Source organism: Peribacillus acanthi (assembly GCF_003073175.1).
In the GTDB taxonomy this organism is placed as follows: Bacteria; Bacillota; Bacilli; order Bacillales; family DSM-1321; genus Bacillus_BN; species Bacillus_BN acanthi.
Map to the genome: position 1 here is coordinate 1 of NZ_QBBX01000021.1, position 42,172 is coordinate 42,172.

Sequence of the window (42,172 nt, forward strand, 5' to 3'; positions counted from 1 at the left end):
GTTGATTTTTTACATTTTGCACTCCAAAAGAGAACCCGTTAAACAAAAATGGTGGAGGTCTCTATTTGAATAGATCATTCTCTTTTATAAAATTTCCTTAAACATCTTAGCTTGTTGATCCAATTGGATTGCAGCACTGCCAATCTCTTTAAATGCCACAACAGCCTGTTCATTAAGAACTTGATTACTGGAAATACCGGTTTGAGAACGCATAGTTACTTCGTTTATTTTATTGATTTCTCCTGTAATCCCCTCAATATGTGAATTGACCTCTTGGATGGAATCTTGAACACGTGTTGCCAGTTTTCTAACTTCTCCAGCTACAACATTAAAGCCTCGGCCATGTTCTCCAGCACGCGCTGCCTCAATCGCAGCATTCAAAGCCAATAAATTCGTTTGAGCCGCAATTTCTCGAATGGTCTTCACAATATTTCCGATTGATTGTGCTTGGGATTTAAGAGAATCAAGAATTTCCAAATTTTCTTTGTATTGAGAAACCAACTCTCCAGTTGCTTGAGCTACTTCTTCACTCCTCTTAATTCCCATATTCGCTCTTGCACTCAAATCCTCTGACATTTGTTGCAAACGAGATGCGACTTGTACTGTATTATTTTCCCTCTCTGTAATATCAGTTGCTATTTTGACAACCCCCACTATATTCTCATTTTTATCATAAATAGGAGTATATGTGGCTTCTAACCAGAGTAGCTTGCCTTGCTTAGTCACACGCTGGATTTTTTCTTGAAAACTCTTGCCAGTACGTAAATTTCTCCACAATTCCTGATACTCGTAACTGTCTGCAAAATCATCCGTACAAAATTGTTTATGTAACATACCAGGCATTTCTTGCACTCTATATCCCATAGTCTTTGCAAAGTTTTCATTCACCCAAAGCACTTTTCCTTGTGGATCAAATTCAATCATCGCAAGTGACCTTTCAATTGCCGCTAGCACAGAACCATCTTCAAACACTTGCGAACTTTTCATTACCCCAGTTTCAATCATGATTTTCATGTTCTTCCCCTTTAATTTCATCATTATTAGATAACTTGGCTAGCGTCAGGCTAAAAAAGGGTCTCTATGTCGACTTATTTCTTCGCTACCAAGTAATACGTAAAGTATAAAAATACACAAATATATTTTTAATATTTGTAAAAATATTGTATAACTATTGTACTAGTGATAAAACTATTTTACAAATATTAAGTCTTTTCATTAGGGGAAGAATATTGTTTCCCTTCTTTAAAGAAAGGAATTTTTCTGAAAATGAAAGTGTTTTATTTCGACTTTAAGTTCTTGCGAGTCACACCTACCACTCCAGACAGTTTTCTTTAGCCAAACTCTTGCTAACAAAAAAACCGTTACTAAAGAAAATAGAACGCTTTATGATAATCATCCCTATATTTATAAGTCTAAAGTCATGAACACACTGTTTAGATCCTCTTTGTAGTCTGAAAATGGTGGACAATAGTGAAATCCAAAGCTTTCATATAATTTTCTAGCCGGCTCAAATGCTTCCATAGATCCTGTTTCAAGACTGAGGCTGGTATACCCCCTTCTTTTAGATTCTTTGATAATATGCTGGAGCATTTTTCTAGCCACACCTTTTCTTTGGTGTGAGGATGAAGTGCGCATGGATTTTACTTCTCCATGTTGTTCATTCAGTTCCTTTAATGCTCCACATCCAAGTAACTCCTCATTCTCCCACGCACTCCAAAAAGTGATATCAGGTTTCTTTAAACCCTCTAGATTGAGTGCGTGAATACTTTCTGGTGGAGAATTTTGTGCCATTCCCTGAAGATGTTCCCCAATCAATTGAAGCACTTTTTCTCCTGTTAAATTGTCTATTTTTATCTCCAACATGCTCTCCCCCAACTATCGCTTTCATGAAAACTTCACTAACGTAAAATAGCAGAAATTCCTTTTAATCCTTTGTCTATATCTTCCTTTGTTACATCGTAATGTGTTACAAACCGGACTAATCCATTGCCAAACCCATTTGCTAATATCCCTTGGTCCTTCAATCGCACGCTAAATTCATCGGCAGATAATCCCGTTTTGCTGACATCCACCACGACTATGTTGGTGTCAATTTGATTGGCTACTGAGAGCTTGGAAATAGACCCTATCCCTTCAGCCAACTGACGGGCATGTTCATGGTCAAGATAAAGCCTTTCGGGCATTTGGGTTAGAGCAATTATGCCGGGTGCTGCGATAATTCCTGCCTGACGTAGGCCACCCCCAACTCGCTTCCTCCATTTGCGCGCTTTCTTAATAAATTCACTACTTCCTGCCAATAAGGAGCCCACTGGTGCGCCAAGGCCCTTAGATAAACAAATTTGAACCGTATCACATTGGCGAGTTAATTCACTAACTGGAAGACCAAGTGCAGTGGCTGCATTAAAAAGACGTGCTCCATCAATATGTACAGGTACACCATACTTTTTTCCAATAGAATAAATTTCACTCATGGTTGATACAGGAATAACTGCACCTCCTGCCCTGTTATGTGTATTTTCCATAAGGATCAAACCCGTTTCTGGATAGTGTTGATCTTCAGGTCTAATAGCGGCTTCCACTGCATGTGCAGACATTGCTCCCCTTACACCACGAATGGTTCTAGTTTGAACTCCAGCAAGTGCTGATGCGGCTCCGGACTCGTAATAAAAAATATGAGACTCCTCTTCTAGTAGTACTTCATTACCAGGTCTACAATGAACCAAAATAGCGATTTGATTTCCTTGTGTCCCGCTTGTCACAAATAAAGCATCTTCCTTGCCTAAAATTTCGGCAGCTGCTTCTTCCAGCCTTTTGACAGATGGATCTTCTCCATACACATCATCCCCAACCTCAGCTGAATATGCAGCTTTTCTCATTTCTTCGGTTGGTTTTGTGACCGTATCACTTCTAAAATCTATCATGGTAGTTTATCTTCCTTTCTTGAGTTAAAATCTTATTTTTTATTTTACCTCACTGCCATTTCTAATTATAGAAAAATGAGGAAGCTATTAAAATAAATGGTTTCTCCTTTTGATCTTCCATACCATCCTCGTGAGAACTTCAGCCCATAAAAAAATACCCATCGATTTCACAATGAGTATCAAACAATCAATCCATATTCTTTTTATTTTTCCCCTTAATGAAAACATACGTTACATACGCGATGTAAAGTGGTGTCGCAATATAAATCAGGTATGGAAATTGTCCATATGTCCCTCGGTAAATCAAATATAATAGACTGCCTAAAAACAGCGTCACAATTGTTCCATATTTTGGAAGTGGAATTTCCTTTAAGCTTGGTATTCTGATTCGGCTTACCATTAAAAAGGATAATCCCGTAAACACAACGGTTGTTACAATATTAGGAATCCGATCGCCAAATAAAGTAAGGAGTGCTAATATCCCTCCGGCTGCCGTAATGGGAACTCCAATAAAATAGTTCATGTTCGATTTATTCGTACTGATATTAAACCTTGCTAATCGATAAGCTCCAAACAGTGGGAACAAACCAGCTACGATTAATCCCAATAATCCAAATTGGAAGAAATATGTATAGTACACTAAAAACGAAGGCGCGACACCAAATGTAACGATATCAGCTAGTGAATCTAATTCTTTTCCCAATTCACTGTCTGCTTTTAACATTCGGGCTAATCGACCGTCCATGCTATCCAGCATCATTCCAATTAATATCAAAATGGCAGCATTTTTATACTGCCCACTAGCCGCAAAGCCAATTGACAAGAAACCACAGAATAGATTTCCTAAAGTAAACATATTGGGAATGCTTTTCGTAAAACGCACTTGCTGTCACCACTCTCTATCCTTATATCATTGACAAAATCCTATCTTGGACTTATTTACTTTTATTATAACATTTAAACCATTTATTTGTAGTCCATACTAAATAATACAAATCTTAACCTTCTACTGGAGTGAAAAAATTGAAAACAAATAGAGTATGGATTCATCTACTACTGTTTATTGTAGTATTAATAGTCTTAATATGGTCACTCATTCAACCAAACGGATATTTAATTTGGTCTGCTGAAGCCATCCCTGCACTCGTAATGCTAGCCATTGCCATCTTTTCATATAAAAGCTTCCGACTAACCACCCTGTCTTACCTTATTATTGCAATCCTTTCAATAACTATGTTCATCGGGGCCCATTATACATATTCAAAAGTCCCTCTTTTCAATTGGATCAAAGATTATTTTGAACTAGAAAGGAACCATTATGATCGGTTTGGGCATTTTATTAAAGGATTATCTGCCATCATCATTCGGGAAATTGTCATCAGAGCAACCCCCATTTTAAGAGGAAAATGGTTAATCACATTCATTTTAAGTATATCTCTATCCATTAGTGCCATATACGAAATCATTGAATGGCTGGCTGCAGTAATTTCAAAAGGTAGCAAGGTTTCCCACCAATTCTTAGGTTCTCAAGGAGACAAATGGGATGCACAGTGGGATATGACTTTAACCTTCGTTGGATCAATTATAGCACTCATAGTTTTAACTAAAATTCACGATAAGCTGTTAAAAAAAGAGAATTTCTAAAACAAAATCCTCGGAAGTTATTCGAGGATTTTCTTTTTCAACCCTTCCTATCCTATCTACGCATGAAAATGGAAAGAGTTTCAATTATTTACTTTATAACAATCGATATATTCACTTGCTTTTATTAAAAATAATTCCTTATACTCCTGAATTGAATTTCGTTTCACATAATCTCTTACTAAATTATATGCAAAAGCATAGCCCGCAAGATATGGAATGCCATTCGCTGGATCGCCAAAACGTAAGGCGAATCCATTTTCATCGGCAAAATGAAGTTGATTTTTTGCTCTGTTCCAATAGTTGGACTCTATTTCTTTTGTGAATTCATCCTTCCACCATCGTTTATCTTCGTATAGAGAAAGACTAAAGTATTCTGCAGTCCCCTCCATCTTATACCAATCTTGTAATGTAAAAGTATCAAGTGTGAGTTGGTAAATAGGATTCTGCGGACTGGCATGATGCGCTTCGTGGGCAATCATATATTGTAAAAAGACAGCATCTGGTTTAGGTGGGACAGCTAGAATAATCGTATTAGGGCCATTGGTAAATCCGTTCGTCCAGATGGCGCGGTCTAGGTTTCTAAACCATGGAAAGGCAATCGCCGGTACGACCATAATATTTAGAGGTCCAAGCTCCAAGTGTTCTTTTACCTTCAAAATCGCTTCTTCAATCAAGTCATGTACCCATTTTTCATCCCATTCATAGGATTGAAGTTCTTCTTCTTTCATTTCTTGGAATTTTAACAATCCAAACCTTTGAGCAATATGCCTCCAGTCTTGCATCCATGAATCTTTCCCCACTAACGGGCTTAATTGTTTTTTCAAATATGTATCGTAATCACTTTTATTGTCTAGAATTGCTTGAGGGGTAATTTGGTTGATTATCATGTATGTATCTCCCTTACATTTTTATAGAATTATATCATGCATATTGGGGAATTTTAGTAATAATCGTGAAAGAAGGAGTCGTTAATTTTGAACCTAGCAAGCAATATGGAATTTGAAATGAAAAGTAGTTTCTTGCCAAACCTAAGTAATTCGAACACCCTAAAGATACTTGACGTATCTCAAGGTAGTGTCATCATCAAAATGAACAATTCTAACTATAGAGGCGTATTTCCAATCGACAACTTTCAATATTGGATTAAAAAAGGACAATTGATTAATATTCCACATTAAACTTTACCGATGAACTAGCTAATAAATTGGCGCTATACCACTAAGGGATAGCGCCTTTTAAACTATTATGAAAAACCTAAGTTAAGATTCTAATCAAACAGAATTAAACAAAAATCAAAATAAAATACCGATCTTATAGCAATTTTGTAGTCTCTATAGGTAAAGTAATAGAAATGGTAGTCCCTTCATTCATCGTACTTGAAATATCCATCTTCCCACCGTGTGAATCAATAATCTTTAAGGTTGTCATCATTCCAAGACCAGTCCCCTTTTCTTTCGTTGTATAAAAAGGCGATCCTATTTTCTCTAAAAGTTCCTGCGGAATTCCACAACCTTGATCAATTACTTGGATAAAGATGTCATTAGCACCTTTTTGCAAACAAGAGACTGAAATCACACCACCATCTGGCATAGCTTCAATGGAATTTTTGAGAAGATTGATGAAAACCTGTTTCAACTGACTGGCATTGCATAAAATATCTGGAAGTTCAGCTAGGTTCAACTTAAATTCGACGTTATTGATTAATGCTTGAGAACTCAGTAATATAGCTACGTCTGTAATAATTCTATTAATACTTTGGTATTTGTATTGTTCAGCTTGTGGTTTGGCTAAGATTAATAGCTCACTTGTAATAGACTCAATTCTCGTAATTTCATCCGCCATAATACTTAAATATTGACTGTTTATTTCTTCAGTCGATCGTATCAGCTGTAAGAACCCTTTAATAGAAGTCAATGGATTTCTGATTTCATGGGCTATCGATGCAGCCAATTGGCCAACAACAGTTAGCTTTTCGGACTCCAATAGCAAACTATTGGTATAGTTTTCTTTCGTAATATCTTTCACAATAGCAAATACACCAACGATTCGATTATTTACGATAATTGGCATATTCGTTGCCTTTAAATCAATGACTCGACCATTTTTATGAATCGCTTTCGTTTCATAGTTTTGAGTTTCTCCATTTGCAGCCTTCGAAAAGAAATTCATTGTGTTTTCAATTTCATTTTTAGGTATTAAAGGTACGTATGACATCGATAAAAACTCATCTTCACTGTATCCTAAAAGTTCTTCCATTGAAGGATTAACACTCATGTAATTACCTTCTAAATCTAATGAACATACACCATATGGATTGTTCTCGAATAGGGATTCATAGTGTTGTTCACGCTGATTGGCTATTTCCCTCTTTTCTGTTATGTCCTGAAAATAGACTGAAAGTCCATTGGGAGATGGATAGGCCCTAACATCAAACCATGTTTTTAATGGTGGATAATAGGCATCGAAGTTAACGGGAATCTGCTCATTGACTGCTTTTTGATAAAATGAATAAAAAGGCAAGTTTACAGCTTCAGGAAACTCCTCCCAAATATTTTTCCCAATTAATTGGGCACTATTACGACACAATAACTTAATGGCTTGTTGATTCACATAGGTAAAATTCCATTCATGATCCAGCGCAAAAACCGCATCTGTAATCCTATCCAAAATTTCAAAACCATTTATTTTTGGTATATTCATGTTTACCTCTTAACTGGTATTCATCTCCACCATTTTTTTGTATCCTATTATTTCTTCATCAAAGGTGTGAATTCCTACCTTCTATTGTAAAAATCATGTAAATTCAGATAACATTATTGTTTTGACCAAATTGATTTTCCACTATTTGATTTATTTGAAAGTCAGGGTAGACTTCTTTAATTCGATTGATATATGTCTGCATATAAAAATGACTCCTTATGATTTCGTAATTCAATCAATTGCGAAGGAATTATTTGGAAAATGGTAGTCGTTAATCCACATAAATCATTTTTGTCTGGAGAAACTATATTTGGAGGTGAATGTAGTGAGTAAAAATGCTGGAAGAGGTCAAAAAGCTCCAAGTGTAAATCCACAAGGAGTGGGCAAAGACGTGGAATTTGCAGTGGAACCGAAGAGCAAGCTTGAGAACATCGCGAAAAAAAAGAATACAAAATAGAAAAGAATAGAAGCTGGAATCGAATAAATTCCAGCTTCTTTATTTAAGTCAAGGTTTCACAGACTTTTTACCGAATTAAGCAGATTTATTACCAAATCAAGTTATTTTATTACCAAAACAAGCGCATTTTTTACCGAAACTGCCCAGGATTTTACCAAATGCTTAATACTATCAACACATAACGCGGCACAAAATGAGCGTGCCGCGTTATGTGTTATATTACTTCAAATTGTTAAGCTTCAATCGAAAGATACAAAATTGCAATTAAGTCATAATAATTCAGTCTATTACCCATTACCATCCACCAAACCGGCCATTAATCTACCCTTCTACTTCCTTCCCTTCTTCGCGCCAATATTGCCGTAATCCTTAATGGTGAGATTCACATGATAATCAACTGGAATCGTACTGAACTTCTGATCCCAATCTTTTTTCACTTTTTCCCAAAGCTTCGGATGTTCAATTCTTAACTGATTTCCAAACCCAGCAACCTCGACTTTGTATTCATCCTGCATTTTCTTGGTCACATTTTCCACTAACCGCTTTACTTCTTGTTCCGCAACCTTTTCCATTTTCTTTACGTTTTTATTTTTAAATGCAGGCTTTAAATAAGGATTCCAATATTCTGCTATTCTCCCTTCAGCCTCAATCGTGACATCAAACGAAATCTTTTCATCTTCCACTTTTGGCTTGATTTTACTTTTCATATTTTCAATCTGTACATAGGTAGGTTTGTCAGTTTCTTTTTCATAAGCCTTTACTGCTCCACCTTTTCCCTCACCTGTAATCCAAGTGATTCCTTCTAAATCTTCTTTATTGAAAGAACCAATCATTAAATTGTCCTTTCCATTGATTATGGCAGCTCCTGAAAATTCCACTTCCCCTTTTGTGGACTGAATTTCTTGGAGCAAAAAGCTCGATCCTGAGTTCATCTTTCCCCATACACTTGTCAAGGTGGTCTGACTTAACATTCTTGTCGTCAACTGTTGCGTGGCAATCTCAACAATTTTCAAGGCTGGAATTATATTGTTTTCATTCGATTCTAACGTTTGATCTGCGCGTCCTTTTGCTACAAGGATCATCGTACTTCCCCTGATATCTATGTCACGATAATATAAATCGGTCAATTGCCTTAAATTTACTTCTCGTGCTAAGGCCTCGCCAATGACCACTGTTTTTTGATGAGAACCAAATATTTTCCCTTCTTTTTTCAAGGTTGTTTCCCAACCAATCGGCTCAAGCGCATCTCCGATTTCTGACACATTAACATATGGTTTTTGAGGAGTGATTCCTTCATTTCCTTTTCCAATTGCTTGTGGAACTACATATTGCAGCGTTGACTTGAGTCTTCCATCCTTGGCTTTATCCAATGACGAACCAGCAATGAAATTCAAGTCCTCAATCGGGGTACTGCTCCAACACCCTGCCAACACCAGTAAAAGCATGAATAACAATAAACTTAAAAAAACAGGCTTAGATGCTTTATCCATTTTTCTTCCTCCTTAACATGGAGACGAACAACAGAAGTAATGGGGTCAAACTAAAAAATAAGAATGAAAATTTACCTACCCAATCCCCCATCGTAAACAGCTGATTAATATTAGTGGGAATCATCGCAAAGAAAAAAATAAGAGGTAGCACAATAAAACTAATGGTTTGAAAATTTTTTCCAAATAACTGAGAAACCCCTAATACTGCGACAAAGTAGGAAACTGTGAATGTAGAAAATAGCTGCATAACCCAAATCACTAATAATAGGGAATCAAACCTTTCAAAAAAGAAACCTGTAATCTCAAAGCTCCTAATGAAAGTTAGTACTGGCCATGTTTGAGTCAAAACACCCCCGACTGATAGAGCCCCAACCACCATTATTAAAGTGACTGCATAAAAAATGATTGGAATCCCAATTGCAATGAGCGTAGCTTTTGTCGCCTGTTTTTGTTTTTGCATAAAAAAGTAAATAATCAAAATGACTTCAAATCCTGCAAATGAAAGAGAGGTACTCGATAGACCTTTAATTACTGGCTTTACCCCTAGTCCCATGACTGGACGAATATTATCCACTTCAAAAATACTGATTCCCAAAAACATTACCAACATAAAAAACAGTACAGTGACAGGAAAAATGATTTCAAACATACGTGCAATCGAATTGACTCCCCCTACTATAAGATAAAGACCGATCCATAAAAATGGCATAATAATCGCCCAGGTCGGGGTTCCCTGTAACAAAAACAAACGGGTTGTCTCTGCCATCGCACGAACTTCAAAGGCGGATAACGTAATATAGTAAAGAATAACAATGAAACCGAGAATGAACCCTAACCACTTGCCAAGAATTACTTGACTGTATTGGTACAAAGATTGTTTAGGAAACCTCTTACAGAGTTTGACCATGATTAAGCCAATCATCATGGTAATGAATCCGCTAATCATAACGGAAATCCACCCATCAGGAGTCTGGGTTTTTTCAGTAACAGTTCGAGGTAACGTTAAGATGCCCGCACCAAGGATAAAATTACTGATAATCATGACTGTCTGAACAGTTGAAATTCGATCTTTCGGTTTGGCTTGCATCTTATGTCACTTCCTTTCAAAGCCATTACTTTTCTCTTATAGAGTCTTTCGGATGCAAAAATCCGGGTCGTTTCTTCAACATGGAAATCGGTAACCTAATTATTAAATCCTTCCAATCTTTTGGACTATATGGAACTGCTGGACTGACATATGGAACTCCAAAACTTTTCAACTTCACTAAATGACTGCATAGCAAAAGGACAAACAACACTACACCGTACAATCCAAAAACACTAGCAAACAACATTCCTATGAAACGTAGCATTCTAAGGGCAATTCCGACATTATACTGAGGTAAAGTGAAAGAAGAGATTGCCGTAACCGCCACAACAATGACCATGATGGGGCTTACGATGCCCGCTTGAACGGCAGCCTCCCCAATAACCAATCCACCAACAATTCCTAAGGACTGACCGATGGGTTTGGGCAATCGAAGTCCAGCTTCCCGCAACACTTCGATCGCGATTTCCATAAAGAGTGCCTCAATGAGTGGCGGAAATGGAACCCCTTCCCTTGTGGCAGCAATAGAAAACGTGAGCTTTGTTGGAATCAGCCCTTGGTGGAATGATATAAATGCAATATACAGCGATGGAGCAAACAACGACACAAAGGAAGAAAAATAACGCAAAACCCTAATGAGTGACCCAGCTATCCACCGTTCATAATAGTCTTCGGGAGATTGTAAAAGCATATGAAATGTGACTGGAACAATCAAGGCAAAAGGCGATCCATCAATGAGGATTGCCACTCTTCCCTCCATCAATGCGCTCATCACCCTGTCAGGTCTTTCCGTATTTTGCACTTGTGGAAAGGGACTCAAAAAATTATCTTCAATTAGTTGTTCGATGTATCCGGATCCTGGGATATCATCAATCTTGATTTTTTCAATTCTAGTCTTAACCTCCTGTAACAGTTCCTCATTCACAATTTCCGTCATGTAAGCAAGTACAACTTCCTTTTTGGAACGTTCACCTATTTCATAACTGATGAGGGATAAGTTTTGATCTTTTCCATGTCTTCTTAGAAGAGCAGTATTATCACTTAAATTTTCAATAAAGCCTACCCTCGGCCCACGTACCAATGCTTCAGATGCTGGCTCATCAATACTTCTTGTCTTAGTGATGGCTTCACCTAAGAGGAAGGCTCCGTTTACCCCTTCCACCAATAATCCTACTGAACCAAAAAGGATTCCAGACGTTAACTTCTTTAATTCAACAATTTCTTTTATCTCACAAATAGAGATTCCTTTAGTCAGGATATAATTCCTTAAATCTTCATGTGGAGTAGCTCTAATTATGTCACTGATGATATGACTGTTGACTACTTCAGTATCAGATAGTCCATCTATGAAAATGATCGCCACCCTTACATTTTCATCCCCCAGACAGATTTCACGAAAATTAACATCAGAATTATGGCCAATTTCTTCTTTTATTAAAGTCAAATCCTTGATGAAATCCCCAGTCAATGTAATAGGTGGCATTGTTGGAGATTCATTTGTTGTTGCTTCTTGTGTAGGTCTACTTCTTAATCTCCACCACTTCACTTTCATCACTCTCTCTCAATTGAATGAACCCAATTAAATAGCTTGCTTAACCCAAATGGAACCAAAAAAACCACTGCTGTCTGTATGAAAACAATATAATCTGGTATCATAGAAATTATTTTTTTGAACATATCCAACCTCATTCAATTCTTGGAATTCTCGTCTAGGATAAATCTTATTATTTGTTTAAAGTGGCAAAAATAACCGTAAAAAAAACGACAGTGAGTGTACTGTCGCTTTCGTTCAACTACTATTTTTGAAGATTTTTTCGATCTGCCGATTCTGGTGGCTTCTCCATCCATCCTCTCTTCACCATAAGCTCTAATCCCTGTGCTCCATACTTCATAATCTCAGCAATGAATCGTGAATAATGGACAGATAAATCCTTTCTCAATGACACGGACATAGCATAACTAATCGAAGTTAATCCTAATTGATTAGACGAGTTAATGAAGAACATGATTAACCTTTCAGAAAATGGGGATATCGTTGAATCGGTAACTTCTAATGGAACAGGACAGGTAGCAAACTCACCGCTATCCTTTAACACTTCATTATATGTATCAATTTGCTTTTCACTTAGTTTCTTTCCTTTTTTCAAGAATTCCTTGATTTCAGGATCTTTGGTGACCTGTAATAACCCATTCAACAGAACTAAACCTATACTATTTCTCTCTATAGAAAAAAATAATTCACTTAACTCTAAACAGTTTAAAGGACGATCTTGCCCGAACCAATGATCCAATAAAGAAGAATTATACTGGATGTATTCAACACTTTTCGGATAGTCCATGCTTGCAGGACGATCATAAATCCCTTTCTCAAGCATGAGCTTCAACGATTTCCTATACAGCTCAGTTGAGTGAGACAAACATTTGTTATAAAACATAACTACATCCTCTCGAGCTACTTTTCCTAACATCATAGAAAAATAATTCATAATCACCTGACCGGCCCGGTATACAAAGCTTAAAGCGAATAATTCTGTATACAGTGGAGGAGCTGTCAAATTTACATCTTCATCTGAAAATCCATGTGGTATTGGGAATTTTTCCTCATTAAACATATTCTCTATAGCTTTAATGGCATCATTGTTCATGGATAAGGCTTCTTCTATTAATGACTTAATATGATCATCTGTCAGATAATGAAGAAAATGTTTATAAAAACAGTTTGTCGCGGAAGTTTGAATATATGTCGTCCAAAGGGCCGCAATTTCAGCAGAAGTATATCGAATTTCGTGATTTGCCATTGATCCTTCTCCTTATATTTTTTATTATGGTTATGCTAATTGGACAGGTTTATTCAAATGGACTATTAGAATTCTCATCTGAAAAATTAGACAAGTACAAGAAAAAACAGTTCTGAATCATTCTCAGAACTGTCCCTTACTACGTCGTAATAATTTTACTTAAGTCTCTGCCAATTAAATTGGCTGTTACAGGAATCTTCCCAATCTCCCTTGCCCACACTGAAATTTGCCCAATATGATGGATTTCATGTGCGATTACATGTCGCATCACTTCTCCCCAGGAGAACGTTTCAATACTTCCGTTAGGGTGTAATTCCTGAACGATACGATTTTCCATATCGTTGTTCCAGGAAAAAACAAAAGCCTCTACCTCCTGCTTGAAAATTTCATCAAGCTTCCGTACCTTTTCTAAACTTTTATATTTTTGAAAGTCTTCTTGAAAGTCAGGTTTCCCTTCCAACAATCGAATCCAGCTCCATTCGACATCAATAATATGGAACATAGTTTGTAGAATTCCTCCTACACCACCTGTACGATTTTGAAGCAGCTCCTCCAACGGCACATCCTCGCACCATTTATACCAGTCTTCTCTAACTTTCCAGTTGTAACGAAACATCGTTTGCATTTCTATCACCTCTTATTTAGGAAAATTTTCGTCACTTATATACCGATCATTTAATATTTGTAGATGATGTAACTCATGGCCGACAATAATGGCGGCTAGCGCACGTACTGTTACCTCGTAATTATTGGCTACTCCACGTCGAATCCATGATTTTTCATCCAAGCCCTTTAATAGATGAAGTGTAGACTTTCTAACAATGGTATAACTTTCAAGGAGATTGCCTATTGTCTGTTGGTCAAAATTCGCATTTTTTACATATTCATTCTCATCATATCCTGGTAGAGCCACTGTCTCACCACGAGCGATGGATAATAGCCTAAAACTCATAATTCTTTCGGTATCAATGATATGCCCAAGCACTTCTTTTATACTCCATTTCGATGAACCATAGCGAAATAGTGCTTGCTCGGTTGATAAATCCTTTAATAAATGGATGGTCTTATTATGTAATTCAAATAATATGGATAGTAAAGTCCCATCAGGAACCAATTTCACATAGTCGGTATAATATTCTGCATATTCATTTGCACCTGGTCTTTGATCGAACATTTCGGGTACCTCTTTTCTAAATAATAAAATCTCCAACAATACTTCTATAGAAATATGACATTATCCTTCTATAAATTAGGTTTTGAGTGTGCATCCTGATGGAAGTCTCACATTATTACCGAATGAGCGCTGGATATTTCCTAATGGTCGGAGGATATTACCGAACTCGGCAACTATTTTATCGAACCAACTACACATTTTACCGATACAAAAGAATACGGGATTGTCTGTTGAGTAAATTTATGGAGTAGTGAAAATATGTATGGATTTATCACGATACTGTGCTATACTGATAAAGCCTTTAAACTACTTTACTATACTGTTTCATACGTCCCTGCTCTTTCGCCTGAGCAGGGATTTTTATATTACGGGTATACTTCAATAAAAATGAAGTCCAAAACCCTGTAAATAAATTTTGGACTTTTGTATTCAAATAGCATTCCTTTTAACCCTCCTATCTGTAAAAGGCATCAATAGTTTCGACAATCTTGAATACTAATTGCTTATCAAGGCCTCTATTAGAACACCCTTAAAATAGATAAAATTCAAAAGCCTGTTACTAGTAAAATACCTAGTAACAGGCTTCCATAGACGATTGTATAAGCTTACTAAGAAGTATTAGGAAATACGTTTATACAATTTGATACAGTAATTTGCTGAATCTCCAGCATCTAACTGAATATTGAACTGAGTTGGATTGTTTACAGATATTGAAACTTGTTGATCCGGTTGAAGAGCAAATGGAACAGCTCCATTAGAACCGTATTCAATTTGACCTGCTCCTGTATTAGAAACTGTTAAAGTAGCTTGAATATAATCACTAGTTGGAGTCGGGGCTTGCCACACTACGTTCCCTGGCAAAACTCCACTTACACTACCACAAAGCTCCTCTACAAAATATTTTGGTTCAGGGCAGCAAAACTTATTTGGAGGCAAATAGGTTGCATCTGATGAATAACCACACATACTAAATCTCCTTCTTTCCTATTAAGATTTGACTTACCATATATAAAATGCAGCTTGTCCGAAATTTGACACGTTACAAATGTTGAATTTTGATAGATTTTAAAAAATAGACTTACTTAATAGTACTCAAAAAGGGAGAATTAGATTGGTATGAAAGTTAGGATAATTTATTTACATTCAAAAGTTTAATATAAATCGATACAACAAGTATGTTGTCTAGTTTTCAATAGTATAATATTTTATGAAAACAAAAAAACAGACCCCATTACAGGATCTGTTTATCTATGTGTTGGTTAGATTAAGCTTTACGAACGTTAGTAGCTTGAGGTCCACGTTGACCTTGCTCAACTTCGAAAGTCACGTCTTGACCTTCTTCTAAAGTTCTGAAACCTTCAGATTGGATAGCTGAGAAATGTACGAATACGTCGTCTCCAGCTTCGCGCTCGATGAATCCAAAACCTTTTTCTGCATTAAACCATTTTACTTTACCTTGTTCCATGTTTGTTGCCTCCTAGTGCTTTTAACACATGTATTACTATCCTTGCCCAAAATGATCATTAAGTTGTTTCACTTATATAACATCGAACAAAAATAATTCTTCTTTAGCTTAACAGGTATTGAGCAATAAAGCAAAGTTTATTTCAACATTTACAAAAATAAATTAGCAATTACTATCAAAAAAAGAAAGAGAATTCGTTCTACAATAGGGTTTATCAAGCATTTTAAAGAAGAAAAATTTTAATGAAATAAATTATCCCATACGGTTTTTAAAGGTCTATAACTTCAATCCCATTAGTAAAGTATTGTAATAAATCCCACCAATAAACGTATCATCGATTGATAAACCTTCTTCTACAAAACCTAATTGCTTATATAACTTAATGGCACTTAAATTATCCTCACGTGTCACTAAGCTGATTTTTTTGGTCACTCCATTTTGTCGTGCCCAATCAATCAAATCCTTCATCAAAATTTTGCCTAAACCATATCCGCATAAGTGTTCTGCCACCACGATTCCTAATGTTCCCACATGCTTTGTTCTAGGCTTCTGACTGGAATTAATCGAAGCGATACTTACGATTTCACCATCCATTTTAGCGACTAAGATTAGTGAATTCTCCTCTTTACATGTGGTATCCAAGTATTCTTCATATTCGTTTAGATCTCTGACAAACTCATTCTCTCCAAAAGAAAGGAAATCTGTTTCCCCACCAACTCTGTTATAAAACTCTATCATCTCTTGTGCATCAATTTTTGTAGCCTCTTGAATACTGGCCTCTTTCCCATTTTTCAATTCTACCTTTTTCATAGCTGTCTTTCTCCTTGTTTTTTCATTAAAGTTCTCTTCATCAACACCGTAATGAATAAGATAAAACCTACCACTAAAGAGCCACCCATCATCATCTGTGTACCTGTTAATGATAACACGTTTGCCAATGGGATTGAGTATGCTACTATCGTTGACGTGAAGAGTTTAGATAGCGATGCAATCCAAATGAATTTTCTGAACGAAACCCCACTAATTCCCGCTCCAACCGTAATGATTTCATCCGGTAATATAGGAATGATGAACATCAAGACTAGAATGATTGTTTCATTTTTCCTCACATACTCCTTATATCTTTGCATATGCGTTTCTTTTACAAACCTGGAAACGAGCTTCACTCCGCCGAATCTAGCGATAGCATACATCGTCAATATACCCGAGAGACTTCCTAAAAAGCCTAGATATAAAGCTGTAAAAGGTCCTAAAACCGCACTTCCAGCCGCTACTGTCACCGCTTCAGGAATGGGCAGTATAATAGGTTGTGCAAAGCAAATCATAAAATATATCCATTTTGCCATCGAGATATGATCTCTTAATATACTTTCAAATCCACTCTCATCGGTTAACACCAAAATCTTAGTAGAGTAGAAAATCAGAAGTAAAATTACAATAAAAAGGAAATAAAAATTGGAGGTCAATTTAATAACGCTGAATAATTCCCTTTGCTTTTTGAAGTAAAAAAATGCAGCTAAGCAAAGAATACCAACTGAAATCACCACTCCAAACGCTCTATAAAAGGGCAATAAAGTCGGTAAAAGTGCCAGTAATACAAAGCATGTAACGACGGTAATCATTATTTGCCATATCAAATCCCATGTTCTGTTATCATCATTATTCAACCGTTTTTCCACCTTTATATAAGAATGATCTTAGTTCTCATTGTAAGATGCACAATCAATTATTCCTATAATCCTAAGGTGTAATTGAAGATAAGACTTTAGGCGTAAAAACAAATAGAGGCTACTCATGGTAGCCCCTATCGTTACACACTATCATAAAATTAGTAAAGAGAATTTACGACCTCTAACAACTCCTCTTTTGTAAGAGTCTCAGTTGTTAAATTGTTACTAGTAATTTTATCTTCTACTTTTTCAGTCCATACACGATTCATTCTCTTGATACAAGTTGAGGTGTACTCTTTAAAATTGCTTGCTCAACTTGTTTCAAAACAAATAGTTTTACTCATTTCTATTCGTCTTTTCGTCAATCTCCCTTAATACTGCCCTCACTGGACTTCCATCCGCTTCCACAAGTGCTAGAGGCAAGGCAATCAGCTCATAATCTCCCTCTTCCACCTCTTCTAGAACGCATCCTTCTAATATATGTACACCATGTTTTGATAATGCATGATGTGCAGGCAGCTCCTTGCTATCGAGTGGATCAACTGAAGGTAAATCTAAACCTAAAAGTTTCACACCATGTTTAGCAAGGTATTCCGCCAGTTCAGATTCAACATGAGGAATGAATTGCGGAAACTCTGCTCTGTTCTCCCAAGCACCTGTTTTGATTAACAGCCTTTCCACACCTTGCAAATCTATATTACTTAAATCCTTAATTCCGATACTTTGGCAATTCAATAAATGCACGACCTTTGCTTTACCAATATACAGGCTTACGTTCAAATCGACGACTCTTTTCCCATCATTATCAAAATGGAAGGGAGCATCGATATGAGTTCCAGTATGAATACTCATCGTTATTTTTCCTACATTAACCGAGCCACTTTGCTCCTTGCTCCAACTTACGCTGTAATTAAACGGAGTATCACCTGGCCAAGTGGCAACATTACTATCCAAAGGTTGGGATATATCAATCCAAGGTTTCATTGCTAATCCTCCTTCTAATTAAAGCTTTGTACGTACAGTCCATAATTCAGGGAAAAATTGATGATCGAGCACTCTCTTCAAATAGGCGACACCAGAAGATCCCCCAGTCCCCATTTTGTTCCCTATAATTCTTTCAACCGTACTCATGTGGTTATATCTCCAAAATTGCTGCTGGCTACCGATATCCACCAGCTTCTCAGCCAGTTCATATAAATCCCAATATTGATCGACATTTCGATAGACAGTCAGCCAAGCATCTTCCACACTTTGATTGGGTTGATACGTCTGAGACCAATCTCGGTTTAATGCTTCTTCATCAATAGGCAACCCTCTGACAGCTAAGGCTTTGATTGCCACATCGTAAATACTTCTTTCATTTAGCGCTCTATTCAATTGCTCATAAAGGTCCGGGTCATGACGATACACTGACAATACATGCTGACTTTTTTGACCGAAAGCAAATTCAATCATTCGGTTCTGGTAGGATTGGAATCCAGATGAATGCCCTAACTTATGTCTGAACTGCATATAATCTGCTGGTGTTAGTGTCGATAACACATTCCAAGATTGGATCAACTGTTGTTGGATTTTAGAAACTCGAGATAACATTTTAAAAGAAGGCTCTAAATCATTACGCTCGATACATTCAATGGCTGCATTCACTTCATGTAAGACTAGCTTCATCCACAGCTCGCTTGTCTGATGGATAATGATAAACAGCATTTCATCATGGTTGTCTGAAAGCAACTTTTGACTGGATAAAATCTGATCGAGCTGAAGGTATCCCCCGTAGGACATCTCTTTTTGAAAATCAGTATGAATGTTCGTTTCCATCGGATTACTATTATTTTTCGTTTCCATAGATACAGCCTCCCTTTATGCTACAACTTCTCTTTCATTGCTGAATTTTTCGTATTGTTTCTCAACCATAATTTTCTTTAGGATTTGAACAGAGTTCCATACATCCTTAAAAGATGTATACAATGCTACTGGAGCTAATCGGATAATATTCGGAGCACGGAAATCAGGAACGATATCATTTTCCTTCAACGCTTTACAAATCCGTGCTGCTTCTTCATGCTCTAGGCTCACATGGCCCCCACGCCTTTTGTCATCACGAGGATTACCAATTGTAAAGCCCAATCCTCCGAGCTCTTGTTCAATGGAATCCATTAAAAAACCAGTAAGTTGGAGCGATTTTTCACGAATATTCTCAATTCCAGCTTCGGCGAACATCTCAAATGAACCAATTAACGGTGCCAAACTTAATACATGTGGCGTTCCGATTTGGTAAGCACCTGCTGTGTCAGCTACTGTCATCGTATGTATCATATCGAATTGCTTATCTTTTCTGGAGCCAAACCATCCTGCAAGTCCTGGGGTTGTGCCAAAGTGTTTACGGTTCACATATAACCCACCAACTGAACCTGGACCTCCGTTCAAATGCTTATAATTGCACCAGAAAGCAAAGTCCACATCCCATTGTGAGAAATGATGAGGAATAGCTCCAACGGAATGGCAAGCATCAAATCCAATTAGAATGCCTCTGTTATGAGCTTCCTTCGTCAGCCTTTCCATATCTAAAATTTGCCCACTTCTATATAACACTGAAGGCAAGACAATCAGTGCAATTTCATCAGTCATTGCCGCCACAATATCTTCCTCTTCTAACAGGCGTCCATCTCTACTTTTCACTTGAATCAGATGAGTATCAGGATTGTAGCCACGTAACCTTAACTGGCTTTGCAAAGCATAAATGTCTGAAGGAAACGTCAATTCATCAGCTAGAATCTTTGTACGCTTACCTTCCGGCTGATAAAATGTCGCAACAAGTTGATGTAAATTCACTGTTGTGGAACCGCTTACAATCACTTCTTCTGGTGATGACCCTACCAATGGAGCACACATCTGACCCAATTTTTCAGATAAATCAAACCAGGGATGTGCTCCACCCATCCATCCATCGATGCCGAGTGTTTTCCAATCCTCTAAAGATTGTAATAAGGATTTTTCAGACCTTTTTGAAAGTAGACCTAAAGAATTTCCATCTAAATAAATAGAATCCTGTTTCAAATAAAATTCATTTCTATATTTTGCAAGCTTATCAGTTTCATCTAATTTTTGTGCAAACTCAAGTGATGGTTCAAAATACATTTTCGAAATCCCTCCAAAAATCATTTACAAGTATGCTAGACAAATCGTATCAAAATTATCGAAATATTAAAACACTAAATATCATACTATGAATTATTAGGTACATAGGGAGGTTCACTCGATGAAAAAATGGAAAGAAACTAGATTGAAGGGAAAGTGGCGTTTTGCAATCTGGTATGGCTTGGTCATTTCACTTTTATTGGCATTTGATTACTGTTTAATAAAGCTAATACTAAATTTCAAAACTAGTTTGAACGACTTTCTGAAGGCTTGGTCTCTATTAATGCCCTTTTCTTTCTTAATTGGAATATTTGGATGGAAAGTGATGGAGATTGAGTGGCAAAAAAATGCAAGATAAATTGTTATTACCGAACATTGCGGATTTATTACCGAACTTGCCTACTATTTTACCGAATAATCTATGGATATTACCGAACACAACTCCTTTTTTACCAAACCAACAGAATTTGTCATTAAAAAATCCCCTTAATATAGAAGCGCCTCACTTGGAACTTCTACAAAGGGGATTTATATCATTGAAGTTGAACTACGTTTTTCTTACAACTAATAAACTCATTCGGTCAGCCACTTGATCTCGAAAGAATTATTTATACATTTAATCCCACTTGTTCAATTTGCGTCTTGAATATCGGATTTCCCTATTAGACCTAAAAACTATGAAACTAATACCATCCATAAAATCATTGTAAATACTATAGTAACTAGACCTTGTAATAAAGTCGCCATTGTTTGTGCTTTGTAGGCATCGGTTACTTTCATTCCGCTGAACTGAGTAACAACCCAGAAGAAACTGTCATTCACATGGCTAACTGTCATTGCTCCTGCTCCAATTGCCATGACAACTAATGCTAACGGAACAGCCCCATCAATTCCCATAGGAGCAAGCATTGGAGCAATCAGCGAAGAAGTAATAACTAGCGCAGCTGTCGATGAACCTTGTGCGGTTTTCAAGGCTGCTGCAATCAAGAAAGGAATTAATAGGAATAAAGCGCCACTGAACATATCACCAAGTGACCAGCTTTGAATCGCTTCTGCTATACCTGTATTCTTAATAACTCCACCAAATGCCCCACCAGCACCTGTGATTAATAGAATAGGGGCAGATTCCAACAATCCCTTCGAAATCCATTCTGTTAATGTTTCTTCATTATACTTAGGCAATAATGCCATGGCTGCAATCACTCCAGCCAATAATGCCACAAGTGGAGAACCTAAGAACACAAGGAATTCTGCAAGTCCACCTTCCATCTTCTGAAACGTCACAATTGATCCAATTCCTATTAAAACAATTGGGAGAATGATTGGTAAAAAAGATTTGAACGTAGAAGGCATTTTTCCAAATGATTTAACAATCTCATCATAGTTTAATTCTTCCCCATCTTCTTCCACTTCAATTTTGCTAGCTACTCTAGTTGCCCAGAAGTAACCTACTACAGTTGCAGGAACCGCAACAATTAAACCAAGAAGGATGATAGTACCTAAGAAATCACTTGCACCGATATTCCCAGCTGCTGCAATCGGACCTGGTGTGGGAGGCACAAGAGTATGCGTAGCATATAACCCCGTCGCTAATGCAACTGACATTGAAGCAATGGCCACTTTTGCACGCTTAGCCAACGCTTTTCTCAAGCTAGATAAAATAACAAAGCCAGAATCACAAAATACCGGTATAGAAACAATGTAACCAATTAAACTCATTGCCAGCTGTGGACGTTTTGGTCCTACTACTCGGAGGACTACTTCAGCCATGCGAAGAGCAGCCCCTGACTTTTCGAGGATGGTCCCAATAATGGTCCCAAAGACAATGACTAATCCGATCCCACCCATCAGCCCTCCAAATCCAGTGTTAACGCTTTCAATAATTTTCGCTAAAGGCATTCCCGAAGTAAATCCTACAAAGAATGTCCCAAGCATCAATGATAAGAATGGATGCAACTTGAGTTTTGTCGTTGCAACTACTACTAACAATACCCCAATGATTAATGACACAAATAACATCGATATCCCCCCTGATTACTGATTATGAATAGACGATAAATAAGTTCGTAACACCTGCTCTGCAGTACTTTCTAGCAACTCTTCCCCTCGTTCCATGGCTTCTTCTAAAGTCATAGGAGTGTTTATTATACTGTGCACACTATGAATACCATGGTCGTACAGAACTTCAATCCCTTTTCCAATTGAACCTGCAAGCGCAAATACTGGAATACCTATTTTCTTAGCTGCCTCTGCAACACCCATAGGAGTTTTCCCTGAGGCTGTTTGAGAGTCAATTTGTCCTTCTCCTGTAAATACGCAGCTTGAATCTCTTAATTTTTCTTTTAGTTGGGAGTACGAAATAACAATATCGATGCCCCGTTTTGTTTCTGAAGGAAAAAATGCTTGGAAAGCTCCACCGATTCCTCCTGCTGCTCCAGCTCCTGGCTTGTCATGTAAACAAATCCCCGTATGAATTTCCACCAAGTCTGACCAATGGTGTAGATTACGATCAAGCTGCTCGACCATTTTTTTACTAGCACCTTTTTGCGGTCCGAAAACATATGAAGCACCGAATTCTCCCACTAGGGGATTTTGCACATCTGAAGCAATCAAAAATTTAGACTCCTTAATCCGTTTGTCAAATCCGATGTCATCAATGGTTGAAATGTTTGAAAGCTCACCACCTCCAAAACCAATCGATTCTCCTTCCGCATTACATAATCTCATGCCTAACGCTTGAAGCATTCCTGCTCCGCCATCATTGGTAGCGCTTCCACCAATTGCTAAAATAAATGAGCGAAACCCATCGTCCAGCGCTTTTTTAATTAATTCACCTGTTCCATATGTGGTAGCAAGCATTGGGTTTAACTGTTCCTTCTCCACGAGACATAAACCAGATGCGCTTGCCATCTCGATGACACATGTTTCCCCATCGCCAAGTACACCGTACTGAGCAGTCACCTTGTTCAATAAAGGACCGATTACGTCTACTTCCACTTTTCGCCCATTCGTAGCAGACACTAAAATCTCTAACGTTCCTTCCCCACCATCAGCCACAGGAACCAAAATGGTCTCACAGCTTGGCATCGCCTTCTTGACCCCTCGTTCGATCGATTTTGCTGCTTCTAATGCCGTCATACTTCCTTTAAATGAGTCAGGCGCAATAACGATTTTCATGCTGCGTCCCACCTTACCTTGTACTTGTTACACTATAATTATAATATTCAGACAAAACACCATCATCGGCTATTCCAAACAAAAAAAATAAAAAAAGTTATCAAAATTTTGTGTATAATAAATAAAAACCTAAGGGGTTCTAAAATGCTAACTACTGAAATCGCAAAAGAAATTGTAGAGCAAACGATGATTCGGCTGAATCGGAATATAAATATCATGGACAATAAAGGCATCATTATAGCATCAGGAGACACCAAAAGAATCCATCAAATTCATGCTGGAGCCATTGAGGTTCTTCGTTCTGGAAAACCTTTAATCATCCAAAATAGAGACTTAAAGCACTGGAAAGGGTCACTACCTGGAATCAATCTCCCCATATCATTTCAAGGTTGTATTATTGGAGTAATTGGGATTACGGGTAATCCCAAGGAAATCATGGAATTTGGTGAATTGGTCAAAATGATTACAGAAATGATGATACATCAATCATTCCTATCTACTCAATTGGAGTGGAAACAACGATTAAGAGAAGTTATTTTCGAAGAATTTCTGAAGGAATTTCCTGACCAAGAGTCCATCAAGCAAAGACTCCAACTTATCGGATTAGACCTTCAACCTCCGTATCAAGTAGCACTTATTGATATCGGATTAAATAAATTGAAAAAAACGGAGATAATACAACTATTTGAAAATGTCTTTGCAGAAAAACCAGTGCTAATAGGCTTTATTAAAGCAAATCAATTGTTTATCTTAACCTCAATGTTGCCAGAAGCTACTTTAAAACAAAGGCTGCAGCCAGTGGTAAATCTTCGTAATATTGTCTCTCGAATTGGGATAGGATCATCAGTACAAGAGCAATCACAAATTCGACATTCTTATCTTGAGTCATTAAGTGCTCTGACACTAGGAAAAATAGATCAAATACTAACCACCTACACTGAAGTAGAAACAAAAGCTTTATTAAATCAATTGGACCCACGTGCAAAAACTCAATTCCAGAATAGAATTTTAGGGAATTTATCAGACAAGCTGATTGACACATTAGAGCATTTTTTCAAAAGCAACCTCCATATCGGCGAATGTGCCAAAAACACGTTTATCCACCGAAACTCACTGATCTATCGTATCAAAAAAATTAAGGAATTAACGGGGTATGACCCTCAAATTCTACAGGATGCAATAACATTACAATTTGCGATTTGGATTTTTGATTTAAATAAAAAAGAATCACATAAATAGGTAAGGCTTAATTTAAATATATCACCCAACTGTAATCCAACTGCTCAAACTAATAAGAACCACCAGCCCAAATCTTCCCAGTACGTTGTAGCAATGACTGTAACTACAAAATAAAATATTAATTTGACCAACCAATAAAAAAATTTCATATTTCATCTATTCATTTTTTATAACATCACCTTTATTGAATAAATCCTAACAATTTACAAAAAGTAAACCAATAGGAGGTGTTGACATGAGTAATAACAAAATCAAAAAGAACCCTTCTACGATTGGATTACAGTCCGCTCAAGTAGAAGGTCAAGGGACAACTACACAAGAAACGGGAAGTTATGAATCGGATTCTTCTAGAAAGAAACAAAAAAAATCCTAGAAAAATGAACAAGCAGGGACTCTAATAGTCTCTGCTTGTTAATTAGCTTCATCTTCATATTGCATGATTTCTTCGATCGTCTTGCCTTCTTCAAAATACGAGTACCCGTGTGTCATAAAGAATTCACCGCAGCCCTTATTGGTTACTGCGAAAGTTGAAAAATGTACCTCTTTCACTCCATCTGATGTTGACCCGGATGGTCCCAAAGAAATACAGCGATCAGAAATTATTTCCCTCTTGCCATTTGTGTCCACATAAACATATTGATCATTAATTAGACCTTCTCCAGGAGGAATTGAAGTTAGAGCCATTCCATTTTCCTCTACCTCGATGACATGAAAACCATCTATCTCCCTTGGTTCCGGTGCATTTTCTACATTATAAGAAACATGAATATTCCCCACATAACCCTGGGGAATTTCATAATATTGATTAGTATTTTGCTGAAATGGACGTACCTCCAGGAGGATGCCATCAACTAAAGTAAAGATTGCGATCAATACAATCAATAATGCACCATTGGAGTAGGCCGATTTTTTCTTAGGTAACCTGCGACCATTTTTCAAACCTTCATCTAGTAAAAAGAAGATTAACGAACATATAGCAGAAAATATACCCAATTCTTCAACAAAGACGATGGTAATTGAACCAAAGAACAAATGAATAAAGGCAGCCGCGATAAAACGACTTTTCCTTAGTTTCCTCGTCAAGAAATCCGATACTAACGAAACCGGAATCCCATATAAGAAATTCCCAATCCCGGCATAAAACAGAGCAATTATAAATATGCCAAAAAATTCATCACCACGATTGATTAAATCGAGAAGAAAGAAAAAGAAGCCTAACAGAAACGTGCAAATTAAGGCAGCCATCACTTTATTTCCGAATCGAAAGTCTCCCATCTCCCTAATCTCTCCTCTTTTCTTAAGTATCTTAATAAATATACCCTATCCTGTACCAAGAATCCTTTAATCAAATGTAAGTTTTGATATCCTTCATCCATGTTCTAATACTCTTCACTTTAATCGGTTATCCTTCACTTTAGATTAAATGTCCTGCGCTCCCTATTCCAGCTTCGAGCACCAACGATTTATGTGAACCCGATTTCCCACTTCAATTCCCTTTTATCGTTCACTTTCCCCCAGATACTCTTCATTTTCGAGCTTTTTACCTTTCACTTTTGAAAATTTACTATTCACTTTTTAAGGAATCATACAATTTTCCCTTCACTTCAATTCGTTTACTCACGTTCATGACCCGTTATCATTCACTTAAACTCATTTACTATTCACTTTTCACCGTTACCCTTCACGCTAACATTTGATGTCCTGCACTTCCCATTCCAGCTTCGAACACCAACGTTTTATGTGACCCCGTTTTCCCACTTTAAATCCCTTTTACCGTTCATTTCCCCCCGGATACTCTTCACTTTCGAGCTTTTTTCCTTTCACTTTTGAAAATTTACTCTTCACTTTTTAAGAATCCATACAATTATTACTTCACTTCAATTAGTTTACTCACGTTTCTGACCCGTTTTCCTTCACTTCAACTCATTTACAATTTACTTTTCACCGTTACCCTTCAATCTAACATTTGATGTCCTACACTCCACATTCCATCTTCGAGCACCAACGTTTTATGTGAACTCGTTTCCCCACTTCAAATCCCTTTTATCGGTCATTTCCCCCGGATATCCTCACAACTATCAGTATCAAACCCAATAAAAAAAGCGTAAATTCAAATTTGAATTCACGCTTACTTAATTACTGTATTCGATTCAAAAACTGTTTCGTACGTTCCTCTTTCGGATTGTTGAACAGATCATGAGGCTTTCCTCGTTCGACAATGACTCCTCCATCCATGAAAATCACTTCATCTGCTGCTTCCTGAGCAAAGCGCATTTCATGAGTAACCACAATCATCGTCATTCCTTCATTAGCTAGGTCCTTCATTACCTTCAGAACTTCACCTACCAATTCAGGATCAAGAGCCGAGGTCGGTTCATCAAATAACATGACATTCGGTTCCATCGCAAGTGCTCTGGCAATACCTACGCGTTGTTGTTGACCTCCAGATAACTGGAACGGATAAAAATCAAACTTATCGCCAAGTCCCACTTTTCGAAGAAGATTCTCTGCTTTAGAACGAGCTTGCTCTTTGCTCTCTCTTTTAACCGTAATAGGTCCTTCCATTACATTTTCCAATGCCGTCATATGTGGAAACAAATTATAACTTTGGAATACCATTCCCGTTAAACGTCGAAAAGGTGGTATTAGCTTCTTCGGAACGGCTCCGTTAAAATCTAAAGTGTTACCTTCAATTGTAAGCCTACCCTTAGTTGGCGTTTCTAATATATTCAAGCATCGTAGGAAAGTCGTTTTTCCAGACCCTGATGGACCAATTAAAACCACCACTTTCCCTTTTTCTACTTCAAGGTCAATTCCTTTTAAAACTTCAAGTTCACCGAATTGCTTATATAGTCCTTTTACAGAAATCATCTTATTTCCTCCTTTCTTTACCTAGACACGTATCGATCTAATCTTGTTTCGAGTCTTCCTTGGAATATGGAAAGGATAAAACAAATGATCCAGTAAATAATCGCTGCTTCTGAATAGAGAAGTAAAAATTCATAGTTCGTCGCTGCAATCTCCTGTGCTTTACGAAACATTTCTGTCACCAAGATTAAGGATGCTAACGAAGTGTCCTTAATTAAGCTAATGAAAGTATTCGACAATGGCGGAATGGATACTCTTGAAGCCTGAGGCAGAATGACTCGTTTTAAAGTCTGTGGGTACGACATTCCGATAGAATAGGCCGCTTCCCATTGCCCTTTGGGGACAGATAAAATAGCTGCACGGATGATTTCAGACGAATAGGCCCCAACATTTAAGGAAAATCCGATAACCGCTGCAGGAAATGGGTCAATCACAATCCCAATCGTAGGTAAGCCATAAAAGATGATAAATAATTGCACAAGTAAAGGAGTACCTCGAATAGCAGAAACATAAAAACGAGCAATCCACTGAAACGGTTTAACGGTCGATATACGCGCAAGTGCGGTTAAGATGGCAATAAGTAAACCACAAATAAAGGTCACTAACGTTAAAGGTATCGTATACAAAAGAGCCCCCTTCAGCAAAGGCTGAAGGGAACTTTGTGCGATTTCCGTTAGTCTGGCTAATCGGTCCGGATCAGAGAAAATACTATTCAAGTACATTTTCACCAAACCATTTTACGGAAATTTTTTCATATGTGCCATCTTGGATCATTTCATCTAAAGCTTTATTTACTTCTTCAACAAGTGTTTCACTGCCCTTACGGAACATTAAACCACTTTGTGAAGCATCATCAGCTTCGTCTACTACTTTAACTGGTGCATCTGGTTTTTGTTTTTTGAAATCTAAGAATGATAATTTATCGTTGATTGTGACTTCAACACGCTTGGAGTTAATCAATTCAATAGCTTGATTAAAGCCCTCTACTCCAACAATCTCAGCACCTAATTTTCTAGCCTGATCCGCATAGTTACTAGTCATGGATTGAGCCGATTTAAGTCCTTTAATATCTTCAAATGCTTTAACTTCTGTATTGCTTTCATGTGCGATAAGTACTGATGCAGAAGTAATATACGGTTTTGAGAAATCATACTTCTCTTGGCGATCTGGGCGAATACCTACTTGGTTAGCAATCATATCAAATCGTTTTGCATCTAACCCAGCGAACATTCCATCCCACTGAGTTTCTAAGAACTTAGCTTCAACACCTAATCGTTTAGCTACTTCGCGAGCAACTTCCACGTCAAATCCAGTTAATTCACCTTTTTCATCATGGAAAGTGAACGGAGGATATGTACCCTCTGTACCAATTAATAGTGTGCCTTCTTCTTTTACTTTAGATAGAAGATCTCCATCTGCAGTAGTTTTCTCATCATTCTTGTTCTCTGCTTTATCTTCAGTTTTTCCACAACCTGCTACGACCAGCATTAAGCTAAGTAATAGCGCAAAAAAGATTGTAAACTTTTTCATATTTATACCCCCTAAAATCCTATGAGTTTTGTCGGCTTTAGTCATCATATTATAGAGTTGTTGTGTTGTCAAAACAAAAGTTTGCAAAATCTAATATTTCTACTATTTGCTTTTTTCCACCAACTAATGCAAGGATAAACCTAGGAATACAAAAGAAAAATCCCCACTAATTTGAAGATTATTTTTTTCTTATCTAGTTGGAGAATTTGATTATGGATTTAATCAGCCTGTATATTACCTTTACAATGTACAACCACAAAAAAAGTAGTGCTTTCCATTAGGATTGCACTACTCTCAACGTTATTAGTTAACTTCTTTATCTAGATTAGGCTTTAACATACCGATGCTTTCGAATGCAGCACCAATTTTATCTACACCAGCTTGGAATGTTGCGTTAGCAGCATCAAGAACAGGAGCATCTTTTTTCAACTCTTCAGCTTTAGCTGTATAAGAGTCAGCGATTTCTTTAATACCTGCTTCTAAATCAGCTTTTTGTGCTTCTAATTCAGCTGGAACCGTGATTCCTTGAAGCTCTGCCGCTACTGCCGCTGCAGCTTCACTAGCTTTTGTTTTCATTTCAGGAGTTGGAGCTTCTTCAGCTAAGTAAGCATTTAAATCCGCATCTTTAGCATTGATTTTTGCTGGGATATCAGCATAGAACTTGTATAATACACTTTTAAGGTTTACTTCTTCTTTTGGTGCTTCTTCTTTAGTTGTTTCTTCTGTTGTAGTCTCTTCTTTCTTTTCTGCACAAGCAGCTAAAGCTAGAGATAAAGTTAATGCTGATAATAATAACCAGAACTTCTTCATTGTAAATCCCCCATTTATTCATTTTATATATGTATTAGATCATTACCGTGATATAAAATGGTTTCCCCTAAAATATACCCCTCAATACGGTAACCATCTGAAACACCATTAAGAAGTTGTTTCACACTTTACTAAGCTATGACATAATCATGACAAAAATTACAATTGGTAACAATTACATATTTTACTTATAATTTACAATCTCGTCAATAGTAATGTTTGAAAATTACAACTAAAATAAAACAAGACTGAACAGTCTGCAAAGTATATTGTAGTAACTTTCTTGTTAAAAAACAAGTATTAATATAAGAAATCTTTCCTAAAATCATAAAATTCGCGCGGTAGTTTGGTTGAATTTTGCAAATAGTTAGATTAAATATTTTATTCAGAAAAATGTGAAATATAGGAAATTTTAGTTATCCCTTTCATTTATCCCTCACAATATTGGATGGAAATGTGAAATTTTAAAGAGTGATTTTTTAAGAATCAACAAATAATGAAAAGGATGTTTATTTATAAAAGGAGACGATACATATGAAAAAACAAGGTATTAAACTAATCATTTTTCTAATGACGATTGTTTTAATCTTTTCACCGGTGTCTGCTTCTGCAAGTAATCAAAAGAATTGTCTGTCCAAAGCTGCTGTTCAATTAAAAGGTGATATGAGAAAACTATGGATTGATCATGGGATATGGACAAAAAGCTATATGAAAAGCGCACTGTCAGGATTGGAAGATCAAGAATTTGTTCTTAAGAGACTTTTGAAAAACCAAGAGGATATTGGGAATGCAATCAAACCAATCTACGGTGAGGAAGCTGGAAAAAAACTCACTGATTTGTTGACGGAGCATATTGTAATTGCGGGTAAAATCGTGGATGCTGCCAAAAAAGGCGATCAAGCCACTTTACAGCAACAAAATAAAGAATGGTATCGTAACGCGGATGACATTGCTAAGTTCCTAAGTAGTGCTAATCCAAACTGGAAGCAAAATGAATTAAAAGATTTACTCTATGTTCATTTGCAAATGGTCACTGACGAACTTGTAGCTCGTTTGAAAAAGGATTGGCAAGCAAATATTGACGCCTTTGATCACGGTGAAGAACATCTCATCAAATTGGCGGATACTCTTTCTGATGGGATTATTAAGCAGTTTCCTGAGAAGTTTTAATTAAAAAAATAAGAGGCTTGTCTATAATAAATGGGCAAGCCTCCCTTAATTCAATCTATACTAGCAGACTACACGCTTGTACAATAAAATGCAGAATTTTCCTTGTGAGTTTGCACTGGTTGTAAAAATATTGAATCTTATTGGATTATTTACAGAGATTTTTCTAGTATTTCCAGGTGTGACAGTGATGTCAGGTGTAAAAGATCCATCTGCACTTGTTACGGCAAATGTAATATTATCATTCCCACAATTAAAAACTTCAAATGTTCCTTGAAAGTAATCACTATCTAAAGGCTGTTGTACTTGCCAATAGCTTGTTCCAGGTGGTTGTAGCCCTTTAATATTTCCGCAGTTTTCCTCTTGGAAAATTTGTGGATTTGGGCAGCAGAATCCACCATTGTTATGGTTTATATGATTTCCACACATTTTATTTCCCTCCTTAAACAGAGTATATTTACCTACCCTATATTAGATGCAATTTGTCCAATGACTGACACATACAACTGCGGATATTTTAATATAAGGAATATAACAACCCTCAAACTATTGTTTGAGGGTTGTTAAGGAAACAATATTATATGAGAGGCTTGTCTGAATCCTTCTCAAGCCTCAAAAAATCGATCTACTCTAAACTGGTGTAGATTGATTGAATTAATTATTTTAGCAGAATACACGCTTATACAAAGTAATACAGTATTTTCCTCTTGATCTATTTACAGGTACTGTATCAGTAGCCACAAGAGGAGTAACTCTTATAATGAAATTCTGTGGATTATTTACAGAAACCTTTCTAGTATTTCCAGGTGTAACAGTTATAGCTCCCGTAGTTCCCCCACCCGCAGATGTTACTTCAAAAACAATGTTCTGATTTCCACAGTTAAAGACTTCAAATGTTCCTTGAAAGTAATCATTTTCATTTGTTGGTCCTCTCCAAAAAGTATCATCTACTGGACCTTGAATACTTCCACAAATTTCCTCTTGGAAAATCTTAGGATCTGGACAACAGAATCCATTAACACTATTTCCGTGATTTCCACACATATTTATTCTCTCCCATTTTTTTATTTTATTATTTTTTCTTATTTAAACTAACAAAGTACACGCTTGTACAATGTAATACAGAATTTCCCACTTGTTCCAGCTGAAAGTATACGCACTCTAAAATTAGCAGGATCATTAACTGATACGGTAATTGAATTCCCTGGAGTTACAGTGATTGTCACAGGCGCGCCCGTTGCATCCACTAGGCCACCCACTCGAAATTCAATATTTCCCTCGGGACCACAGTTAAATACTTCGAAAGTCCCCTGGAAATAATCGCCGTCGGCAGGTCCATTCCACACAGTTGAGAACCCATCTCGTGTAACTTCTCCTGCTACAGGACGTGGACCTTTTAAGTTCCCACAGTTCTTTTCTACAAAAATCTGCGGATCTGGACAGCAGAATCCACCATTGTTATGGTTTTTACTTCCACACATATTTAATCTCTCCTTGTAATGTTTTGTTTTTGTCTTACCGTACATTAGATGCAACTTGTCCTCATGCTGACACCCTTACAATTGCGGAATTTTCCAATCATATTAAGTTCCTAAAAAAATCACCCCATACTATTGATTGGAGTGATTAGAGCAAATCTATTTAATTAATGCCATTCCCAATAATCGTCATAGGCAGTTCGGTTCTTCTCAGGTCTTCTGCATTTGTCGATTTTACAGTGATTTTTTTTCTCACACTTCTTTTTCTTGCACCACATTACAATTAAGACCAGGATTACAATAATCAATAGGATTAATAACAGCTTCTCGCAATCATCATCTTTATGCTTGTCTTTTTTCTTTAGACACACATCCAAACAATATTTACCGTCTACTCTTCCATTGCAAAAGCTCACGACTTTCACTGATTTTACATTATCTACAGTAGCTGAAACTGTATTACCAGGAGGAACATTTAACTCTACTGGCATTCCTTCATTTCGAATCACGATTACTCTTAATGTTTCAGAACTATGAGTACAGTTGAATACCGTAATGGAAATGAACGCTTCTTTATCTGTTTTTTCTTTCCATATCTCTAATTCGGACACTTGGTCACTTAACAATATATTCCCGCATATGTTATTGCAAATCTTATCTTTATCATCGTGTTTATCTTTATCGTGGTCTTTAAAACCAAATAAAAGGTTTTGCATAATGATTCCTCATTTCTGTTTATTGGACAACTTACTCTATAGAATATTGTATTTTTTACAAAAGTTTCCAAAATTCCACGTTTGTCATTAGCAAAACCTATGTCAATTAAAGGTTAGTCTTCCATAACCATTCTCTTGTCGTATCCATTAGCTCCCGGTATCCCATTATTGAAGAAAAAGTATGATTAGCTCCCATTATTACTTGTTTGTCACAATTACCAGTCGGTCTTGACCGAAAGGCATAATAATAGTGAAAGCAATATTGAACTGATATTTCCTCATCAGCTGTTCCATGCACAACTAATACGTCTCCGGTAAAGTCCCTTGCAACCTTTAAAGGATGATAGTTAGCTAATGATAGTAAAAATTCTTTCTTTAACGAAAAACCAAAGTAATCTAGCGCCAACAACTCTTGAATTTTTATATTATCCTTTCCCCCCACAATCGAAAGGATATCTTTATATGGATTTGCAACGGGTGACCATAAAATCAATTTTTTCACTCTATTGTCTTTAACAGCTGTGATCATAGCTACAGCTCCTCCTAAACTATGACCGATAAGTACAAGATGATTAGGATCTCCTCCATTTATCTTTAAGGCATAATCTATTACACGAATCGTTTGACTTATAAAATCCTGAAAACAACTATCTCCATAATCTCCTTCACTCTCTCCACAACCAGAATAATCAAACCTGATGACAATTGCTGCATCTGATGATAATTCTTCAGATGCTTTTACAAATAACCGATTAACCCCAACCTTACTTCCAATGAATCCATGGCAAATAATGATTAACGGGTAAAGCTTATTGTCTGTTTGATAATATTTAGGAAAATGAATGGTTGCCGATAGATTAATCTCTTTCCATTTAATTAGAATGTGTTTGTTCAAAAAAACACTCCTCACATAAAATCTATTGGGATAGTCGGTTTTATATATAAAAAAATCCTCTTCCAGATAAGGAAGAGGATTTGTATGTCCAATCAGCTTATCTTTCAGACTACGTCTGCTGGATTTAGCACCTTTCTATTTAAAAATAGAGGTTGCTGAAGCTTCAACGGGCCAGTCCCTAAGCTTCTCTAGATAAGAATATTTAATTTACAAAGATATTTATTTACTATAAAGCCTACTTCAAAAATATGTCAAGACTATTAGAATAAATCTAAATCATTCAAAGCTTGCTTTAAGTTACCTTTAATCAATATATTTTTAAATTCTACTCCGATGTTAACCACAGTTTGCGCGATTTCCGGACGAAGACCTGTTAAGGTAGTTTCTACACCAAGTAATCTTAACGAAGCAATGACTTTGAACAGTTGGTCAGCTACCATAGTATCGACGATCGCCACTCCAGAGAGATCCATTAGTAGATGGGATAATTGTAAACGCTCTGCTTCCTTCAATGTTTGCTCCATGAGTAATTGCGCGCGTTCTGTATCTATGTTCCCTATCAATGGTAGTATTGCGACCCCTTTTGTTAACTGGACAACAGGAACCGATAATTCAACGAATGCAGACTTTGCCGCTTCCAATGTTTTTTGATAGGAATGTATATACGTTAAGCTGAAGGAATAAGCAGCCTGATCTAAAAGAGGATCCAAGATTTCTCCTAAATCAAAAACATCCTTTGCCGTCATGTTAATGTCAATCATTTCATTCTTTAGTGTTCTCCAAAGATGAATACGATAATACTGGGTATCCTTCAGAGCTGCATCTAATGGGGCACCCATTTTAAAAATTATTTCTCCAGTATTTTTTCCCCATTTATCAATGTTCGCAAAAGCAGTTTCCCTGTCCAGACCATGGAAAAGGGTTTCACCAAATAAACTTATGAACCCTGCCCGAATATTGATGATATTTTCTTCTACAGCTCGTGGAATCAACGCTCTCTGCTCAGCAGGTAATTCTGACAAGCGATCTTCATGCACATTTTTTGCAATATCAAATTTCTTTGCAAGTAATTTTTCACCCAAAACTCGAAACTGATTACCCATTTTCTTCCTCCGGTTACATTATTAAATTCAATATACCATACTTTTATTTAGGAAGAAGATATTTAGCTCTTATTTAAGATAATGCTGGAAGTAGCTTTTTCTTATATAACAATGCAACTAGATTCAAAATAGTTGCAGGAATCTTTTTAGGGAAATATTTTTGCTTATAGAATTTATGAAAAGCTGCTTTAAGGTCTTTCCATTGTGTACAGTTTTTCGTTTGTCTAAATCTTGCTACATCAATTAATTTAATCTCTCCACTTGATGTAATGATGATGTTTCGTAAATGTACATCAGAAGGATTTAGTCCTTTTTCTCTTGCTAAACCTAAGGCACAATCTACTTCTCTGAGGCTATCAGTTGAAATAGGAATTCCTTTTTCCAAACAACTAAAGAATGTATACCCTTCAATGAAATCTATAACTAAATAATTTTTCCCTGCTCCATACAATGGAGAATAGTAAGGAATCCCGCTTAATATTCGGTAGACTTCAGCTTCTTCTCTAGCAACCTTTTCAAACTCTGGGAAAAACACTTTTAAAACTTTATCAGTTGTTCCAATTCTAAACACAAAGGCACTTCTACCCTCACCAATCAAAGTCAAATTAGGATCCTTATCATTCAGTATAAAACTTGACCCCTTCTTTGTTATTACTACACTTTTAGCCAATTCACTGAATGATTTCATAATAAGTCTCCTTTCTACTTTGAATTTACATATTTAGCATCTATACGTTTTTCAATGACTTCCAGTTTCTCTTTATCTTTTAAAAGTTCAGCTTTATTTTTATTAATTAATTCATTAATGGTCAATTTTGCTTTTCTCATGGATGAATTCTCCTTACTAAAAATATTCTAGTAAAACAAAAAACCTTCACCAGTTTTGGTAAAGGTTAATAAAACACAAGCCCGTACCAAACGGTAAAGGTCTTGCTAACAACAGTCCGTTGCCATTAAAGCCGGGAGAAACAATCTCCGAAATGACGACTTTAATGTAAAAGCTACTCCCCTTTAGGAGAACTATTTTACTATGACACCATCATATTATAATTATATGAATATGTCAAAAATTACGGGAATCTTCGTAGACAGTTGTTCTGTTTTTTCCATTTAATTTCGATTTGTAGAGCGCAGAATCGGCCTTATCAATGATACTTGTGATGGTATCTGATTCTTTATAGGTGCTGATTCCAAGAGAAATCTTAATAGAGATGCTTTTTGGACCAACGCTTTGTTCCATTGTCTTCCTCAGTTCTTCGGCTATATTCACAGCTACATCAATATTTTTATCCTTCACGACAATACCAAATTCTTCACCACCATACCTAAACGGTAAATCATGATCTCCTACAATCTCATTCATTTTAGATGCTAAAAAAATCAAAATTTCATCTCCAACCAAATGGCCGAATGAATCATTTACATTCTTGAAATTATCCACATCAAGTAAGATTAGAGAGAAAGGTTGTCTCTCTAGCATCATTTCCTCAACTACTCTTTCAAAAGTCCTCCGATTCGACAACCCGGTTAATCCATCGACACGACTTTCATTATGCAGGACATTTAGATGGTTCGTAATATGCAGGTAAAGTTGTCTCACCTCATAAATACTAGAATTCATAGTAGAACTGTTTGGACACTGATTTCTTCTTTTTACAATGGCTTCTTCTGAGTATTTTGCTAGTCTATTAAGGGGCCTTGCAATCTGTAAAGTAATCCACCAAGACAATACAATAATCATGATAAATAAAGGCAAAGCTTTTAGTATGATTTGGTCAACTAATTCATTTAAAGGTTTGTTTAGGACATTAACCGGTGTTTGCGAAACGATTCCCCACCCAGTGGTTGGCTCGACTGTATACCCTACGAAGAAATCGATTCCTCTTGAGTTCCTAACCTGTTGAAATCCACTTTCACCTAACGTTACTTTTTTCACAACTGGATTGAATAATACTTCTTCATTAATCCTTTTTTTATCCGGGTGAAAAATGATTTTCCCCGCTTTGTCTACCACATACACGTAAGAACCATCTCCAAAGAAATGTTCATTTAGCATTTTGCTCAAAACATTCTCTTCTTCGAGGTAAATGGTCCCACCAACATATCCTTTGTAAGTCCCTTGTGCATCAAATATCGGGTAAGACACCAGGACAATCAATCTACCCGTTGTTGCTATATAGGGTTCCGAAATGAATGGCTTTTTTAATTTAATAGCCCTTTTTGCTACATCTGAATTGATTTTTAATCCAGGTTCAAAACCAAGGTTTTTAGGGCTAAAACTTTGAAGAATTCTATCTTCATTTACTATTAGAATTGAATTAAAATAGTGACTATTTGCTTTTAACATAAGATCTATATCATATTGACTCACCTTATGATTTTTGGCATAGTCAGATATCGATGCTAATTCCGTTTCCATAGATTTTAATAAAGCGTTTGTTTCAGAAGAAAGCTTCTTTGCATACTGTAAATTATTTTTTTCATAGTTAATTGTTAGTGTCTGTTTTATAGAGTTGTATGCAGAATAACCTGTAACTAATGCAGTCAATAGAACTGATACAACTACAAGCACACTGATAATAAAACGAAGTGTGAAGCCTTTTTTATAATTCATCTTTGACAACCCTAACTATATATAATAAGAAACATTTTCCAAAATTAGATTATACATGGTTTGTTAATAGGATAAAATACCTATTTTATTCATTTCATTCTAGTAACCCTAATAGTACGCGGTATCTCGTCAAAAATAAATTTGTAAAATTTTCTTGAAGCCTTTTATTTTGAGAGTCGAAATAATCTTGTTACAATCATAGTTGTTTCATTATTTATATAGAAAGTAGATGAATTTATGTCTGAATATATAGAAGGAAATACTCAATTTTCTGTTCTCGACCTTGCTCCTATTGTTGTCGGTGGAACTCCTGCGGAATCATTCCGGAACACACTAAATCTTGCCCAGCACGTTGAAAATTGGGGCTATAACCGATATTGGCTTGCTGAACATCACAATATGCCGTTCATTGCCAGTTCCGCTACCTCAGTTGTAATTGGACATGTAGCTGCAGGAACTTCGACCATCCGAGTCGGTTCTGGAGGAATCATGTTACCTAATCACTCTCCACTTGTGATTGCAGAACAATTCGGGACATTAGAATCCCTCTTCCCTGGTCGAATCGACTTGGGACTTGGACGTGCACCTGGTACCGATCAACGGACTGCTTTCGCCTTAAGAAGAGGTAGTCGCAGTGATGGGCATGATTTCCCAGAGCAACTAGAAGAACTGCGCGGATATTTCGATCCATCACTTGGAACGAATAAAACCGGAGTTCGAGCATTCCCTGGTGAAGGACTAGACATTCCCATCTGGCTTCTCGGTTCCAGTGGCTTTAGTGCGCAGCTTGCTGGCCAACTAGGCTTACCATTCTCTTTTGCTAGTCATTTTTCTCCTAACAGTACGATGCAAGCTATAGATTTATACCGAAGAACCTTCAAGCCGTCCAAGGTATTGGAAAAACCATATGTAATGCTTGGTGTAAACGTCATAGCTGCAGAAACTGATGAAGAAGCAAACCTGCTAGCCACATCTTTACAGCAGCAATTCCTAAACCTAATTCGAAATCACGAAGCTCCGTTACAACCACCAGTGGAAAACATGGAAGAACTGTGGAGCGATTTTGAAAAAGAAGCTTTAAAAAATCAACTAGGAGCTTCGATTATCGGAAGTCCAGAAACTGTAAAACAAAAGCTTCTGTCCTTTATCGCAGAAACCGAAGCAGATGAAATCATGATTATCTCCCAAATATTCGATCACCAGAAACGCCTTCGTTCTTATGAAATAGTATCTGAAATGATGATGATGAAAAAATAAATTAGAGTCTCCTATTTTGGGAGGCTTTTACTTTTGAAAATAGGATATTCGAGTACAAGTTAAGGATAAATAGATTTTGGAGTTGCTGAAAATGCCCTCTTATTAAACGTAGAGAATAACTAAAGTAACGAAATGAAAGTAACCTAACAGGTAAGTAATAGTTTTATGGTTTAAAGGTTGGAAGAGACTTATCTGCTATAACCATTAGAGGAAAGTGAAGGTTCTCCTTCCAAATTTTTGTCCATAGTCAATCTCTTGAAATGAGATTAATATATTTTTGTAATATAATTTCATACATTAAAGGAGCAACGAAAGTGACAAGACTTTTATTTAGAATTTTCTCCATGCTAGTTTTAATTGCTGCTTTTGCAATCCCCTCGCTTTCTTTTGCCCAAGCGGATGTTGTTTCTTTTAATCTTTCATCTAATACGGTTGCATACCAAGGTAATAGTGTACCTGGATTTGTAACGATAGATTTGAAAACAAGCGTCCCTACTCGAGGCCATTTAATGGCAATCGCTAGTAATGGACGTCAAGGAAAAATCATCCTTTCAAGTACGGATTTCAAAACCAATCACAAGGTGAATTGGGTTCCATGGGATGAAGTAAAGAAAGAACCACTGCCTCCTGGTGAATACCAAATAAAAGCGTATTTACAAGACCAGAGCTTAGATCAAATGGTGGGGTATCCTTTAGGTAAATTGACGGTAGTATCTGAATCAAATCCAAAAGCTGTCATAGACGAAGTGACTGTTACTCCAGATGTTTTTTCACCAAAGTACGGTGCTGAGAATAATGCACAAATTAAGTTCAATTTGAACCGTCCTGCCGAAGTACAGTTAATCATCCAAAAGAACGGCGATGAGATTTATGCTGGACCAAAAGTTAAGCTTGCTGCTGGAAGCCAAACGGTGAACTGGAACGGTACAAACAAAACTGGTGGAATTGTAGCGGATGGAACGTATGATATTGTTTTTAAGTATATTGAAACAGCCTTCAGTTATCCTGCTACAACTCAATCATGGATTAAGCCAGCATCCATCACTGTAAAAGATGGCGACTATTACATCCCTGTATCTCGTCTTAAAGAGATTGTGACAAGCGCATCCTTTAAGTCAGCCACAATCACACCATCCCAAAGTGTAACTGGTGATTTCACTCTTGCTGAAGCAGCCAAAGTGACAGTATACATTGCAAACGCTGCAGGTGCTCACGTAAAAATTGTCATGTCGGATCAAACACTTCCAGCTGGCGTTCATACCTTCCTGTGGGATGGAACAGACATGATGGGTGGCAAAGTCCCTAACGGCATCTATACGATTAAAATGGGCATATCTGAAGGTGCTAACTTCGGTTACATTACTTTTCCAAATGCAAATGTTCGTGTTGAGGGTAGTACTACCCTCGAGCCAATGCAGCCTGTGAAAAATGTTCGAGTAATTAGCGAAAAAGCGACGATGTCCATCGATCCTATGGGTCAAGGATACACCGCCGTTAAAGGTGATCTTTTCCCTCTAATGTCCGAAACGATTGAAAATGGGAAGTACACAGTCCTAGTAAAAGAAGGCATTACTGGAACAATTAACGTAACTGATGTTGAACTTGTTACCGAAACTCCTACTGTACCTAATACGACTGAATATACAGTTGTTCCTGGAGATACATTATGGAAAATTGCTTCTAAATTCAATACAACAGTCTCAGAGATTGCTACGCTAAATCAATTGGATCCAAGTAGGCCTCTGTTAATTGGGCAAAAATTAAAGGTACGAGCAGTTGAGCCTACAAAACCAACTCAAACGATTCATATCGTTCAATCTGGGGACGTTCTTTGGAAAATAGCACAGAAATACAATGTGACGACTCAAGCCATCATGGATGCTAATAAAATTGACCCAAGTAATCTACAAGTTGGCCAACAATTAGTCATTCCAACGGCTGCACCAACTCCTCCGCCAACACAACCAACAACTTATACAGTTGTATCTGGGGATACGCTTTGGAAGATTGCTCAAAAATTTGGTACAACAATTGATGCGATTGCTACGTTAAATCAACTAGATTCAGCTAAACCATTACTTGTTGGACAAACGATTAAGATTCCAGAAAAAGCTCCAGTAGTGGAATCTGTGTTCCACACGGTTCAAAGTGGAGACACTCTTTGGAAAATTGCTCTAAAATATAGCACGACTGTGGATTCCATTGTTAAAGCAAACAATCTTGATCCAAATAAATATCTTGTTGTTGGTCAAAAGCTTACCATTGTGAAGTAATATAAAAACCTCGTACGGATTGTTCCCTACGAGGTTTTACATCTATTTTTGGGTTAATTTCGGTTTTTTGCCAGGAAATCGATACTATTTTAGAGACATTTAATTTTATATGGTTACTTTCGACTTTATATTATTAATTTACGATGTAAATTCAATTTCGACGACTCTACTGAGCAGTATATCCACCATCCATGACAACCGCTTGTCCAGTGACACCTTTTGCTTTATCGCTAGCTAAAAATAAGGCGTAGTCTGCAATTTCATCGACGGATAATAGTCGTTTTTGTGGGACGAGTGGGTATATGACTTCCTCCAATACTTTATCAAGGGCAACGTTGCGTGTTTTAGCTAGATCCTCTAGTTGTCCTCGAACAAGCGGTGTGTCGACATATCCTGGGCAAATCGCATTGACTGTGATTCCATGTACGGCTCCTTCAAGGGCTGCTACTTTAGTCAAACCAATGACGCCGTGCTTTGCACTATTGTAAGCTGCTTTGCCGG

Annotated in this window: 45 protein-coding genes and 1 riboswitch; of the genes, 9 read left to right on the top strand and 36 right to left on the bottom strand. The window is 36.9% G+C overall.

All coding sequences use genetic code 11. The features are described 5' to 3' along the window. Positions 1-84: 84 nt before the first annotated feature. From DBX25_RS21675 to pssA, 4 genes are all read right to left on the bottom strand, one after another. The gene (locus DBX25_RS21675) at positions 85-1,014 is read right to left on the bottom strand and encodes a methyl-accepting chemotaxis protein (protein WP_276309639.1); all 930 of its coding nucleotides are present in this window, start codon (positions 1,012-1,014) and stop codon (positions 85-87) included. A 390-nt stretch (positions 1,015-1,404) separates the two neighbouring features. Next, entirely contained in the window at positions 1,405-1,860 is a 456-nt protein-coding gene (locus tag DBX25_RS17380; RefSeq protein WP_108672098.1) for a GNAT family N-acetyltransferase, read from the bottom strand. Between the two features lie 38 nt (positions 1,861-1,898). Next, positions 1,899-2,921, bottom strand: coding sequence for a low-specificity L-threonine aldolase (gene ltaE / locus DBX25_RS17385; protein ID WP_108672049.1), 1,023 nt, complete (start codon positions 2,919-2,921; stop codon positions 1,899-1,901). A gap of 187 nt (positions 2,922-3,108) precedes the next feature. Continuing rightward, the gene (gene pssA / locus DBX25_RS17390) at positions 3,109-3,804 is read right to left on the bottom strand and encodes a CDP-diacylglycerol--serine O-phosphatidyltransferase (RefSeq protein WP_108672050.1); all 696 of its coding nucleotides are present in this window, start codon (positions 3,802-3,804) and stop codon (positions 3,109-3,111) included. Positions 3,805-3,944: 140 nt separating this feature from the next. On the opposite strand from pssA, the gene DBX25_RS17395 reads away from it, so the two are divergent. Beyond that, a complete protein-coding gene (locus DBX25_RS17395; RefSeq protein ID WP_420812962.1) occupies positions 3,945-4,565 on the top strand; it encodes a DUF2238 domain-containing protein in 621 nt (206 codons plus the stop codon). An 80-nt stretch (positions 4,566-4,645) separates the two neighbouring features. Here the strand turns inward: DBX25_RS17395 and DBX25_RS17400 are convergent, their stop codons facing one another. Continuing rightward, positions 4,646-5,452: a DUF2268 domain-containing putative Zn-dependent protease gene (locus DBX25_RS17400; RefSeq protein ID WP_108672052.1), complete on the bottom strand. Its 807-nt coding sequence runs from the start codon at positions 5,450-5,452 to the stop codon at positions 4,646-4,648. An 87-nt stretch (positions 5,453-5,539) separates the two neighbouring features. Between DBX25_RS17400 and DBX25_RS17405 the strand changes: the two genes are divergently transcribed. Then, a complete protein-coding gene (locus DBX25_RS17405) occupies positions 5,540-5,743 on the top strand; it encodes a hypothetical protein (protein ID WP_108672053.1) in 204 nt (67 codons plus the stop codon). 133 nt (positions 5,744-5,876) lie between these two features. On the opposite strand, the gene DBX25_RS17410 is transcribed toward DBX25_RS17405, so the two are convergent. After that, positions 5,877-7,265 (bottom strand): PAS domain-containing sensor histidine kinase, encoded by a 1,389-nt coding sequence (locus tag DBX25_RS17410; RefSeq protein WP_108672054.1) that lies wholly within the window; start codon positions 7,263-7,265, stop codon positions 5,877-5,879. A gap of 325 nt (positions 7,266-7,590) precedes the next feature. Between DBX25_RS17410 and sspL the strand changes: the two genes are divergently transcribed. Next, a complete protein-coding gene (gene sspL / locus DBX25_RS17415) occupies positions 7,591-7,722 on the top strand; it encodes a small, acid-soluble spore protein L (protein WP_108672099.1) in 132 nt (43 codons plus the stop codon). A 329-nt stretch (positions 7,723-8,051) separates the two neighbouring features. Here sspL and DBX25_RS17420 read toward each other — a convergent pair whose 3' ends face one another. The 13 genes from DBX25_RS17420 to kynU all read right to left on the bottom strand — a co-directional run bounded on the left by DBX25_RS17420 (position 8,052) and on the right by kynU (position 20,544). After that, on the bottom strand, positions 8,052-9,212 hold the full coding sequence (locus DBX25_RS17420) for a Ger(x)C family spore germination protein (protein WP_108672055.1): 1,161 nt from the start codon (positions 9,210-9,212) through the stop codon (positions 8,052-8,054). Beyond that, complete coding sequence (locus DBX25_RS17425) at positions 9,205-10,299, bottom strand: spore germination protein (protein ID WP_108672056.1); 1,095 nt, start codon at positions 10,297-10,299, stop codon at positions 9,205-9,207. The genes DBX25_RS17420 and DBX25_RS17425 overlap by 8 nt, the downstream gene beginning before the upstream one ends. A gap of 25 nt (positions 10,300-10,324) precedes the next feature. After that, positions 10,325-11,845 (bottom strand): spore germination protein, encoded by a 1,521-nt coding sequence (locus tag DBX25_RS17430; protein ID WP_420812964.1) that lies wholly within the window; start codon positions 11,843-11,845, stop codon positions 10,325-10,327. Between the two features lie 250 nt (positions 11,846-12,095). After that, positions 12,096-13,097, bottom strand: coding sequence for a DUF3231 family protein (locus DBX25_RS17435; RefSeq protein ID WP_108672058.1), 1,002 nt, complete (start codon positions 13,095-13,097; stop codon positions 12,096-12,098). 139 nt (positions 13,098-13,236) lie between these two features. Next, positions 13,237-13,722, bottom strand: coding sequence for a DinB family protein (locus DBX25_RS17440; protein ID WP_108672059.1), 486 nt, complete (start codon positions 13,720-13,722; stop codon positions 13,237-13,239). A 12-nt stretch (positions 13,723-13,734) separates the two neighbouring features. Then, complete coding sequence (locus tag DBX25_RS17445; protein ID WP_108672060.1) at positions 13,735-14,271, bottom strand: DinB family protein; 537 nt, start codon at positions 14,269-14,271, stop codon at positions 13,735-13,737. 618 nt (positions 14,272-14,889) lie between these two features. After that, positions 14,890-15,237, bottom strand: a complete 348-nt coding sequence (locus DBX25_RS17450) for an S-Ena type endospore appendage (protein ID WP_108672061.1) — start codon at positions 15,235-15,237, stop codon at positions 14,890-14,892. Positions 15,238-15,535: 298 nt separating this feature from the next. Continuing rightward, positions 15,536-15,736 carry a cold-shock protein gene (locus DBX25_RS17455; protein ID WP_108672062.1) on the bottom strand — a complete coding sequence of 67 codons (201 nt, stop codon included), beginning with the start codon at positions 15,734-15,736 and terminating at the stop codon, positions 15,536-15,538. Between the two features lie 276 nt (positions 15,737-16,012). Then, a complete protein-coding gene (locus DBX25_RS17460) occupies positions 16,013-16,546 on the bottom strand; it encodes a GNAT family N-acetyltransferase (protein WP_108672063.1) in 534 nt (177 codons plus the stop codon). Next, positions 16,543-17,403 carry a TVP38/TMEM64 family protein gene (locus tag DBX25_RS17465; RefSeq protein WP_240620380.1) on the bottom strand — a complete coding sequence of 287 codons (861 nt, stop codon included), beginning with the start codon at positions 17,401-17,403 and terminating at the stop codon, positions 16,543-16,545. Before DBX25_RS17465 ends, DBX25_RS17460 begins: the two co-directional genes overlap by 4 nt. Positions 17,404-17,742: 339 nt before the next feature. Next, on the bottom strand, positions 17,743-18,390 hold the full coding sequence (gene kynB / locus DBX25_RS17470) for an arylformamidase (protein ID WP_108672064.1): 648 nt from the start codon (positions 18,388-18,390) through the stop codon (positions 17,743-17,745). An 18-nt stretch (positions 18,391-18,408) separates the two neighbouring features. After that, positions 18,409-19,251 carry a tryptophan 2,3-dioxygenase gene (gene kynA / locus DBX25_RS17475; RefSeq protein ID WP_108672065.1) on the bottom strand — a complete coding sequence of 281 codons (843 nt, stop codon included), beginning with the start codon at positions 19,249-19,251 and terminating at the stop codon, positions 18,409-18,411. Between the two features lie 15 nt (positions 19,252-19,266). After that, positions 19,267-20,544, bottom strand: coding sequence for a kynureninase (gene kynU / locus DBX25_RS17480; RefSeq protein ID WP_108672066.1), 1,278 nt, complete (start codon positions 20,542-20,544; stop codon positions 19,267-19,269). 121 nt (positions 20,545-20,665) lie between these two features. Here kynU and DBX25_RS17485 point away from each other — a divergent pair, with 121 nt between their 5' ends. Beyond that, positions 20,666-20,902: a hypothetical protein gene (locus DBX25_RS17485; RefSeq protein WP_108672067.1), complete on the top strand. Its 237-nt coding sequence runs from the start codon at positions 20,666-20,668 to the stop codon at positions 20,900-20,902. 317 nt (positions 20,903-21,219) lie between these two features. On the opposite strand, the gene DBX25_RS17495 is transcribed toward DBX25_RS17485, so the two are convergent. Together DBX25_RS17495 and DBX25_RS17500 are read right to left on the bottom strand one after the other, a co-directional pair. Beyond that, complete coding sequence (locus tag DBX25_RS17495; RefSeq protein WP_108672069.1) at positions 21,220-22,563, bottom strand: GntP family permease; 1,344 nt, start codon at positions 22,561-22,563, stop codon at positions 21,220-21,222. A 15-nt stretch (positions 22,564-22,578) separates the two neighbouring features. Next, the gene (locus tag DBX25_RS17500; protein ID WP_108672070.1) at positions 22,579-23,721 is read right to left on the bottom strand and encodes a glycerate kinase; all 1,143 of its coding nucleotides are present in this window, start codon (positions 23,719-23,721) and stop codon (positions 22,579-22,581) included. Positions 23,722-23,865: 144 nt separating this feature from the next. Here DBX25_RS17500 and DBX25_RS17505 point away from each other — a divergent pair, with 144 nt between their 5' ends. Next, on the top strand, positions 23,866-24,960 hold the full coding sequence (locus DBX25_RS17505) for a CdaR family transcriptional regulator (protein ID WP_108672071.1): 1,095 nt from the start codon (positions 23,866-23,868) through the stop codon (positions 24,958-24,960). A gap of 235 nt (positions 24,961-25,195) precedes the next feature. Next, positions 25,196-25,333: a YuzL family protein gene (locus DBX25_RS17510; RefSeq protein ID WP_108672072.1), complete on the top strand. Its 138-nt coding sequence runs from the start codon at positions 25,196-25,198 to the stop codon at positions 25,331-25,333. A gap of 38 nt (positions 25,334-25,371) precedes the next feature. On the opposite strand, the gene DBX25_RS17515 is transcribed toward DBX25_RS17510, so the two are convergent. From DBX25_RS17515 to DBX25_RS17535, 5 genes are all read right to left on the bottom strand, one after another. Further along, a complete protein-coding gene (locus tag DBX25_RS17515; RefSeq protein WP_108672073.1) occupies positions 25,372-26,235 on the bottom strand; it encodes a DUF6843 domain-containing protein in 864 nt (287 codons plus the stop codon). A gap of 861 nt (positions 26,236-27,096) precedes the next feature. After that, positions 27,097-27,831, bottom strand: coding sequence for an amino acid ABC transporter ATP-binding protein (locus DBX25_RS17520; RefSeq protein WP_108672074.1), 735 nt, complete (start codon positions 27,829-27,831; stop codon positions 27,097-27,099). A gap of 17 nt (positions 27,832-27,848) precedes the next feature. Further along, the gene (locus DBX25_RS17525; protein ID WP_108672075.1) at positions 27,849-28,550 is read right to left on the bottom strand and encodes an amino acid ABC transporter permease; all 702 of its coding nucleotides are present in this window, start codon (positions 28,548-28,550) and stop codon (positions 27,849-27,851) included. After that, complete coding sequence (locus tag DBX25_RS17530; RefSeq protein ID WP_108672076.1) at positions 28,537-29,358, bottom strand: amino acid ABC transporter substrate-binding protein; 822 nt, start codon at positions 29,356-29,358, stop codon at positions 28,537-28,539. Before DBX25_RS17530 ends, DBX25_RS17525 begins: the two co-directional genes overlap by 14 nt. 303 nt (positions 29,359-29,661) lie before the next feature. After that, a complete protein-coding gene (locus tag DBX25_RS17535; RefSeq protein ID WP_108672077.1) occupies positions 29,662-30,168 on the bottom strand; it encodes a hypothetical protein in 507 nt (168 codons plus the stop codon). Positions 30,169-30,702: 534 nt separating this feature from the next. On the opposite strand from DBX25_RS17535, the gene DBX25_RS17540 reads away from it, so the two are divergent. After that, positions 30,703-31,338 (top strand): glycosyltransferase, encoded by a 636-nt coding sequence (locus DBX25_RS17540; protein WP_108672078.1) that lies wholly within the window; start codon positions 30,703-30,705, stop codon positions 31,336-31,338. A 60-nt stretch (positions 31,339-31,398) separates the two neighbouring features. Here the strand turns inward: DBX25_RS17540 and DBX25_RS17545 are convergent, their stop codons facing one another. The 9 genes from DBX25_RS17545 to DBX25_RS17585 all read right to left on the bottom strand — a co-directional run bounded on the left by DBX25_RS17545 (position 31,399) and on the right by DBX25_RS17585 (position 38,141). Beyond that, positions 31,399-31,764, bottom strand: a complete 366-nt coding sequence (locus DBX25_RS17545) for an S-Ena type endospore appendage (RefSeq protein ID WP_108672079.1) — start codon at positions 31,762-31,764, stop codon at positions 31,399-31,401. A gap of 234 nt (positions 31,765-31,998) precedes the next feature. After that, positions 31,999-32,379 carry an S-Ena type endospore appendage gene (locus DBX25_RS17550; RefSeq protein ID WP_108672080.1) on the bottom strand — a complete coding sequence of 127 codons (381 nt, stop codon included), beginning with the start codon at positions 32,377-32,379 and terminating at the stop codon, positions 31,999-32,001. 47 nt (positions 32,380-32,426) lie between these two features. Then, entirely contained in the window at positions 32,427-32,816 is a 390-nt protein-coding gene (locus DBX25_RS17555; protein WP_108672081.1) for an S-Ena type endospore appendage, read from the bottom strand. Between the two features lie 164 nt (positions 32,817-32,980). Then, positions 32,981-33,529 (bottom strand): S-Ena type endospore appendage, encoded by a 549-nt coding sequence (locus DBX25_RS17560; protein WP_108672082.1) that lies wholly within the window; start codon positions 33,527-33,529, stop codon positions 32,981-32,983. A gap of 106 nt (positions 33,530-33,635) precedes the next feature. Further along, positions 33,636-34,424 (bottom strand): alpha/beta hydrolase family protein, encoded by a 789-nt coding sequence (locus DBX25_RS17565; RefSeq protein WP_108672101.1) that lies wholly within the window; start codon positions 34,422-34,424, stop codon positions 33,636-33,638. A 94-nt stretch (positions 34,425-34,518) separates the two neighbouring features. Next, positions 34,519-34,623: riboswitch (SAM riboswitch) on the bottom strand. Between the two features lie 61 nt (positions 34,624-34,684). Continuing rightward, positions 34,685-35,527 (bottom strand): STAS domain-containing protein, encoded by an 843-nt coding sequence (locus DBX25_RS17570; protein WP_108672083.1) that lies wholly within the window; start codon positions 35,525-35,527, stop codon positions 34,685-34,687. Between the two features lie 73 nt (positions 35,528-35,600). Next, a complete protein-coding gene (locus tag DBX25_RS17575; RefSeq protein ID WP_108672084.1) occupies positions 35,601-36,215 on the bottom strand; it encodes a serine/threonine protein kinase in 615 nt (204 codons plus the stop codon). A 14-nt stretch (positions 36,216-36,229) separates the two neighbouring features. Beyond that, on the bottom strand, positions 36,230-36,355 hold the full coding sequence (locus DBX25_RS17580; RefSeq protein ID WP_108672085.1) for an FbpB family small basic protein: 126 nt from the start codon (positions 36,353-36,355) through the stop codon (positions 36,230-36,232). A gap of 235 nt (positions 36,356-36,590) precedes the next feature. After that, complete coding sequence (locus DBX25_RS17585; protein ID WP_108672086.1) at positions 36,591-38,141, bottom strand: sensor domain-containing diguanylate cyclase; 1,551 nt, start codon at positions 38,139-38,141, stop codon at positions 36,591-36,593. Positions 38,142-38,378: 237 nt separating this feature from the next. Between DBX25_RS17585 and DBX25_RS17590 the strand changes: the two genes are divergently transcribed. Together DBX25_RS17590 and DBX25_RS17595 are read left to right on the top strand one after the other, a co-directional pair. Further along, positions 38,379-39,398 carry an LLM class flavin-dependent oxidoreductase gene (locus DBX25_RS17590; RefSeq protein WP_108672087.1) on the top strand — a complete coding sequence of 340 codons (1,020 nt, stop codon included), beginning with the start codon at positions 38,379-38,381 and terminating at the stop codon, positions 39,396-39,398. A 314-nt stretch (positions 39,399-39,712) separates the two neighbouring features. Beyond that, positions 39,713-41,671 carry a LysM peptidoglycan-binding domain-containing protein gene (locus DBX25_RS17595; RefSeq protein ID WP_170110142.1) on the top strand — a complete coding sequence of 653 codons (1,959 nt, stop codon included), beginning with the start codon at positions 39,713-39,715 and terminating at the stop codon, positions 41,669-41,671. A 166-nt stretch (positions 41,672-41,837) separates the two neighbouring features. On the opposite strand, the gene DBX25_RS21480 is transcribed toward DBX25_RS17595, so the two are convergent. Then, positions 41,838-42,172: SDR family oxidoreductase (locus tag DBX25_RS21480; RefSeq protein WP_240620381.1), on the bottom strand; the 335-nt coding region annotated here is incomplete at its 5' end.

Coding starts and splice junctions, on each gene's coding strand:
- DBX25_RS17520 (WP_108672074.1), bottom strand. CDS start 27,831: ATGATTTCTGTAAAAGGACTATATAAGCAATTCGGTGAACTTGAAGTT.
- DBX25_RS17550 (WP_108672080.1), bottom strand. CDS start 32,379: ATGTGTGGAAATCACGGAAATAGTGTTAATGGATTCTGTTGTCCAGAT.
- DBX25_RS21675 (WP_276309639.1), bottom strand. CDS start 1,014: ATGAAAATCATGATTGAAACTGGGGTAATGAAAAGTTCGCAAGTGTTT.
- DBX25_RS17515 (WP_108672073.1), bottom strand. CDS start 26,235: ATGGGAGACTTTCGATTCGGAAATAAAGTGATGGCTGCCTTAATTTGC.
- DBX25_RS17450 (WP_108672061.1), bottom strand. CDS start 15,237: ATGTGTGGTTATTCATCAGATGCAACCTATTTGCCTCCAAATAAGTTT.
- DBX25_RS17555 (WP_108672081.1), bottom strand. CDS start 32,816: ATGTGTGGAAGTAAAAACCATAACAATGGTGGATTCTGCTGTCCAGAT.
- DBX25_RS17460 (WP_108672063.1), bottom strand. CDS start 16,546: ATGAAAAAGGTAGAATTGAAAAATGGGAAAGAGGCCAGTATTCAAGAG.
- DBX25_RS17570 (WP_108672083.1), bottom strand. CDS start 35,527: ATGGGTAATCAGTTTCGAGTTTTGGGTGAAAAATTACTTGCAAAGAAA.
- DBX25_RS17505 (WP_108672071.1), top strand. CDS start 23,866: ATGCTAACTACTGAAATCGCAAAAGAAATTGTAGAGCAAACGATGATT.
- DBX25_RS17485 (WP_108672067.1), top strand. CDS start 20,666: ATGAAAAAATGGAAAGAAACTAGATTGAAGGGAAAGTGGCGTTTTGCA.
- DBX25_RS17575 (WP_108672084.1), bottom strand. CDS start 36,215: ATGAAATCATTCAGTGAATTGGCTAAAAGTGTAGTAATAACAAAGAAG.
- DBX25_RS17585 (WP_108672086.1), bottom strand. CDS start 38,141: ATGAATTATAAAAAAGGCTTCACACTTCGTTTTATTATCAGTGTGCTT.
- DBX25_RS17545 (WP_108672079.1), bottom strand. CDS start 31,764: ATGTGTGGAAATCATATAAACCATAACAATGGTGGATTCTGCTGCCCA.
- DBX25_RS17455 (WP_108672062.1), bottom strand. CDS start 15,736: ATGGAACAAGGTAAAGTAAAATGGTTTAATGCAGAAAAAGGTTTTGGA.
- DBX25_RS17495 (WP_108672069.1), bottom strand. CDS start 22,563: ATGTTATTTGTGTCATTAATCATTGGGGTATTGTTAGTAGTAGTTGCA.
- DBX25_RS17420 (WP_108672055.1), bottom strand. CDS start 9,212: ATGGATAAAGCATCTAAGCCTGTTTTTTTAAGTTTATTGTTATTCATG.
- DBX25_RS17400 (WP_108672052.1), bottom strand. CDS start 5,452: ATGATAATCAACCAAATTACCCCTCAAGCAATTCTAGACAATAAAAGT.
- DBX25_RS17535 (WP_108672077.1), bottom strand. CDS start 30,168: ATGAAGAAGTTCTGGTTATTATTATCAGCATTAACTTTATCTCTAGCT.
- kynB (WP_108672064.1), bottom strand. CDS start 18,390: ATGAAACCTTGGATTGATATATCCCAACCTTTGGATAGTAATGTTGCC.
- DBX25_RS17530 (WP_108672076.1), bottom strand. CDS start 29,358: ATGAAAAAGTTTACAATCTTTTTTGCGCTATTACTTAGCTTAATGCTG.
- DBX25_RS17580 (WP_108672085.1), bottom strand. CDS start 36,355: ATGAGAAAAGCAAAATTGACCATTAATGAATTAATTAATAAAAATAAA.
- kynU (WP_108672066.1), bottom strand. CDS start 20,544: ATGTATTTTGAACCATCACTTGAGTTTGCACAAAAATTAGATGAAACT.
- kynA (WP_108672065.1), bottom strand. CDS start 19,251: ATGGAAACGAAAAATAATAGTAATCCGATGGAAACGAACATTCATACT.
- ltaE (WP_108672049.1), bottom strand. CDS start 2,921: ATGATAGATTTTAGAAGTGATACGGTCACAAAACCAACCGAAGAAATG.
- DBX25_RS17510 (WP_108672072.1), top strand. CDS start 25,196: ATGAGTAATAACAAAATCAAAAAGAACCCTTCTACGATTGGATTACAG.
- DBX25_RS17525 (WP_108672075.1), bottom strand. CDS start 28,550: ATGTACTTGAATAGTATTTTCTCTGATCCGGACCGATTAGCCAGACTA.
- DBX25_RS17540 (WP_108672078.1), top strand. CDS start 30,703: ATGAAAAAACAAGGTATTAAACTAATCATTTTTCTAATGACGATTGTT.
- DBX25_RS17410 (WP_108672054.1), bottom strand. CDS start 7,265: ATGAATATACCAAAAATAAATGGTTTTGAAATTTTGGATAGGATTACA.
- DBX25_RS17440 (WP_108672059.1), bottom strand. CDS start 13,722: ATGCAAACGATGTTTCGTTACAACTGGAAAGTTAGAGAAGACTGGTAT.
- DBX25_RS17560 (WP_108672082.1), bottom strand. CDS start 33,529: ATGCAAAACCTTTTATTTGGTTTTAAAGACCACGATAAAGATAAACAC.
- DBX25_RS17500 (WP_108672070.1), bottom strand. CDS start 23,721: ATGAAAATCGTTATTGCGCCTGACTCATTTAAAGGAAGTATGACGGCA.
- DBX25_RS17445 (WP_108672060.1), bottom strand. CDS start 14,271: ATGTTCGATCAAAGACCAGGTGCAAATGAATATGCAGAATATTATACC.
- DBX25_RS17425 (WP_108672056.1), bottom strand. CDS start 10,299: ATGCAAGCCAAACCGAAAGATCGAATTTCAACTGTTCAGACAGTCATG.
- DBX25_RS17590 (WP_108672087.1), top strand. CDS start 38,379: ATGTCTGAATATATAGAAGGAAATACTCAATTTTCTGTTCTCGACCTT.
- DBX25_RS17435 (WP_108672058.1), bottom strand. CDS start 13,097: ATGGCAAATCACGAAATTCGATATACTTCTGCTGAAATTGCGGCCCTT.